This window comes from Sphingobacterium sp. GQ94 (assembly GCF_059758715.1).
In genome coordinates this window covers 57,672-115,342 of sequence record NZ_JCAXEC010000002.1, presented here as the reverse complement: position 1 = coordinate 115,342, position 57,671 = coordinate 57,672, and the positions used below count along the sequence as shown (strand labels likewise).

The window sequence follows — 57,671 nt, the reverse complement described above, 5'->3', positions numbered from 1 at the left end:
GGATTTCAATTGTTCAATGAAAGATATTTTACCCCATCATTTTATCGCCAAAACACAATTACATTTATCCTGGGAGGATGTTATAATAATAGTGAAATTATACAACGAAAATTTCCCATTTCTAACGTCCAATTTGGACATTTACCCAGCATTTTATTCCTCCAACTTACTTTGGGACCAAATTATCTTTCAGAATCTTTGTTCTGTTTTAATTAAACACAAATAGTGGAAAAATGTTAGTTATCGAAATATTTTTCATTTTATTTAAAAAAGAAGATTTATAAGGAGGAACTCAAAAGTCTCCTTCAAAAGAGATTAGAGAAAAGGAGACTTTTTGTTAAAAAATGGAATATAAAAAAACGATCAAGTAAACACTATTTTACTTGATCGTTTTTAAAGTTGGATCGGGATTTTTACTATTCTATTATTTTGTTCCCCTTTTTTTGTTCAAAATTAATTATTACCTATTCATACCCAGGATTTTGAACTAATTTTGTGTTTCTATTAATTTCATCTCGATGAAATGAACTGAAATACATCTTATCATTCCAGCTTCTGTTCTCTATACCCGGATTTAGAGTATTTACAGTGTAGGTATACGTATAACTACTTAAATCATAGCTATATTTTGTCACTGTCTTATTAGGCTTCAAGGCTCCAAAAATTCCAATAGTTGTTACTTTTCTACCCAATGTGGTTGGTGCAATCATCCATCTGCGGGCATCAAAGAATCGATGCTCTTCATATGCCAATTCGATTCGTCTTTCGTTACGGTAACGTTGTTTCAGCGCTGCACCTGAATCGTCAATTGCTGGCATTCCTGCACGGAATCTGATTCTATTCAACCAAATTTTAGCTTCAGCTTCCTCTCCAAGTTCAATACAGGCCTCTACATAGTTCAACACAGCTTCGGTATACCTTAGAATTGGCCAAGGAATTTGTTGGCGTGTATTTTGATCAACAATAGCGGGATCTGGATCAACAAATTTTCTGTAGTAATAACCTGTATAAGATCCATTCCAATCTTCAATTGGACTATTTCGGGTATCTAATCCGGGACTCACTGATCTGCTTCCTCCACCTGTTCCAATTTCATAGCGACCAGTTTGAATTTGATTTACTTCATCACGATTTTTCACATCATCAGTACGTGGCTTCCAATTGGCTCCATCATAAAGTATCGTTGCATAAAACCTAGGATCGCGATTGGTATATGGACTTGCCTTATGTTCAGGATTATTCCAATTAAATTTTTCTCCTGTTCTCAATTCATAATCATCAACTAATAGTTGAACTGGGGAATTTCCTGACCAATTATGGTATCCATTAGGACCATTATCACGCCCTACCCAGCCCCCTCTTTCGTCCTTTTCATCAATAAAGAAGCGACCTAAGATCAAATCCATTTTCCCTTTAACATCAGCAACTTTACTTCCGCCCCCCATTGCAATACTCAAATAATTAGCAGTCCCTTCTTCTAGACTGGCAGAGTCTGTTAAATCTAATTTATAAGCATAATCCCCTTGATCTAAAACCAATTTCGCTGCAGCTTTGGCTTTTTGCCATCTCTCTCTTCGATCCCCTGAAATGTAGCCTAAAAACTCAGGTGTGGCGTACGCACTTATTACAGACGATTTTCCTTTAGCTGTGGGGATGTCATGCAAGTCACTTGCAGCATAAGTAAGTACTCTTGCTTTTAAAGCCATAGCGGCAACGCTGTTTGCCCTTCCATCTACCTTAACAACATCTTTCATCAATGTTATGGCCGAATCACAATCATTAACGATTAAATTGACACATTCCTCATAAGTAGATCGTTCTTCCATGTAATCTTCTTCTCCAAGTTCATATACTTTGGTAACAATAGGAACCGCGCCATAAAATCTAAGAAGTTGTTGGTAATAATAAGCCCGTAAAAAATAAGCTTCACCTAGTAATTCAGCTGCTTTAACGTCATCACCGATTTGTGGCTCTTTCAAATTTTTAATTGCAATATTAGCAGCTCGTATCCGCTTATACATGTTACCAAAACTATAAGTATCCATTACATAACCTTGATCTGCCGAATTTGATCGGCTCTCAGTAACAGTATTTATTCCTCGACCAGGATGTGTAAATAAGGCTTCATCAGTCATCGATGCCATTTGTTGTTCGTAGAAGCCGCCTACTCCAAAACCGTTATATATTTCATATACAAACGCTTGAGCGAGTGCCGCATCAGTCCACACGATTTCCGCAGGTACCTCACCTAGCGGCTTTGTACTGACAAAATCGTCATTACAAGATGCCATAAAACCCATAAGGGCTAAAGGAATATATTGTATTTTAAACTTTAAATTCATAATATCAATCATTAAAAGGAAACCATAATCCCTGTGTTAATTAGTCGAGCTTGAGGATAATATTGTCCCAAAGCATTATTGGATTCAGGGTCATATACTTTGATTTTGCTCCAAGTCAACAAGTTTTGTCCACTTAGGAAGATTCTAGCATTACTAATCCCTGCTTTCTTCAACCATTCTGTTGGTAGATTGTATCCCAATTCTACATTTTTCAGTCTCAAATAATTTGTACTTCTTAACCAATACGTATTATTATATGAATAATATTGGTCACTACGATCTGTAATTCGAGGATAAACACTACTTGGATTATCAATAGTCCATCTGTTTTCATAAAAATCCAACAGATAGTTACCGATCGCCCCTGATTCATCTGTTCCAACTCTTAACTCACCACCGGTTGCTCCTTGAAATAAAATAGATAAGTCGAAATTTTTATAATTAAAACCTAAGTTCAAACCTCCTTGGAAAGTTGGTGTATTATTCTTATCTCGGCGGATGCGATCATCGGGCGTAATTTTTCCGTCTCCATCATAATCTTGATATTTCATATCACCTGGGCGTAAATTACTCGTGATGTCGCTATAATCAATTGTATTAGCATCAATTTCAGCCTGATCTTTAAACACTCCGTCATAATTATAATACAATTCTGCGTTTATAGCACGTCCGGTACTTCTTTGCCATTCAGGGGCGCCAGGTGCCTCATCCCAAAAAATAATCTTATTTTTTGCATATCCCCCATTAACAGAGACATTGAATCCTAATTCATTAATCTGATCTCGGTATCCAACATTAAAATCAAATCCAGAGTTATCAACTTTTCCTATATTTTCCGCAGGTAAGGACATCCCTGTGCTTTGCGGAATAGAGGCATTTCTTCTCCAAAGGATACTTTCACGACTGTTTTTAAATAAATCAAATTCAGCATTCATTTTTCCACCCAAAAATTGGAAATCAAAACCTAAATTGTAATTATTTGCCACCTCCCAAGTAATAAACATATTAGGGACACGGCTCTCCTCAAGAGATTTAACAGCTTGATTATCTATAATATAGGTTCCAAATCCATAGGTTAAGAAATATTGATATTCTTGCAATAAATCGTCATAATAAATATTATCATTCCCCATTTGACCGTAAGAAGCTCTTATCTTAAAATAATTCACAAAAGGTACATTCTCTTTCCAGAAGTTTTCTTCTGAAACTACCCATCCTAACATTGCTCCTGGAAAAAAACCGTAGCGTGAAGGTTCAGGAAACATATACGATCCATCATATCTCCAAAGCAATTCAGCGATGTATTTTCCCTTATAATTGTAATTCAATCTACCAAAATAATTTTGGCGAGCACGTTCCCATGCGCCTCCATCATTATTTTTTTCACCATCACCTCCGGCAAACAGATAATCAATATTATTGGAAATAAAGAACCTTCTAAATGCAGAAAAATTATCATTACGAATAGTCTCGCGATTCACCCCGGCTAAAACATTTAAAGTATGATCACCAAACGTTTTATCATAACTTGCAACCAACCCTAGAAGAACATTCATTTGATCTTCAGTACTTTGCGTCAATCTAGGTTCGGAAGGTCCTCTTTTCCCTGCAACTAATAAAGGAGTAACTCCATCAGCCTCATAATCTCCTTGCCATGTATTTAAGAACCAAGGTGTCTCCCATTTTTTAGATCCTCGCACATATTTATCGATTGCAGCAGTTCCAGTCACTTTCAGTCCATCAATGCCAGGAATCAAGACTTCAATTTGACCATTAGTTTGGAAGTAATAACGTTTATTCCGATCATATCCTGTTGCATCAGTCGCAATAACAACTGGGTTTTCGCCATTTTCAATATCTGGTCCTGGAGCACCATTCGGCCAAAAAGCTGGTTGAGTTGGATTTCCCCGCATCAACATTCGAAATATTGTACCAGCACTTTTTGTCGGATATTCGCGGTTCTCCTGTCTTCCTAGAATTCCAAATTGAGTTTTAACGTATTTGTTAATATTGGCATCCAAATTTACCCTAATATCATATTGTTTATATCCATTGGCAGAATTCTTATAATAACCATCTTGATTAAGATAACCTAAAGACATCAGATATTTGAAATCCTCGGAACCTCCCGTTAATTGAAGGTTGTGTTTGGATTGAGGGGACCAGTTTTTCAAACCATCATCATACCAATCGGTATTAGGATGCCCCCATGGGTCAGAACCATCAGCAAAGAGCTTACGGTCTTCTGGATTAAATGGAGCAGAAAGAAGGTCACCATTCGGTTTTTTATAAGTTCCTGTCGAATTAAAAGCATCAAGTGCAGCTTTCCATTCCTCGACTGGTAATTTAAATATTTCAAGTTCATTACGCATTTCTGAGTATTGAACAGCGTCTGCCAAATCTGGTATTACAGTAGCTTGGGAAAAACCTTGATTAAACGTGTAAGAGAGTTCCGGTTTTCCTGTTTTCCCTCTTTTGGTGGTAACAAGTATAACTCCGTTTGCTGCACGTGCACCGTAAATCGCGGCAGATGCATCCTTTAGAACTGAAATATTCTCAATATCAGCAGGATTTAACCGTTCTATACCACCTGCCCTTGCAGGTATACCATCAATAACAATGAGGGGACCACTTTCACCTAGCGTATTTGTGCCTCGAATTCTTATTCCCGAACCATCTCCTCCTGGTTCACCGCTACGATTTGTTGCTACTACCCCGGCCACACGGCCCGCAATCGCATTTGAAAGATTAATTGCTGGAGACTTTTTTAATTCATCCCCTTTCACAGCAGAAACTGCACCTGTAACAGTAGCCTTTTTCTGAGTTCCATATCCTACAACAACAACCTCATCAATATCAGCCAGAGTAGTTGTTAATTCAATATCGATTGTGGTTTGATTTGACACAGCGACTTCACGCTTTTCCATACCAATAGAAGTAAAAACTAATGTCGCTGTACTTGGGACACCCTCTAATCGATATTTTCCTTGACTGTCTGTTGTCGTAGCTTTATTACTACCTTTCACGGTGACGGTCACACCGGGTATGGGTTCCCCTGTGGAATTATTTTTGACTGTACCCTGAACAATAATTTCATTTTGCCAGTACGATGAATAATCTGTACCGAGCGATGGAGAATGGGCAAAAACAGATGGGGTAGCGAGTGTACAGAGCATACAGACTCCACTAAACCGCATCAATTTGATTCCATTCTTTCCATTGAAAAGAAGGCGGCGTATAACCATAGATTTAAGATGTTAGTTGTTTAAGATTTACGTTTAGTATTTTCGAAGATAAAAAAAACAATAGTTTGCGCAAATTTTTGGTAGATAAGATGTCACCCGATGAAGCAAATTACTTATTTAAAAACTGGATTATATACGTTGTTCAATAAACCTTAAATCTGATTACCAGCGATTTATTAAATCTTTAATTGCATCCATTTTATTTGAGGCTATTTGTAACATTTGATCCTAATTATAAGTTGGTCTGATCTAATCCTTTTTTAACAATCTCATATTTTACTATAAAATATGAGATTGTTAAAAAAAAATCAAATGAATTAAAATAAATTAATTAACTTGGATGTAACCAACTAGCATTTAACCATCTTAGAAATGAAAAAATTAATTACACTAATTATATTTTTCCTTATCGCATTAATATTAACACTTGTATTTTCAAAAAATGTAATTAAGCTTTCTGTAGAAATGACTTTATTTATCCCCTTACTTTGCACGTCAATCTTACATTTATCAACAAAAAAAAGGAAGTCAATCTCAAGACGATAAAAACACTCAATGTGAGCTAATATCAGACCTTTAAGTGGGAACTATTTTCGAGTTTGGTGTCAATACCTCGTTTTTTAAATAAACCAAGCTTTTACAATTCGAATAATTAAGAATGCCATTTCCGTCTAAAGAAATAAAGCAGATTCTTCCTACATACTAAAAAGGGATCAGATTAGCGATTCTGATCCCCCCTTTGGTTGTATTAATTGAATTAAAAAATTAATCCAATACTTTTCTATTTTAAAACCTCTTGTAAAAATATCTTAGTATGTTTCCAAGCACGTTTTGCCATAATCTCATTATAATCAGCAGACTCAGGATTTGTAAAAGTATGTTTTGAATTAGCATACGTGATAATTTGCCAATCGGCATGTCCATCGTTCAGTTCTTTAATTAGATTTTCATAATCTTCCTTCTTCACACTCTTATCATCTGCAGGGTGTTCTATTAAAATCTTAGTCTTTATAGGATTATTTGGTCGGTCAGAAGATTTAGCTAGTCCGCCGTGTATACATACAATCCCCTTTACATTTAACCCCCCTCGAGCAGTTTCCAAAGCTCCAGTTCCACCAAAGCAATACCCAATAACAGCAATCTTTGTAGCACCTAGCTTTTCCAGCTCATCAATAGCAAGCTGTATTCGTTTTTGATAAAATCTGTAATCTGATTTAAATATAGAAGATATTTTCGATGCAGTTGAATTATCGGTTGGGTATTTTCCCTCCCCATAAATATCAGCTATAAAAGTAATATATCCCTCCTTTTGAAGATTTTTAGCGGCGTCTTTTGCTTCTTCATCTATTCCTTTCCAAGCAGGCAAAATTAAAACAGCTTGAGTTTTGTCTCCTAGATTTGTGGAAACTAACCCATTCAATTTTTGATCACCATCAAAGTAGACAATAGGATTTAACTCCTGACCAATTGAAGAATTTGATCCCATTATTATACAGGTTATAAGGTATGCTGTCGATTTAATTAAAGAGTTCATCATGTATTTGTTTTTACTCCCTTACTAGTTATATATAACATTTTTAGGAAAAAAAAGTTTTAAAGCATTCATATTTAAGTTAGTACATGATTCAAAAAGTAATTTTCTAGTTATGAGTTATAATTATATTTGAAAGTAACACATTGTTATTTTAAAACTTGCAGTTCAATAATAATGTATTTAAATACGAAATAGGGATTATTGGAACATTAAACAGAAATAGACAATTAATTCATTGCCTGGAATCATCCTGATTGCTTTATAGTCAAAAACGATAATGCTGGAGGCGGATTCTATCAATCAGACTTCGTGCTTTTCATGAAGTCAAATGCGCCTCTTCTTAAATTAATACCGTACTCCAGATTTGCTTTCAAACAAGAAAGAAAATTTGCCCATCCCTCAGTTTGCCCTATAGCTTGAAGAATACCTTCTTCATTTTTTTTCATTCTGCTTTCTTTCACTTTCACAATCGTTTCATGTCCAGAAACACCTTCTAAGAATATTTCGACAAGCATTCCCTCCTTTCCAGTCCAATCAAAGGAGATATATTCATATGGTTTAATAACCCGGCCAGTAACCGGGAAAGTCTCTTTGAATTCAGGAAACTTCCAATAGACTGTTACACCATTCTCCAATCTTCCTGTAGATTTTTCAATAAAATAACCACTCATTTTATCTGGCGAGACTATAGCTTCAAATACGTCGTGTATTGATTTTTGAATCTGAATTGAAGCTTTTGCTGTTAAAAAATTGTCCATAAATTGCAAGTTAATAATTCTTTAATGCTAACGTTTTTTGATTTACTCAATATGTTAATTTTAAAGAAATTTTGTTTAAGTTTAACTGTTATTTTTTACTACCTCATAAAAGCTGGTATTCAAAAATATCATATTTAAATTTACTAAAATCTAATTAAATAGAGATGAAAGAAAAAATAGTAAGTACGAATAATATTAATCTATATACTCAATCCTTTGGTAACATAGATAATCCAACGATCATGTTAATTGCTGGAGCTACTGTTTCGATGTTATTTTGGGACGAAGAGTTCTGTGAAAAATTAGCTAATAAAGGTCATCATGTAATACGATTTGATTTTAGAGATACGGGTCAGTCAACAAGTTATCAACCAGGGAGCTCAAATTATAGTATTGACGATCTTGTGGAAGACATAGCACAAATTCTAAAAGCCTACGAATTAGATTCTGTTCATTTGTTAGGTATTTCATTAGGCGGCATGATAGCTCAAATTCTCGCCATTAAATATCCAGAAAAAGTAAGAACATTGACATTAATGAGCACAATGCCCTGGTGTCTCGTAGATTCGAATATCCCAGATATGGACGTGAGAGTGTTAAAATATCAGGCAAAGGCAGAAAATATAGACTGGAATGATGAACAAAAAGTAATTGAATATATGTTACAAGGTTCCAAATTAATGAATGGCAGAAAACCATTTAATGATGAAAAGGCCATTAACTATTTAAAAAAATCGTATCAAAGGGCTGCAAATTTTCAGAGTCAGTTCAATCACGCGTCCTTAGAAGGTGGAATGGATTTCTATAATAAAATTGAAAATATAAAATCTCCATCTTTAGTCATACACGGAACAGATGATATTATTTGTCATTTTAATTTTGCACCAATACTAGTTCAAAAACTTAAAGCACAAAATTTTTTAATTTTAGAAGGTACAGGACATGAACTTCATGAAGATGATTGGGATCAAATTATCAACGCACAGAGTGGAATGATTTCTCATTTTGAGAATAAGCAATAGTAAACTACCCACACACACTTTGTGATGGCATGGGCTTTAGACATCAATAATGCACAGTACAACTATAGATATTGCATCTTTCGGGCAGATTTACAACAGCCCCAAGCAAAGCAATGTTTTGAGCGGCATTACAGGCATCAATCACATCCACTTTGCAATTTTTATTTGTACACTTAAAAACCTTATTGGTTTTTTTACCAATATATCTGCAGCAATTACAGGTTTGGGAGGTGTACTGAGGTGCTACAACGATCAACTTAACACCATTCAAAAGAGATTTGTATTCCAGAAAGGAACGCAGCTGACCAAAAGACCAACGACCAAGTTTTGTTCTAAACTTTTTATTTCTAGGTTTCGAACTAAAACGGATGTTAGTCAGGTTTTAAATAGCAATCCCTTGTCTTTTATCCTTAGCGGATTTTACAATCGATTTGGAAAGGGTGTGGTTGATAATAGCAGATGTTGTCTTAAAATTAGGGGGTCGCTGCCTTCTCTCCCACACACGCTTAGGCAATGAGTGGGTTTCCGCAGCATTTTTATGAATCAGTACTAACAAAAAAACGCTTATTACTGTTTTTTTTAAGGCGAGTACTCAATATTTAAAATGTATATAATTTTATGATTCTCCACTTGAGTTAATATAGCTAGACACGGATTAAATAAATGCTCAAAATAATTTTTGTTTCTTATCCTATGACAAGAAAACTAAAATAAAACTAAAGTACCTTAGTTGAAGTTATACAGAAGAGAATATCTTATATAAAGAATTGTAAATCCATTAAGTATGAGCAATATTTAAAAATTTGAGATTTTTATTTAGTGGATTCCGTTCTTTTATTTAAAAGATGAAACTAAGTAAACTTTTATGTCAATTGTAATGATGACTTCGTTATAATCTTCATAACGAACTTAACTTAGAAAAAATTTATATTACCGCTAGATGTTGACAATAGGTTGTCAATAGAGAGTGATAATTTTATCGAACAAAAGATATAAACTAAAAAACAATACATCATGGCAAAAATTCACGCTTATTTAAATTTTGAAGGAAACTGTAAGGAGGCATTCGCATTTTATCAAAAAGCATTTAAAACCGAAGATTTAGGCACTTATTATTTTGATGATATGCCCGCAGAACCAAATCAACCTCCATTACCTGAGGAGGCAAAAGGAAAAATCATGCATACGGCAATTTATATTAATCAGGATTCAATGCTAATGGGTTCAGATGTTGTTAAGGGCTTTTTTAACGAAGATGGAACAGAAATGAACCCTACCCCACTCACCTTTGGAAATTCTACTTACATTATGTTAGATGCACAATCCAAAACTGAAGCAAAAGATTTATTTGATTCATTAACTAAAGGAGCAAAAAAAATAGAAATGGAATTAGGTGAAACTTTTTTTGCTGAATCATTTTCATCCTTCCAAGATCAATTTGGAATTTATTGGATGATTCATTTCGAAGGAAATAAAAAGATGGGATAATAAATCTTTATCATTTATACTAGAGTTTTTAAGAAACAACAGAATTGTTGTTTCTTAAAAACCTACTTATTGAATTGCATTTCTATCATTTAGGTGTCTAGAGTTTAGGATCAAAAATAACTCGTCTGTATCTAACTATAAGAATTATCACTATAAAAGCCTTAGTCACCGAAGTTAATAAGGCCAATAAAATAAATAACCATGTCCGTTGTCCACGAAATTATTCTAATGGCTCAATTCCATAAGGTTCTAAAAAACAAAACCATGAAAAATAGAATTATACCTTGTCTCATGTTTGACAACAATGCAAAGGAAGCTTTCAACCTCTATTCAACTATTCTATCAGATACGAACATTACAAAGGACAGTGGAGTTCTGGTACAGGCAAAGGTTCTAGGGGTAGAAATAATGGGAATAAATGGAGGTCCGCAGTTCAAACCAAACCCATCAATTTCATTTATGCTGGTTTATGAATCCAAAAATGAAATTGATTCTGCATGGAAACAGCTAATTTCAGGAGGAAAGGTTCTGATGCCTTTAGAAAAATACCCTTTTAGTGACCACTATGGATGGCTGGAAGATAAATATGGGTTTAGCTGGCAATTGTACCTAGGTAAACGTTCGGATGTAAATAATCAACCAGTGGTTCCGACTATTATGTTCGCCCAAAAGCAACAAGGAAGATGTAAAGAAGCATTAGATTTCTATGGCAGTTTATTTCCGGATTTCAAACTTCAAGGAATCTTAGAATACCCACAAGATGAAATGAAAAATCAAATAATGCATGCTCAATTTATGGCTGGAGGTTTAACAATAGCTGCAATGGACAGTGGGGTGCCACAAAACTTTACGTTTAACGAAGGAGTTTCTTTTAGTATATTTTGTAAGGATCAAAACGAAATAGATTTTTTTTGGAATAAAATAACTGAATTGGGCGAAGAAAGTCAATGTGGTTGGTGCAAGGATCAATTTGGTGTCAGTTGGCAAATTATTCCTGAAGAAATGAATAAACTCATTATCGAAAACCCTAAAGCATTTTCTGCAATGTTAAAAATGAAAAAACTTATTATTGAAGATTTGGCTAATGCATAATATTCTGATAATCTATAAATTATAGATATTATTTCACTCATTGATTGGATTTAATGGATAAATATGTTATACTACTAAGAGCGATAAACGTTTCGGGTAAGAATATAATTAAAATGGAAGAATTAAAAATTGTATTCCATCACAATAACTTTATTAACGTTAAAACCTATATACAAAGTGGAAATATCGTATTAAGTACAGGTGTAGATTATTCAAAATTAAGCCAAAATATCAGTAGAATAATACAAGATTCTTTTAAAATAAATGTTTCCAATTTTATTGTTTCTAAAATGAAATTAATTGAAACTCTGAATAGGAACCCATTTAATGCTGAATTACCCGGTAATCAATTGTATTTTTGTTTCCTATCACATGAACCCGAATTAGATTTAGTTAATCAAATAAAAAATTTCAATTCAGAATCGGACAGATTTGAAATCATAGGGGATATAATCTATATTTATTTGCCTAAAGGCGCCTCTAAAACAAAATTAACGAACTCTTTTTTTGAGAAGAAGCTTAAAGTACGTGCTACAACACGGAACTTGAATACCATGAAGAAACTATTGGACTTAATTGATGAAATATAATTTTAAAACTTGATTTAATCAATAGTCTAGACGAACTGGCGTAGTCTCGAAAAATCATTAGATTAAAATTCGCTATTTTTTTCGACTTAAGGTATATGTCATCCAAATCATTCCGGAGTTTATTTTCCATCAATTTCATTAGCATAAACATCACTTAACCAATTAAATAACAGCTTGTCTTCTAAAGTGTTTATTTGTATATCCATTGCTTCTAAAATTTCTTCAAAGAAGGGAGCAATAATGAGATCATCTCGATTACTAAAAAGAGAAATATAAATATCGCGCTCGGGAATCATTAACATAATATTATGAAATCCAGTGCTTTCTCCTGAATGGAAATAGACCACGTTCCCATTGGTATCTTCAGCTAGAAAAAGTCCCTGGCCGTACCGAACCTCGGGATTGACCTCATAGAATAATTCTTTGTTACGCCCATTAGCCAATAATTGATTCACGATAGAGGTTATATAAACGTTGGATCGACAAAAATCGTCCGCGGAAGTATAGACACCTCCATCTCCTTTGGTTGCACTAGTTATACTTTGATCCGCTAATATGAATTTATCTTTTCGGAAATGATAACCATAAACCCGATTTTTGATTTGTACAGTCTGATTAAAAATTTGGGAGTTTGACATTTCCAGATGTTTAAATACGTTTTCTCTAACAAAGATTTCAAACTTGCTTCCAGAGATCTTCTCTACAATTAAAGATAGAAGACAATAACCTGAGTTACTATACCTGAATTTAGAACCGGAAGGAAAATATAATGTATCAATAGGGGTCACAAAATTCAGTACATCCAAATCATCAAGTTGTTTAATTTGACGATTTGGAATCAAAACTTCATAATCAATTATTCCTGATGTATGATTTAGGAGATTTAATATGGTTATGTTACGAACTTCACCTTTCAAATTTGGGAAGAAATCACTGATTTTTTGCTCAAACCGCAATTTCTTATCCATGAATAATGATGCAATAGCCAATGCTGTAAATTGTTTACTCACTGAAGCCATTCTGAAATTACTTTTTGAATCAATGGGCCTTGATGATGTTAATTCTTCAACGCCATTGCCTTTAGAGTAGATTACTTCCCGATTAGCTCCAACAATATGTAACATAATACCGGGCACTTCAGGATTTGGATAATATTGAAACACAATGCTATCTAGCTTTGAAGATAAGGTTTGACTGAAAGAAGACATAGAGCATACTATTAACCCTATTATAAACAAACATTGAAATTTATACATTCCCAATGCTAAGAAATTTTGGTTAAACTAAAAAGGGGTTATTTTCTAACCCCTACTTGAAAAGTTCAATTATTCAACAATTTGTAAATCTGAGTCTTTGAGATCTTTAAACTTTCTGTAGCGGTCAATTTCATCTGCTAATTTTGAAATTGCAAAACCTACAATTGAGGCATCGTCCAGCCAACCCAATACTGGAACTAAATCGGGAATAGCATCTAAGGGCGAAATGATGTAAATTATTGTACCAACAATGATTGACAGATTCCATCTATTGATTTTGTATTTACCCGCTAAGGTATCTTTCATCATAGAAAGTACTAGATTAAAATCATTTGTTTTATTTCCTAAATTGCGAGATTTGCTTTCTGCTAAAAGGACTTCATCATTTGTTAAACTCCTATTTTTAAATACATTAAATAATGTAATAGCCTTCCTATGATAGCTTTTTTTCATTTTAATCTTTATCGTTGAATTATTAAGACATTGAATTATAATAACGGTTTAATTTTATCAAAATCAAACTTTATAAAATGTGCTAGAGGTATCCGAAAATATTTTTTAAATAAAAACAATAATAGCACAATATAACTGATCTTCGGTCGTTTTTATAGTAAGAAAAGGTTATTTTAAAATTATTATAACGAGAGTTATAAGAAGTTAAATAGAATAACTTTTAAAAGGAATAGGTTGATTGTGTAAAAACAATCAACCTATTTCGATTTAAGAGGGAACCTTTCTTATGGTTTCTCTCTCCCAGATTCTATGCATTTTTATCGATTTAATAAACTCATCCACTAAACTTCCATCGGATTCGTAAATGACAGCCTTATCCTTATCGACTAAGGATTTAGCAGCTAAGCTCTCTGCGCCTTTTGCAAAGGCTAAAGCTTTACAATGTCTATATCCCTCGTTTATAAATTGAAAATAATCCGGATTATTTAAAAGTTTTGCAACTGATTCTCCTTCGGGAGTATAAAATGCATCGTAACATACAGAAGCTTCAGTCAAATAGGAATGCTGAATTACCATCTCACCTCCTTCTTGGAATTTTACGGTTCCTACATGTGAAGAAATAAAAGTTACATGAGCTCCCAGTTTTTCCAATTCTTTTTGAACTTTATCTACCGAAATCATGCTTACACCATCATCAATTAAGAAAGCAATTTTCCTGCTTTTAATTGTTCCTTCAGTGGGTTCAACCTTCATACTTAATGCTGAAGATTTGACAATTTCAGGTTTATTCGGTTTGATAGGATAATTTGGGTGGTTTTGCCTTGCAAATTGTAATGTTAATGGATCAAGCTCTTCTGCTGGTGTAAGCCCCAAGTTTGCCCCAACCATATTTGCTAATTTTTTGTCAACTTGGTATAAAATTGCTAATTCACGTTTTCTGATACTTTCATCATTAACTTTAGAGAGCTCAAAACTAAATGCATTTATGATGTGACTTTGCTCTTCAGGACTTTGCGAATTAAAAAATAATCTCGCTTGCGTAAAGTGGTCAGCAAAAGACGATGATCGTTCTCTAACCTTCTTGCCTTCTAAATATTGTTCACCTGTTTGAAATCCTTTCTCACCCTTAAGCATAGCATGATAAGGACAACCATCCGCCTTACTATTAGGAAAATAACTAACATTTCCTTTCAAAATGTCCTGCCTTGCAAACCCATCCTTTTGATTATTAAATTTACCATTTATTGGACTGTTGATTGGCAATTCATGAAAATTAGGCCCCCCAAGTCTATAATTTTGAGTGTCCATATAGGAAAAGATTCTACCTTGCAATAGTGGATCGTCCGAGAAATCTATACCCGGTACTAATCTTCCTGGATCAAAGGCAGCCTGTTCTGTTTCAGAGAAGAAGTTTTCCGGATTTCTGTTTAATGTCATCGTTCCAATAATCTTCACAGGTACCAACTCCTCGGGAATTATTTTAGTCGGATCTAAAATATCGAAGCTAAATTTCATTTCATCTTCTTCCGAAATCAGCTGAACTCCTAAATCCCATTGAGGAAAATCATTATTTTCTATTGCTTCCCATAAATCTCTTCGATGAAAATCTGCATCGAAACCAGATATTTTCTGGGCTTCATTCCAGGCAACTGAATGAACACCGAGACGAGGCTTCCAATGGAATTTAACAAAAGTTGATTTTCCATTTTCATTCAAAAATTTAAAAGTATGTACTGAAAATCCTTCCATCATTCGCAAACTTCTCGGAATTGCTCTGTCCGACATTACCCATAAAGACATATGTGCAGCCTCGGGCATTAAGGAAATAAAATCCCAGAATGTATCATGTGCTGAGGCAGCTTGGGGCATTTCATTATTGGGTTCCGGTTTAACTGCATGAACAACATCTGGAAAGTTCATGGCATCCTGAATAAAAAAAACCGGAATATTGTTTCCAACGAGATCGTAATTACCTTGCCGAGTATAAAATTTCACAGAGAAACCACGAACATCTCTAGCCAAGTCTGAAGAGCCTTTGAAACCTGCGACAGTAGAAAAACGTACAAATACAGGTGTTTGCGTTCCAATTTTTAAAAAATCAGCACATGTAAAACTAGACATATCAGCAGTTGCCTCAAAAACCCCATGGGCGCCTGAACCTCGGGCATGTACCACTCGCTCAGGAATCCTCTCTCTATCAAAATGCATTAATTTATCAAAAAATATATGATCTTGTTGCAAAGAAGGACCACGATTGCCAACCTTTAAAGTATTATTATTATCATGGATAGGAACACCATCATTAGTTGTCATGACTTTTCCAGCATTATCTACCAAATTTTTATCAACTTGGTTTGAAACTTTAAATTTGCTCTTTTTCATTGTTTATAGATTTATATTGCATTAAATATGATTATCTTCCAAAAGAAAAATAGGTCTCTAAGGGATGTTTTTTTCCGCTTAACCAGTTAGATAACATGCTCATACCAATAACTGAGAAAGTAATTCCATTTCCACCGAAGCCTAATATAAAATATGAGTTTTTAAAATCCCGGTGGCTTCCAATGTAGGGTAAGCCGTCATCGGTTTGCCCAAATGTTCCTGCCCAAGAAAAATCAATCACAAAATTATCTTTCTTAAAAATCTTTTGATATGCTTTAATGAGTTTTAATGATTTATGGTATATTAATTCGTCTCTTTTTTGGGAATTTATAAAATTCTCATCTTCCCCTCCTATTAAGAATCGGCCGTCGTCAGTAGTACGCATATATTGATAAGGACTCGCTGTATTCCAGATTAACATGTTTCGATATTTATCACAAATCGTTTTCTCAATCTCTGAAACCATTGCATATGTGCTATAAAGATTAACAAACCTCTCTTTTATAATGTTGGTGGTTTCATAACCTGTACAGTAAATTATTCTTTTTGCCTTAATTTGAAAACCTGTATCAAGAGAACAAAGATTATAACCTCGCTTTTCAATCACGTCTGTAAGTTCAGTTTTATCGTAAATATCCAACCCATTCTCCTGATTAAAACGAAGAATCTCATGACTTAATTTAAAAGAATCTACGCTTGCACCATGCTTGGATAAGATACCAGCATAGGCATTATGTATTTCAAATTTTTCCAATATATCTTTCTCGTTTAGCCAGCGAACCTTAAATCCGGCCTGTTTCCTCGTCTCATATTCCTTTTTTAACCAAATGACATCCTTCTTACGGCTGGCGTAATAAAGCGAAGACTTTTTTTTAAACCCAGCTCTTGAATGTATTTCAGAAGCAATCCGGGAAAGTCGACCAATAGCATCCAAACATGATTTGTAGCTTAAAACGGCTCCTTTAATTCCGATCATTTCAATTAATTTACACAATGGTGTATCAATTTCATATTGAAGCATGGAGGTCGTCGCCGAGGAACTACCATTTAATATTTCTCTTTTATCTATAATAATAGTCTCATATCCATCTCGCATACATTGATGAGCAGCCAATACACCTGTAATACCTCCTCCAACGATCAAAACATCACAGGTCTTGTCGGATTTTAATGAAGGATAGGAATTAATTATTCCATTTTTAATTAAAAAAAAAGGTTCATTTGACTTTAAGTCCATTGACAAAAAAGTATAATACCATTAATTGATTATTGACCATAGAATTTGAAATTATTTTTCGATTCACCATCAGTATATTATCAACTATTGAGAATGAATTTTGTTTGCAAATATTATTCGTTTTTGAAGGGAGTTTAGTTTGACCGATTTTAAATTTCATTCATCAGGGGTATAAATCATAAGAGATTTACATTAATTTATCTATTGAAGTTTGCATTTCGCTATGAGGCATTTGCATAAAACCTAACAGATTACCAACTTGTAATTACCAAATAAGATATTTTTAGAATATTGAATACATAAATAGCCGAAAGTTTACTTCTTCTGCTTTCCATGACTTCGAATTTCATAAAAAGCTATGTATCTTTGTTCTCAAATGAATGTAAATAATTTATTAGAGCGCGCCTTAAATTTTGATTTCTTAACCAAAGAAGAAGGTGTTTTTCTATACCATCAAGCTCCTACGGCGGATTTGGTATACATCGCTAATGAACTTAGAAAAATACAAGTTCCACATGGCAAAGTAACCTGGCAAATTGACAGAAATGTCAATACAACGAATGTGTGTATCGCCAATTGCAAATTTTGCAATTTTTTCAGACGTCCCGGGCACGAAGACAGTTACATCACCGACATCGAGACCTATAAGCAGAAAATTGAAGAAACCTTTAAATTTGGTGGAGATCAACTTTTGTTACAAGGAGGACACCATCCAGATTTGGGATTAAATTTTTATACAACTCTTTTCAAACAATTGAAGGAGCTATATCCTACTTTAAAACTACATTCTTTAGGACCCCCAGAAATTGCACATGTTGCCAAATTAGAAGGTTTAAGCCATATAGAAGTACTAACTGCTATGAAAGAAGCCGGTTTGGACTCTCTCCCTGGTGCAGGTGCTGAAATCCTTAACGACAGGGTTAGAAGATTAATATCAAAGGGTAAATGTGGAGGTAAAGAATGGTTAGACGTTATGAGAGCAGCCCATAAAATCCATATTCCTACCTCAGCAACGATGATGTTCGGGCATATAGAAACGATTGAGGAACGATTTGAACATCTGGTGTGGATTCGAGAAGTTCAAGATGAAAAGCCTGAAGGTGCTTACGGTTTTGTAGCCTTTATACCATGGCCTTTCCAAGACGATGGTACATTATTAAAACGTTTACGTGGCATCACAAATGATGTTACAGAATCTGAATACATAAGAATGATTGCCCTTAGCAGAATTATGTTACCAAACATTAAAAATATCCAGGCTTCCTGGCTGACGGTTGGTAAACAAACTGCACAAATTTGTCTTCATTCAGGCGCAAATGATTTTGGATCAATAATGATTGAAGAAAATGTTGTTTCAGCGGCAGGAGCACCACATAGATTTACCTCTAAATCTATTCAAGACGCTATTTCAGAAGCAGGGTTTGTTCCTCAATTAAGAACTCAAACTTATCAATTCAGGGATATACCTGAGAATATGGAACAACAGGTTATAAATTATTAAAATCCAATTTTGAAAGATATATTTTTAAATATTGAGGCTATTATTTTTGCTTCCATTGAAGGAATAAATCAAAAGGAGCTAAGAGAAGTATTACAAAATACATTATCTATCCAGATTTCTAAAGAGGAGCTGTCTGAAATAATTAAAAAACTTAAATTTAAATATGCAGATGATGCGTATGCTTTATCGCTAGAATCCATAAACGAGCATCTTCAGTTCCTGACTAAACCTGAGTTTCACTTGGCTATTCATCAACTCCAAATTCAGAGAGATAAGAAAAAACTTAGTCAGGTCGCGTTAGAAACACTAGCCATCATTGCCTACAAACAACCTATTACAAAAATAGAAGTTGAACAAATAAGGGGGGTAAACTGTGATTACTCCATTCAGAGACTGTTAGAGAAGGGATTAATTAAGATTATCGGAAAGGCCACAACAGCTGGCAAACCATTATTATACGCAACTAGTAGCGAATTCATGAATCATTTCGGTCTCTCTAGTGCGAAGGATTTACCTCAATTAAAAGATATTGTAACAAGAGAGAATTCAATAGGCGAAATCATAGAATAAGTACACATTTAACTTATTCCTATCGTGAAGATTATTTTTTTTTTAAAAAAAAGTTTATCAATTGGAATTTCTTATATAATTTTACTTTACTAAAGGAAATATCATATTAAAAAAATGGCTACAACACAAGCAATTGAAACAGAAGAAATGGTTGACGAATTAGTATTCAACTTCAATGGTCCTGAGGATGATTCTGATGATATCTTTGAAGACGACAATTTCGATTTGGATGATATCGATTCTATTGGAGAATACGATGATCTGGATGATAATGATGACGAATTTTAATTCTGGCATTTTATTATCACTTAAAAGCTATTGGAATTATTATCCCAAAATCACTATTCTTCTATTTGGTTAGAATAAAATTAGAATTCTGGGATAATAAAAAAAGCTAAGGTAATTTTAATATTACCTTAGCTTTTTTTATTGGGGATATGAATTTTATTAATTCAATAATTCTGTTATTTTTGTTATCTATTGTCTATACTCAAAGAAAACGGTAGGTCTTCTTTTTTTACTCCCCTAGTTTTGTTAGGTTCAGATCCCATCTCAAACATCAAGTTAGCTCCTTTAATTAAAAGGCTATGATTGATATAATTTTTCGAGTAATTTTTTCCATTCCATTTCAGATTTTGAATATAGCGGTTTTTATCTGAATTGTTATTTGTCTGAATATTCACCTTATTTCCATTATCAAGGTGAAGAGTTACTTTATCAAAAATCGGAGATCCAATCACATATTCATCAGTTGCTGGTGTGACAGGATAAAATCCGATAGCAGAGAATACATACCAAGCAGAGGTTTGTCCGTTGTCCTCATCTCCACAATATCCATCAGGATTCGGTGAATACATTCGGTTCATAGTCTCCCTAACCCAGTATTGAGTTTTCCAAGGTGCCGCAACATGATTATATAAATAAATCATATGTTGAATCGGCTGATTCCCATGGGCATATTGCCCCATATTAGCAATTTGCATTTCCCTAATCTCATGTATTGGAAACCCATAGTAGCTCTCATCGAATATTGGTGGCAAAGAAAATACAGAATCTAATTTAATTTCCATTGCTTTATGTCCCCCTAATAAATTCGCTAACCCGTCTATATCTTGAAATACGGACCAGCTATAATGCCAACTATTTCCCTCAGTAAAGGCATCCCCCCATTTAAATGGGTTGAATGGTGTAGACCATGATCCATCCTTATTTTTTCCTCGCATTAAACCAGTTGATGAGTCAAAAAGTTTTTTGTAATTATAGGATCTCTCTTTATAAAACTCTTCGTCCTTTTTGTCTTTACCTAAAGATTTAGCCAACTGATAAATTGAGAAGTCATCATAGGCATATTCCAAAGTTCGAGCGGCATTTTCGTTAATTTTAACATCATAAGGAACATATCCAAGATCATTATAATATTCTGCCCCCGCTCTACCCACGGCAGTCAATGGCCCCGCATTATTCGCACCCTTTTTTACGGCTTCATAGAGTATTTCTATATCTTTTGTTTTAACACCTTTTATCCAAGCATCAGATACAACGGACGCTGAATTATTTCCAACCATAACATTTCGATAACCCGGACTTGCCCATTCAGGTAGCCATCCTCCTTCACGATATGCATTTGCTAACCCATCCTGCATTTTTACACTTACCTCAGGATACATTAAATTAAGGAAAGGAAATAGACTTCGGAAGGTATCCCAAAATCCAGTATCGGTAAACATATATCCTGGTAATACTTTGCCGTTGTATGGTGAGTAATGCATGATGTTACCAAGTTCATCAATTTCATAAAACATTCTTGGAAATAGCAAAGAACGATATAGACTAGAATAGAAAATTCGCATTTGATCAATGGTACCTCCTTCAATTTCTATCTTGCTAAGCTGAGTATTCCAAATATCCTCACCTTTTTTGACCTGTTGATCGAAAGTAACACCATCTAATTCTTTAAGGTTTAACTTTGCTTGCTTTTCACTAATAAAGGAAGAGGCAACTTTCATTAAGACTTGGTCGCCGGCCTTCACACTTTTAAATCCCACAATAGCCCCTACATGATCAGCTTTAACTACATAGCGTCCATCTGTTAAAACTGAGTCTGCAAATGTGGAAACATTTGCAAATGGTTTGTTGAATTCTATAACAAAGTAATTCTTAAAGTTGTCAGGAACACCTCCACTATTCTTTGTACTGTATCCAATGATTTTTTGTTCTTTTGGAAGTACTTCAACAAAAGAACCTTTGTCAAAAGCATCGATTAGGACAAATGCTGAGTCTGTTTTTGGGAATGAAATCCGAAAATAGGATGCTCTTTCTGTAGGTGTTAACTCTACTTTAGTATCATAATCAGCCAAATAAACTGAATAATAGTGTGGTTTAGCTATTTCAGCCTTATGCGAAAAATAACTAGCACGTTTATCTTGATCAAATGTTTTATTACCGACCATTGCCATTATCGAGAATTGACCATAATCATTCATCCATGGTGATGGTTGATGGGTTTGTTTTATCCCTCGAATTTTCTCTGCAGTATATGTATACATCCACCCGTCCCCCATTTTACCGGTTTGGGGGCTCCAGAAATTCATACCCCAAGGTAAGGCAATTGCAGGGTAAGTATTCCCATTTGATAGTGAATGGGTAGATTGAGTCCCCACCAAGGTGCTAACAAGATCAACCGGTTTATCAACCTTGCTGATCTTTTGGCCATATGATGAATAAATACCCACACCCAATAAAAGTGCTGAAGTGATTAATTTTAAATTCATTTTATGAAATAGGTTTTATCAATATATAAATATATGTAAAAATACTTCAGTACCAAATGCTAAATACTTTTAGCATCACATTAACAAGATAATTTTTCCGTAAAACTTATTACTATCAAAATATTCATGTGCTTTTGAAACATCAATTAGAGGAAAAGTTTTGGTTACAATTGGTTTAAATTTTCCACTTAATAATAATGGTATAACATGAGTTTCAACCTGAGCGCGGAGAGAAGATTTAAACGAAACATCCCGTGAGCGTAATGTTGAGCCAGTTATTGTGATTCTCTTTTGCATTATTTTTAGTATATCCAATTCAGCCATTTTACCTTTGATAGCATTAATTTGAACCAATCGACCATCCTCCTTCAAGATATTAATATGCTTAGGAAAATAATCTCCCCCTATACTATCCAAAACTAAATTAATACCATAATTTTTTAGCACTTGCTCAAAATCTTCTTTCTTATAATTAAGAACCAAATTTGCCCCTAAATCTTCTACATGTTTCTTTTTAAAATCATCACCTACGGTCGTAATTACCTCTGCTCCGAAGAGGCTTGCTAATTGAATAGCGACACTACCTATCCCACCAGCACCTCCTTGAATTAATACTTTATCTCCATATTTCAATCCTCCTCGTTCAAATAAATTATGCCAAACCGTAAAGACTGTTTCCGGTAGACTGGCAGCATGTTGAAAACTCAACATTCGGGGTTTAAGAATGCAACTACCAGAATCTGCACAAACGTAGCTCGCATATCCACCACCACTCAATAATGCCATTACATGGTCTCCTATTTTAAGCCTTTTTACGTTTTCACCGATTTCTCTCACAATCCCAGAAACCTCCAAACCCGGTATATCTTTAACTGTATCATTTGGAGCTGGGTAGTTTCCCTTTCGTTGAAAAACATCTGGCCTGTTAATACCCGCAGCCTTTACTTCAATCAATACTTCATCTTGATTGGGCCTAGGAATGGCTCGCTCTTGAATTTGAAAAACTTCAGGGCCACCATATCTTGATATGATTGCAGCTTTCATCATTTATCATTTGGATAACTTTGCAATCGAATATTTAAGGTTAACATAAAATATCTACCCAATCTATTGTTTCTAGATTCAAATACATCATTCCCTAAATATTCTGTTAATACACCTACATTTTTATTCTGATCCATAAGATCATAACATTGCAAGCGTAATAAAGCAAGTTTATTTTTCATAAAACTATATTCTAAATAGGTATTTATAATAGTTGGATTTACATCACTTAATTCACTTACATAGCCATTATAAAATTTTTGAGACATCTCTGCACCCAATATCAAACGGTCGCTTATATATCCCTTTCCTCCCAAACTCAATAAGAAAGAGTGTGCCGCTATTTTGTTCCTATATGGCATTTTATAGACCGCCTTATTTAAAAAATAATTTGTATTAAATACTGATTCAAAATATTGATTCCAATTATATCTCAGTTGTAAATTTTGATTAAATAACACTTGTTCAGTTGAACTTTTAGTTTTGTTGATATAGGAAAGATTATGGTAATAATCTACATTGCCTGAAATATCCAATTGAAAATCATCATTAAAAACTGGTGTATTAAAAAGGTAATACCATTTCGCATCATAATATCCATCAGTATTTTCGAAAGTTGTTTCTTGAACAGTTTCATTAGAAAGTGAGGTTTTTGAACTCACAATCTTATTAGCTATAAAAGTGTAGGCAAAATTTGTTTCAAAATATTGCCCTTTCTTGGTAACAAATTTTCTAAGCGTCGTTGATATCCTATTGTAAAATTCCGCCTTTAAAGTTGGGTTTCCTACTATAATATTCCTAGAGTTTGAATTATCTCTTACTGGTGAGATGTGCAAGAAATTGGGTTGTATGTTCTTCCCTAAATAAGCTAATTGCATATCCAATTCATTACTAAATTTATATCTTATTGATGATGTCGGAACCAAATTCACATTATTATATTCATAAACCTCCTCCAAGCCCTTTACTTTTCCTCGCAAATTAACCGGCTGTACAAGAAAACCCATATTAACTCTAAATTGATCATTGGGTTCATACTGGTAATTTAATCCTGTCTTAAAGCTTTTAAATTGATAACCATATTCTACACCTAGAGAATCAATATAACCATCAGGGCTTTGCACTCGACGTTTTGCTTCAATATTAGTTAAATCCATTTCATGGGTAATCTCCAACAGACTGTGATCGAAAAAAGGTTCAACAAAGGATAAAGAAGTTTTCATTGCCATCATATCATTTCTAGAATCAACAATTTGCTTCTGATCGAACCTATCAATTAATGGCTCCATACCCGTCGAATCAAAGCTGATATAACTTTCGGTTATACTTTCATCTTTATCCAAAGATTGAAAATTGAATTTTGCATCGCCAATTAATTTTCGTCCTGGTTTTTTAAAAAACTTAGAAAAAACCATCGTTAATTCAGCTGTGGGGTTATTATTGATGGAGGTGTCCTGTCTATTACCCCTATCCCGTATTTTATAGTTCCTTAAATCAGTTGTTTTATAATTGTAGTGGTAAAATCTATTATAAGTTACACTTGGTACAATTTTTAAAATGTCTTGGTTCTTAAACTTCGTGTTTATTTCAAAAAATAATTTATGGAAATTATCATTCAACTTGTTTTGATAATCTTCCAATCGATGAATCCTATACCCCGAATAGGATGAGGTCAACAATGAGCTTCCTTCGGTAATATTTTGTTTACTTTGATAATTGTATCCACCAGATATCGCAACTCTCTTCCCAATATTATCCGAAAAGGTGATTCCTACAGAAGACAGTTTATTAAGTCCGTCAGACTGATCAGAATAATCGCCGACCTCACCTAAACCTGTAGTTCTTCCACCTGCCCCATTTGGTGAACCAAAAGCAAATAAACTCGTGTTTGTATTATTAACAGAAGCAACTACTGATAATTCTTGACCATCGTTAAATTTATTAACACCAAGACTACCTAAATATCGATCTCTGGTCCCTCCGCCAATAGTTCCCTGGCCAAATGTTATCTTTTTCTTATTATCCTCTAAAATAATATTAATAATCTTTTCAGGTTCTATATTCTTAATTCCTTTTTCTTGTGATTGATCACCATAGTGATTGATTACTTCAATTTGTTTTACAAATTCAGAGGGTAAATTTTTTGTTGCGACTAATAAATCACCTCCAAAAAATTTTTTCCCGTCAACCTGAACGCCAGTTATGGGCTGTCCATTATAGAAAGTTGTGCCATCCCGCATAACCTGAAAACCGGGAAGTTGTTTCAAGGCTTCTTCTAATAATGATCGATCCGGAAAAGTATAAGCTCTCATATTAAACTGAATCGTATCACCTCTATGTATAATCGGGATTACTCTTTCCACTCGTACCTCAGGAATAACAGTTGTTTGGGTTGAAAGAATAAGTCTTGGAATAAAAATTTTATTTATATATAAACTTGAAGTAATGCTTTTATTCAAGATTTGATAACCGAGCATACTATAGGAAATATTTAAATATTTACCTTTAACCTTTGAGAATTTATAGAATCCGTTCACATTAGTTGTTGTTGATAAAGTGTCTTGTGAGCTGATCAACCTAACAGAAACCCCTTTTAGTCCCATCCCTGAAGTATCAATCACTAGACCTTCTACACTTTTTGGCGTTTCTTGAGCATAAACTTGTCCAAAACCTGAAAAGATTAAAGAAAAAATAAGAGATACAAAATAACAGATTTTCCGCACAGAATTTTAAGACTAAATTGGTATAATTTATTTCATTCTTTTTCAATAAAATGAAATTTAACATTAAAACGCAAAAAACTGAAATAATTGTATAAAAAAAACGGGTTAAAATTTACTTCTAACCCGTTTTTCTTATTTTATGCTAAATTCTATTCACCAGAAAAAGTTACTTTAAGCAAATGACGATCAATTTCCCAACGCCCAGTTCCTTCCTCTCCGATCACTTCAAATAATTCTAAAATTCTACGAGCAACAAATTCTTCTTCTACTTGTTCTTCTAAGAACCATTGGAGAAAATTGAACGTTACAAAATCTTTGGCTTTCATACACTTATCTGCAATTTTATTAAATTGCTCAGTAACAAACATTTCTTGTTCCAAAGTCTGTTCAAATACTCCTCTAAACGATTCAAAATCAACCGGGACATTAGTTACCTCGGGAGAAACTGCACGTCCGCCTCTAGCTAATATATAGTTAAAAAGCTTCAACATATGCGTACGCTCTTCATCAGATTGTTTTGCAAAAAAAGCTGCTGAATTATCTAATCCCTGATCGCCACACCATGCAGACATTGCTAAATATAAAGAAGACGAATGAGCTTCAATTTTAACCTGTGCGTTTAATATGTTTTCAATCTCCTCAGAGAGAGAGGTTTTTAATTTCAATAAATCTTTCATATCATTAAATTTAATGTTAATTTAATTAGGGAATCGAATTCTGATTTCCCTCCTTACAAAGGTAATGCTTAATAAGAAAGAAATCTCTAAAAATCTGTAATACAAATTCAGTCTAAATTAGATTTGTTTAGACTAAACTATTTAGAATCAGTATGATTACAAATTAATTAAATGGTTTGGAAAGTTCTTGATTGAAGACAGTACTTAATTTCACTATTTAGCTCAATCATGAATTTGGCGCCCGACAAGATCTCCCGTAGTTTAATCACCTCTTGTACTGTCAATATGAATATACTTTCTGAGCGGAATGGCATAATAATTTCAAAATCAAAAGTACGGTCTGAATTATAAAGCATCATCTCAATATCAATCTCTTCTACCCTTTTCTTAAACCGGAAAAAATCACGTACACTAAAGGAGGTCGTAAAACCTTGAAAATCTAACCAATAACAGTTTTTACGGCTACACTGATATACGGCGCCGTCATTGGTTTTATATACTTCCTCAAAATTTGCAAATGGACAAATCATGCCTTTATCTTTAATTTTGAACAAATCTAAATATTATTAAGAATTAATCCAAATAAAACAATCTAAAAATTAATATTTCATAAAAACGCTGCGGAACCGACTCATCGCCTAAGCGTTTGTGGGAGGGAAAGCACTCACTTGATTTGTCACAACCCCGATTATATTCCTTACCTCAAAGATGAAGCTGATTTGGTGTATAAAAAAGGTAAATTATTCTTTATCAAACGGTCGATATTCCGGAACCAGCTGCACAAGATATCACAGGGTTTATCGGTGTTGATTTTGGATTGACAGATATAACCGTTGCTTCTGATGGCGATAAACACTCCGCTGATTGGATTAATCAATACAGAGAAAAAAGACAACAGGTTCGTAGTTCTATTCAAGGCAAAGGCACACGCAGCTCCAAAAGGTTGAGCAAACGGCTTCTTAGTGGCAAAGAACGAACAACATCTGCTATTATCAACCACACCCTTTCCAAATCGATTGTAAAATCCGCTAAGGATAAAAGACAAGGGATTACTATTGAAAACCTGACTAACATCCGTTTTAGTTCGAAACCTAGAAATAAAAAGTTTAGAACAAAACTTGGTCGTTGGTCTTTTGGTCAGCTGCGTTCCTTTCTGGAATACAAATCTCTTTTGAATGGTGTTAAGTTGATCGTTGTAGCACCTCAGTACACCTCCTAAACCTGTAATTGCTGCAGATATATTGGTAAAAGAACCAATAAGGTTTTTAAGTGTACAAATAAAAATTGCAAAGTGAATGTGATTGATGCGGACTTTAATGCCGCTCAAAACATTGCTTTGCTTGGGGCTGTTGTAAATCTGCCCGAAAGATGCAATATCTATAGTTGTACTGTGCATTATTGATGTCAAAAGCCCATGCCATCACAAAGTGTGCGTGGGTAGTTTACATAACTACCTTTCAATTATAAAAAAACCCCCTATGTTCAGGGGGTTCATCATATTTTAAAACAAATTTAAATCAAAATTCTTCTTCCTGGTTCAAGACCTCTTTGTGATTACTCACATTTCCTCTGGTTTTCGTTTTCAATTTATTAATCTGTCGTCTAATGGATTCAATAGCAATATCGGTAGCCTCTTCAAAGGTCTTCGCTTGGGCCTTTGCAAACAATTGATTACCTGGCACATTAAACTTTAGTTCAACTATTTTGTTTGCTTCATCTTCTACATTTTCTAATCTTAAATAACATACTCCTTCTAGAATATTATCCAAAAACTGGTTTAATTTTTCAGATCTCTTCTTAATGAACTCAATTAGCTTAATGTCAGCATTAAATTTAATAGATTGCACTGTAATGTTCATTTTTCCTCCTTTTTTAAGCCTTTGGATGGGCCTGTTTATAAATTGTTTTTAAACGCTCGGCAGAGTTATGAGTGTAAATTTGTGTCGCTGACAACCCTGCATGTCCTAATAATTCTTTTATTGCGTTCAGATCAGCTCCATTATCCAATAGGGCCGTTGCAAACGAATGCCGCAGTACATGCGGGCTTTTCTTCTTGTGAGAAGTTATCATACTCAAATATTTATATACAATTCTATAAATTAACTTTGGGTACGCCTGTTTCCCTAACTTGGTAACGATTAAATCAGATGAAATGTTTTCAAAATTCTGAGCTTTTTTTTCCATCAAATACTTCTGTAATTCTTTGCTCAGAGTCAGATGTATTGGTACATAACGTTCTTTGTTCCTTTTTCCCAATATAAGGATTTTTTTATTATAAAAATCAATATCTGACTCCTTAATTTTTAATAACTCTGATAGTCTAATTCCTGTTCCAAACAGCAGTTCCAACACAATAAAATTTCTTAAATCCTCAAAATCAGAAACCGTTTCTTCAACATGATTTAGTAGTTGAGACATTTTTTCTTTTTGTATTACAACTGGTAGTTTTTTTGAAATTTTTAAAGCCTTCACTAAATTAATCGGATTTTTATCAATATAACCCTCTCTTTGTAAATATTTGAAATAAGATTTTAAACAAGAAATTGATCTGTTAACCGAACTCGCTTGCTTGCCTTTTTCACGTAAACCGGAAAAATAGAATCTTAAAAACTTGTAGTCAATTTCGGTGAATGTCAATTTCTCAATAGTAAGAAAATTCAAAAAATCATCAATTTCCTTTTTATAAGCTATGGCAGTATGTTCAGAATATCGTTTTTCGAATTTTAAGTAGTTAATAAATTTGTCCTTAAACATTTCCGGTTCTTTGTTTTATAAAACTATCCTCATTTGCTTGACATAACATGTCTTATTCAAGCAATATATTAAGGCGTGTCTACTCCATCATTCTATATACATTCGGGATTTCAACAAAATTATAGCAATCCTATTCATTAATCTTTTCCCTAATATAGGCTTACTTTCTTAAGAAAAGAAGTGTCCTCGTAAATCGGTTATCTAGCATTAGTTCGTATTTTTCTTTAGCAGAATTATGGTAGCATGAAAAGCTCAGCTTTCTTGTTCATAAAAAAACCCTCAAAAGTGCTGTACTTTTTTGAGGGTTTTGCAAAACCTATGGTTTCGCATTTTTATGTAATTTCCTAGTTATTAATAAACTATAATTTATCGTTTGCTCCAATTGCATTTAATTCTTCAAAAGCTTGTTTTAAACGATCAACAAAGGCTTCTTCACCTTTACGCAACCAAACACGTGGGTCATAATACTTTTTATTAGGAGAGTCAGATCCTTCTGGATTTCCAATTTGTGCTTGTAAATATTCACGATTTTTCGCTTCATAGGCTCTAACACCATCCCAATAAGCCCATTGCATATCCGTATCAATATTCATTTTAATTGCTCCATATGAAATCGCTTCCTTAATCTCTTCAGCAGATGATCCTGAACCACCGTGGAATACAAAATTCACAGGCTTTTCTGCTGTTAATTTATATTTTTCACGTATATACTCCTGAGAGTTATTTAAAATAACTGGTTGAAGCTTAACATTCCCTGGTTTGTATACTCCATGAACATTACCAAAAGCAGCGGCTACGGTGAATTTATCAGAAACTTTTGAAAGTTCTTCATAAGCATAGGCAACTTCCTCAGGTTGAGTATATAATTTAGAGCTGTCAACATCAGAGTTATCGACACCGTCTTCTTCTCCACCAGTTACTCCCAATTCAATTTCGACAGTCATACCTAATGGTTTCATACGTTCTAGGTATTTTTTAGAAATTTCAATATTTTCTTCAATTGGCTCTTCAGAAAGGTCCAACATGTGAGATGAAAACAATGGTTTGCCATTTTGCTTAAAGAACTCTTCACCTGCATCTAATAATCCATCGATCCAAGGCAATAATTTTTTGGCTGCATGATCCGTATGTAAGATAACTGCAACACCATAATGTTCTGCTAATAAGTGGACATGTTTAGCAGCAGATACTGCTCCTAAAATGCAAGCTTTCAATCCATCATTGTTTAATGTTTTACCAGCATAGAACTGAGCGCCTCCATTTGACAACTGAATAATTACAGGGGAATTAACAGCCTTTGCTGTTTCCATTACCGCATTAATTGAATTAGTCCCAATTACATTAACCGCGGGCAATGCAAATTTATGTTTCTTAGCAATCTCAAATACTTCTTGTACTTGATCTCCGGTTAAAACACCTTTGAAATCTTTTAGGCTCATAGTTTATTCTTTCTAATATTCTTTAATTAGAATAAAGATATAGTTTTTTTATTACTTGAAAAAATATAGTGTAAAAAATACACTATCAAAAACTTTTATCCAGATTAAATTTTAAAAACGATTTTAATTTTAATTGATATCTTTAGCTATTCAAACAACAAACTAATATGTTACAGGTCTACGGAATTAAAAATTGCAACACAGTAAAAAAAGCAATTGATTGGCTAAAAGAAAATAATAAAGATTTTATTTTCCATGATTACAAGAAAAATCCTGTCTCCTTAGAAAAACTTCACGAATGGGAAAAGGAAATTTCCTGGGAAAAATTAATAAATAAGAAGGGAACGACTTGGAAGAAATTAACGTCCGAAAGGCAATCATCAATCGTCGATTCTCAAAGTGCGAATGGTGTAATGATGGAAAATAACAGTATGATAAAAAGGCCATTAATTGAATCTAAAAATGGGATTCTTTTGGGGTTTGATGAACAAGAATATAAAACTAAATTATAATATTATCGATGAAAAGAACAAACTTAAATTTCATTCTGGTACTTTTCCTTGCCAATACTTTTCTAATTCAAGAGGGATTCGCTCAAAAAGCAGAAAGTAAATATGATTATACGATGGCCTTTAGCCCTGTATTTTATAATAACAATGGCTCCCCATATCGGTCAGCCTCAGGAAAACCAGGTCATGCTTACTGGCAAAACCAAGCCAGTTATGATATCAAAGTAAATTTGGATGATAAAACAAATGTAGTTAGTGGAACTGTTAAGATTTTTTATACAAATAATAGTCCTGATGAATTAGAATTTATCTGGCTACAGTTAGAGCAAAATTTATTCAACAAAGAATCTATAGGTCAGTCAGTAGTTCCCTTGTCTAACAGTAGATATGGTAAGGCTGGATCTGATTTTAATGGTGGGTACACTATTGAAAAGGTTTTGGGTAATCATTCCAAAGAATTGGACCATACAATCAATGATACCCGGATGCGTATTGAGCTACCGGAGCCACTAGCTGCCGGAGGAGGAAAAACTGAGATAAGTATGGATTTTTCGTATACAATTCCTGAATACGGTGCAGACAGGACAGGTATTTTAGGAACGGAAAATGGAGACATCTATGCTATAGCACAATGGTATCCAAAAGTGTCGGTATATGATGATATTCAAGGATGGAATGCATTACCTTATACAGGGCCTGGTGAATTTTATTTGGAATATGGAGACTTTAATGTTGAAATCACGGCACCCGCAGATCATATTGTAGTTATGGGTGGAGAGTTATTAAATCCTCAGGAGGTTTGGACAAAGGAACAATTGGATCGTTATAATAAAGCTAAATCCAGCGATCAGACGGTAGTCATTAGGTCTGCTGAGGAAGTCGTTAGTTCAAATTCTAGGCCTAGGAAAAACACCTTGACTTGGAAATATAAATTAGCTAATTCACGTGATGTCGCTTGGGCAAGTTCAAAGGCATTCATTATTGATGCTGCTCAAATTAATTTACCAAGTGGTAAAAAATCCTTAGCGTTATCAGCCTATCCAACAGAAAGTAATGGTGGAAATGCATGGGAACGTTCTACCGAATATACTAAGGCATCCATTGAATACTATTCAAAAAAATGGATGGAATATCCATATCCAATTGCCGTAAATGTTGCTTCGAATGTTGGAGGGATGGAATATCCCGGAATTGTTTTTTGTGGAAATAGAGCAAAAGCGGGCAGTTTGTGGGGAGTAACAGATCACGAATTTGGTCACATTTGGTTTCCAATGATTGTTGGATCTAATGAACGGTTATACGCATGGATGGATGAAGGTTTCAATACATTTATCAATGAACTTTCCACTGAGGCGTTTAATAAAGGTGAATACCACAAAAGGATGGGAGATCGAAATGCCATGGGTAAAGTACTCATGAACCCCAATCTAGAACCTATTATGTCAAGCCCTCAAGCCATGCGGGAAAGACATATTGGACTCCTCGCCTATTATAAGCCTGGATATGCCTTACGTATTCTTCGTGATGAGGTCATTGGTCATAAACGTTTTGATGCAGCTTTCAAAAAATATATTGAATACTGGGCATATAAACACCCTACACCAGAAGATTTCTTCCGAGTGATTGAAAACGAAACTGGAGAGAACTTAAATTGGTTCTGGCGCGGCTGGTTTATAAACAATTGGTCACTCGATCAGGCGATTGAAGAAATAAATTATGTCAACCTTGACCCTGCTAAAGGTTCGGAAATTACAATTTCAAATCTACAACAAATGGCAATGCCAGTTGTTATAGAAGCAACAACTATAAGTGGCAAAAAAGTTCGTCACAAACTTCCGGTTGAAGTTTGGGAAAGAAATACTTCTTGGAAGTTCATTCTTAATACTACGGAAAAACTAAAAAGTGTAAAAATAGACCCAGATAATGTTTATCCTGATATCAATCCTGAAAACAACATTTGGACTACAAAATAAAAGATGAGAAAATATAAATTAATTGCATTATTAATAGGAATATTATTAACCAATCTGACATGTACCTTTGCGCAAGAAATCAAGGGTATTGTTTTCGACCTAGAGAGTAGTCAACGAATAAAAGATGTTCAGATTAAAAATCTAAGAACCAACAAACAAGTGTTCTCTGATCAAGATGGAAATTTCACAATAGAAGGTAAAAAAAATGATTTTTTAACCTTATTGGCTAAAGGATATGATCGCGATACAGCATTTATATATGAGGATGGAGTATCTAGAATATATTTAATCAGAGATAATAGCACGATTTTAATTGATGAGGTGGTTGTATCTAAAATAACAGATAGCCGTATAACTCGTGAAATTGAACGAGCAAAGAACAATAGTAAAGCTGTTGAGACTAGTCAATACCGAGGCGGAATACGGATTTCACCTTCTAGATTATTTGGTAAATCTGCCAAACAAGCTAGGAATGCCATAAAAATCTTAGAGTTGGAAAGAGATCAAAGAAATGTAGATCGAGTATTTACTAATGACCTTATTCTTTCTTTATTACCTCTGACTAGCGATGAACTACCACTATTTAAGGAAAGGTTTAGACCGAGCTATGCATTCATAAAGGGTGCAAGCAAAGAAGACTTAACAGCCTATATTCTGGATTCTTTTGCTAAATACAAAAAGAAATAAGATAATTTAATTTGCAAGCAAGGCGACAGAAATATTCAAAATTCTACGCCTTGCTTCTCTCCTTCAATTTATCTAAGAGTCATTTTTAAAGTATAGTTACTTTTAAATGAATAGTCTTACACCTCACTTATGTGTTCTTCAGTTTGCTTAATTTAAGATAGCCTATTTCTAAATTATCTTCTAGTAGATCATTCTGTATTGTAATTTGTAAACTATAAAGGTCTTTGAAGGTTGGAGGTAATAAATCTTTAACCTCATAGATATCATCTACGTCAATTCCATATTTATCATCAATGTGGGAAGATTCATGATGTTTCCAAAAGGCAGTTTCTTTTGCAATTCGTGTCGCATCTCCTAAATTAGCAGCAACAACTAATTGCTTGTAGTGATATTCTTCCATATCGTTCGGTTTATATCCTCCAAGATTTACAAAAAACAACTTAAATTCTTGCGTGTCCTTCACATCATTCTTAGGAATAATTTTAATTCCATATCCTCCCACCTTTGTAACAGAGCGCCAAGAATCTATATGCATCTTATCGACTAAATCTGGCCAAAAATCATTTAAATCAGGAATTAAATCCTTGAGTTGTTTCCCAATCCCAAAAAAAACATCATGTTGTTCAATAAATCTACCTTCTGGTTTCCCTCCTATCACAAGCATATATAGAGTCATTTCGCTAATTTTATGTATTGAATTAATTTAAACCTTCATTTATCTGATAGGTTTGTTTTAGATACTTCTATTGTATCCTTCCCGAATTAAGCAAACTACTCACACACGCTTAGGCGATGAGTCTGTTTACGCAGCATTTTTATTAATGACCAAGCTTAAGAAATATTTTTCATAAATTAATCACCTTTTAATTTTCCACAACTAGAAGAAATTATTCTCAATGACGGCAATACTAAGGAATTTTTTGATAATTAAACCCAACACATCTATTTAAGACAATTTTGTCTTAAATAGCGGAATATCACTATATTTGTAAATAATAACTTGTTAAATATTTTAAAGACAGTCAAACTTAGTGTCATATAGAAGATTAAAGTAAATACAATAAATCCTTTTATTATAGCACAATTTATAATGGTCATCCATAAAAATGAAATGGAAAGCCGTCACTTTTCAATCTAATTCAAAAAGCATGAAGGTGAAAAAGTCTTTTGAACTTTTAGAATTCAACCTCATTAAAATAAATAAAATACAAAGATCCATGACGATAAATACAGAAATGAACGATATAAGCTGCCTCGATGATGTAAAAATTTTGGTAAATAATTTTTATAGCAAAATTAGACAAGATAAATTGTTAGGTCCAATTTTTAATGTAGTTATTCAAGATCGATGGGATGAACATTTAGAAAAAATGTATAGGTTTTGGCAAACAGTATTATTAGACGTTCATAGTTATTTTGGTAGCCCTTTTCCTCCACATGCAAAGTTGCCAATTACAAAGGAACATTTTAATCAATGGCTGCTATTGTTTAAAAGCACGGTTGACGAATTATATCAAGGTGAACTAGCAGATAAGGCCAAGTGGCAAGGAGAACGAATGGCTGAAATGTTTGAATTTAAAATATCCTATCAAAAGTCAAAAAACTAGATAACTGCTGAACAGACATCTTGCCAATTTAAATCTATTTTTTTGGTAGCCATTCATTAAAAAAATGAATTACCTTTCCTTTGTCATATCCTTTTCCTGCCTCAAGATCGCCACTTGCTCGCGTTGTGAGAACTTTACCTTGATGATCCAAAACAATAAAGAAGGGATAACCAAACTCTTTCCCTTTATCTTTGGCATACCTATTAAATACATTTTCATTCTTGTTCTCAGGAGAATAATTTAAGTGATAGTATAGAAAATTTTGATCTAAAAGTTCCTGAATATCAGATGTTTTCTGAATAAAATTATTAAAACGTAAGCACCATATACACCAATTACCACCGGCTTGAATGATGATGTTCTTCTTGTCTCTTTTTGAAATATTTACTAAACTATCAATATCTCCTTGCGCGTTTGCATCAGGATGATATGGTTTCATTAATTCGGCAAATTCTGGATTAACTTCTTTATTTTGTGCAATACTAGAAGAAATATTAATCGCAGAACTTATAATAATTATAACTAGAATTTGAGTCAGTTTTTTCATGTTCAATTTATATTCAAGAATTCGAAAAAGCTAATTTAGAAATTCTAAATTAAAACCGTCATAGAATATTAATATATGTATTATAGTTTGCTATTATTCCATTCATATTACAGATGGGTGATTATTTTTGTGCTGATTTTTCAATCCCTTTGGATATTTCAAGGTCATCTTTCGAAAAAAACATTTTCTTCAGAACATTATTTCATAATGCTATTCCTAACTTTTCTATATGATATTCAATTCATAATAGGATTTCTTTTATATTTCAATAGCCCTCTTGTGAAGTCGTTTTGGCTTAATATACCCGAAGGCTTAAAAATAAGAGACGTTCGCTTTTTTGGAATTGAACATATTACTATGATGAGCATTGGAATTATTTTAATAAATTTCTTCACAGTATCAGTCTATAAAAAAATTGGAAATTTAGGGTTTACCTATTTATGGAAAAGATACGTTGTAATCGCTATTATATTCTTTAGCGCAATTCCATGGTCATTTTCAATTTTTACAAGTAGACCAAATTGGAGGTGAGTCATTTTTTGATTAAATTGGTTAAACTATTGACAAAAAACTTGTTTATTTTCATAAACCGAATAATACGATCAAATATCTAACAAGCCGAATTTTCGAAAGATCATTCTGAGCGGAAAAATTGAAAGATAATTATAAGCAAATAAGACTTATTTCCAACCGCCTCCCAAAGATCGATATAAATCAATATACGATTCCAAATGCGCTTGGTTAAGCTCGACTAATGCGATATCACTGTCTAAAGCATTCCCGTGTGCAGTTATAACCTCTAAATAAGTGGCATAATCACTTTTAAATAAAAGGATTGCATTTTTTACCGCCTTTTCAGAGTTTTCAACTCTAAGTTCAGCAAAATCAATTTGCTCCCTCAGTTTATCTACAGTGATTACCGCATTCGAAACTTCAGAGACGGCTTCAGAAACGGCTCGTTGAAAACCTATTTCTGACTTATCTCTTTCTATTTTAGCAATTTCCCACTGCATTTTTAATTTCTTCCTTTTAAATATCGGAGAAGTTAAGCTGCCTCCAATTCCTCCTAACAAAGACCCTGGTATTGAAAACCAATTACTTGGCAGCATCGAGTTGACTCCAAAAACTCCTTCCAATGTTAAGGAAGGATAACGCATTGTCTGTTTGATATTGACATTCGAATTAGCAGCAATTAGTTCTAACTCTGCTTGACGAATATCTGGTCTATTTCGAATAATTTCCAAAGGAGCGCCTAAAGATATATCGCTATTTTCAGTTATTAGATCTTCATAAGTAGTTCCGCGTTCGATCTTACCTGGAATTTGCCCTGTTAAAACCCGCAAAGCATTTTCTTGAAGAAGAATCTCCATTTCAAGTTCAGGGACTAAAGAAGCGGCAATCAGACGTTGTGATTCGGTTTGTTGAATAGCTAGAGCTGAAATTTCTCCTGCCTGGTATTGCAGTTTAATCATCTGTAAGGTGCTATCATTAAGCTGAAGATTTCGTTTTGCCACCTCTATCTTAGCATCTAAGATGAGCAAATTGAAATATCCCTTTGCAACATTCGCAATTAAATTAGTTTGGATTGCATTCCTTGCCTCTGTTGTGTTTAAATATTCGGCTGTAAGTTGATCTTTTGCATTGCTAATTTTACCCCAGACATCAATTTCCCAACTAAAAGCTATTTCAGAGCCAAATTGAGATAAATAGGTAAACATAGAAGATCCTGGTTCAATGCCTTTTTCACTATGCCACCTACTTGAGGGGGAAGATCCATAATTTTCAGATCGATATTGTTTGTTTGCGCTAGCAATTGTTGCATCTACCTCTGGAAGATAATTCAACTTATTTTGGTTACGTTGTTTATTTGCAATTTGAATATTTAAAAGGGCGGTTTTTACATCATAATTATTTGCCAAAGCCGTATCAATTAAGTCTTTTAAAATCTGATCATGGAAGAAATCCTTCCATGAGATTTGACTGATACTGGTTGTATCTCCAAAATATGTAAGCGTATCACCCCTGAATTGATCGGGTAAATTTAAACTAGGTTGCATATATTTTTGACCAATTTTACATCCTTGAATAAGTAACAATGCTACACAGATACACGTTACAAATATTTTTGATAGTCGTAAATTTTTCATGAATTTTTTTATTCTTGATCCGTTTTAATTCTATTTTTCACTTTTTCGTCAAGAGTTTTGAAGACAACGAATAACATTGGAATTACAAAAACGCCAAACACAACTCCAACTAACATTCCTCCAGCTGCACTGAAGCTTATGGAGTGGTTCCCAATAGCCGATGGCCCAACGGTCCACATTAATGGAATTAGACCTGCAACAAATGCTAAACTTGTCATCAAAATCGGTCTTAAGCGTAGTTTAGCTCCATTGATTGCTGCATCCACTATACTCATTCCTCTTTCTCGTTCTTGAACAGCAAATTCAACAATTAAAATTGCATTTTTCGCAAGGAGCCCGATTAACATTATTAATCCAACTTGGACATAAATATTGTTTTCTAAGCCGACCAATCCAATTGATGCATACACTCCTATTAGGCCGACTGGGATAGACAACAATACTGCCCATGGCAAAATATAACTTTCATATTGAGCAGATAGTAAGAAATAAACGAAGAGAATGCTTAGCGCGAAAATAAGTAGAGTTTGGGATCCAGATTGACTTTCTTCATAACTCATTCCTGTCCACTCGTAACCATAATTACCTGGCAAGTTCTCTTCTGCATGTCGCTCAATAGCTTCCATAGCATCACCTGTACTATAACCTGTAGCTGGTTCGGCATTTACAATAATGGCATTATATAAATTATATCGCGTAATGGTTTCTGGTCCAACAATCTTTTCTAAGGTTAACACGGTATTAATTGGAACCATATTACCGCTTTTGTTTCTAACAAATATGGAATTAAAAGATTCGGGGTCTTTTCTGAAATCAAAATCAGATTGAACATATACACGGTACTGCCGACCAAATCTATTAAAATCACTTGTTTGAACACGCGCAAAATAGGAACGAATTGTGGACATTAAACTATTAATTTCTAATCCTAAAGATTTTGCTTTAACAACATCAATATTCACTTCATATTGTGGGAAATTAGATTTAAAGCTTGTATATGCATTACCAATCTCCGGTAACTGATTAATTTCATTGATAAAGGAATCAGCAATTACATTGAAGTCTCGAATATCACCTCCTAGCCGATCCTGGAGAACCAACTCCATCCCCGCAAAATCGCCAAAGCCTTGTACAGTGGGTCTTGAAAAAACAGTGAAATTTGCTTCATGTAAGACGGACAAATCGCTTCGAACTGAATCCATAAATTCATTTATATTGTGAAAATTTTGTCGTTCCGTGTGAGGGACTAACGTAATATAACCTGCGGCAAAAGCGGGACTAGAACTAGCATTCAAGGCATTATACCCAGAAACAGTTGTCATTCCTTCAACATCTTTACGTTTTTTTAGAATACTGTCCGCCTTATGAAGAATTTCTGTTGTACGAGCTAAGGAAGCCCCTGGAGGCATAGATAAATTGTATGTTACAAATCCATCATCTTCAGTTGGAATAAATGATTTTGGAGTTTTAATCATGGAAAAAACGCCGAGAGCAGTTATTATAATAAGTCCACTCCAAGCTATTTTTTTATTTTTAATTAATAATCCAACGGCAGCAATATATTTATTGGTTAACTTATCGAAGGATACATTGAATGCCTCAAAGAAACGATCTTTATATTTATTAAACTTATTTTTATTTCCTGTATCATTCTCTGCTACACTTTTAGGTGTTTTTAAAAGTAATGCACATAATGCGGGACTTAATGTTAAAGCATTTAATGCTGAAATAAGAATAGCTGTGGCCAATGTATAGGCAAATTGTCTATAGAAAATACCAGCGGGACCTTCCATAAAACCTACTGGAAGAAAAACTGCTGCCATTACCATTGTTATTGAAAGTATGGCTCCTGTTATCTCAGACATGGTGGAAAGCGTGGCCGCCTTGGCTTTCATACCTGTTGCATGCATTTTCTGATGAATCGCTTCTACAACAACGATGGCATCATCAACAACAATTCCAATTGCCAAAACCAAGGCAAACATCGTCAGTATATTTAATGAAAAGCCAAACAATTGCAAGAAAAAGAAAGTACCAATTAAAGAAACGGGAACAGCAATAGCAGGTATCAGAGTCGATCTAAAATCCTGCAAAAAGATAAAGACTATAAGAAATACAAGTATAAAAGCCTCAAACAATGTACTTTTTACCTGATTGATAGATTCATCAATTTGATCTCGTACTGAATAAGTAATTTCATAATCAATACCATCAGGAAATGTTTTAGCCTGTTCTGCTAATACCTTTCTAACCTCAACATCAATATCATGTGCATTTGAACCACTGGTTTGGGTTAAATTGAGCGTTAAACCTGGATAGCCGTTAACCTTATTATCAGAATTCAAATTTGTTGCCCCAAATTCAACCCTAGCCACATCTTTTAAATAAAGGACCGAACCATCTCTATTGGTCTTAATGACCACATTTTGAAATTCTTCAGGCTGTGTAAATCTACCTTTATGTTTTATTACAGTTTCAAATACCTCATCGGAGGTTTCTCCAAACTTACCAGGTGCAATTTCGAAATTTTGATCTTTAATAGCCTCACTTACATCTTTTGGCACTAAATTATAAAGCGCCAATTTCTCTGGATTTAGCCAAACCCGCATTGCATAATCTCTTGCTCCCAATCTTGAGACTTGTGCTACTCCATCCACACGAAGTAAAGGGCGCATTAAATTAATCTGTGCATAAGCTTGTAAAAAGGTTTCATTGTAAATACTATCTTGGTGATTTGAAAATAAATTAATCGTCATGATCACCCCACTTTGTCGAGGCATGGTGGTTATCCCTGCTTCATTAACTTCTGCAGGAATAGCACTAATTGCTTTAGATATTCGTGTTTGTACATTTACAGATGCCAAATCCGGGTTAGTACCCGTTTTAAAAAAGACGGTAACAGATCCAGAACCTGAGTTAGACGCAGTGGATTTAATGTAGGTCATGTCCTCAACACCATTAATCGCCTCCTCTATGGGAAGCAATACACTTGAAGCAACAGTTTCAGCCGTTGCACCAGGATAACTTAGAGAAACAACAACACTTGGTGGTGCAATTTCTGGAAAACGCGTGACTGGAAGCAATTTCATACCCACGAACCCTAAAATCACTAATAGAATTGAAACTACAGTAGCAAGCACTGGACGGTTAATGAATGTTTTAAGCATAAAAAGGATTGTTTTGAGCAAAATGAATTCTTACCTCTTCGATTTCGAAGAAGAAATTATTTACATCAAATCTATTTTGAATTTATTTTTGTTGAGCAATAGGCATAATGGTCACACCTTCGGATAATTTATCAAAACCACTTAGGATTACCCGATCACCAATCTCTAACCCTTGTGAAACGATGAAGTTGTCTTTGCTTCTACCAGCCAATTTTACATTCCTACGTTTTGCTTTATTATTTTTATCCAATACGAAAACAAATGTTTTATCCTGTAGTTCATTGGTTGCTATTTGAGGAATTTGTAAAACCCCTTGTTTTACCTCAGCGATTTTTAGTGTACCCGAACTTCCGGATCGAAGAATGTTTTCCGGATTCGGAAAAGTTGCACGAAGGGAAATGGCTCCAGTTGTTCTGTCCACCTGGCCATTCACAGCATCAACTACACCTCTAGAATGATATTCCTCACCATCCGATAAAACCAAAGTGACTTCAGGAAAAGTCAGTCTTTTTAATTTATCGTATTTGATTCCATCAACACTATCTTTTTTTGCCTGAGCTTTAGAAAAATACAAAAAATCAGATTCATTCATTGCAAAATAAATGTAAACTTCTTGTATGTCAGACAAAAAAGTTAAAGGGTCTTTATCTCCTTTTGTAATTAAGTTACCAATTCGTTTAGGGATTCGACCTATATATCCACTCACTGGTGCTTTAATTATTGTAAAGTCTTTACTTAATTGTGCCGATCTTACTTCAGCTCCGGTTTGATCCAAATTGGCTTTTGCAACTTGATAATCAGATTCAGCAGCTGCTAATCGAACCTCAGAAATTACTTCATTCTCAACCAATGGTTTTAATCGGTCTACTTCTAGTTTGGCATTTTTAAGTTTAGCCTTCGCCACATTTTGTTTCGCAATTGTATTGTTCAAGTCTTCTTGATAAAAAGAGGGATCTATTTTAAAAAGCTTCTGCCCTTTTTGAACAAAAGAGCCCTCATCTACATATATTTCTTTAAGAAGACCTTCCACTTGAGGACGAACCTCTACATTGACTTTCCCCTCAATTGTCCCTAAGTAGTCTTTTACAGTCACTGCATCAGATTTAGTGACGGTGTAAACGGGTAGCGCTAATGCTTTATTGTTATTTTCTTTATCTTTTGATTTAGACTCAGAACAACCTGAAAATAAACAAATTGCACTCGTTAAAAAGACAGTTCCAGTTAAAATTGAGGATTTTAATTTCTTCACAATAATTAATACATTTAATACAACCAATTCGTAATATTCTCATTACAATTCATACTAATTAACGTATTATTGAAAAATTATTGCACCGTTTAACATTTGTTAACATATAATATCTCTTTGATTAAAAAAAATACAATATATGATTTCATGATAACCAACTGATTTTCAAACTAAAGTCTTAATCAAACTGCGTTGAAATAAATTATGAAATTATTTTGTTAAAAATTTAGGCTTAATAGATAAAAAAGGACAATATACATTTATCGCCCAAGATTAAACTCGAGATGTAAAATTCAATTTCATCCTTTTTAAAGGAAATTTTCAGGACTAAAAATTCTAACCTAAATATTGTCCCTGTCTGATGAGCAATCCTCTATATTTATTGAACACAGATGACTTAGAAACAAAGCCAAGGTAATGTCCTTCGGTATTTACAACTGGAAGTATCCAAACATCATCTTTATTCATTTTAGCCATCACAACCTCCATGTTTTCAGTCTCAATAATAACATCTTTGGGTTTGTGTGACAATTTTTCGAAACTCGTATCTTTGCCTTCTATTTCACCTAATAAAACAGAGAATAATTGCTCACTATAAAGTATCCCAAGAAGTTTCCCTTTGTCATCAATAATTGGGAATATATTCCTTTTGGAATGGATGATATCACTTTGACGCATTAAAGGAGTTTCATCAGGTTTTAATTTGACAAAATTGGTTTCTAACAAGTATCTTAATTTCATCATGCTTAGAACGGTACGATCTTTATCCTCGTAAGAGATCAAATCGCCTTTTTCAGCCAATGCCTTCGTATAAATAGAATTTTTCATCACGGCTCGGTTAATCAGATAGGATATTGAAGAAATTAACATTAACGGGACCATTAAGGTATAACCTCCAGTAATCTCGGCAATCAAAAAAACACCTGTCAATGGGGCATGCATGATTCCAGAAAGCGAACCAGCCATTCCAGCCATGACAAAGTTGGGTACATTAAGTTGAATAAAACCCATTTGATTTACACCAAAAGCGAAAGCAAATCCCAAAAGACCTCCCATTACCATACTTGGTCCGAATATCCCTCCATTCCCCCCTCCATTGATTGTGAATAAAGAAGCAAATGATTTTGCAAATAAGGTTAATAATGTATAACAAACTACAACCCAAGCTATATCTTTATAATTTGAGAACAATGAATTCTTTACAATGGCATCGAATCTACCATCTAACATTTGCTGAATTGTTATATACCCCTCTCCATATAACGCAGGAAAAATAAAAATCATGGCACCGATAGTTATACCACTAAACCAAACCTTATTATACGGATTCTTAATTCTTGAGAACCATTTTTTCACCAGTTGGCTTATTTTAGAAAAATAGACTGTATAAATTCCAATTAGGACGGCTAAGATGATATAGAAAAATATAGCATCAACGACCCAATCTGTCGCTATTGTATGAAACAAGGGCTCACTGTATATAATTCTTGAAATAACTGCAGCTAAAGCTGAAGAAATTAATAAAGGAATAAATGCAGGAATAGAAAATTCAGGAAGTAGAATCTCAATTGCAAAAATCATTCCTGCGATTGGGCTATTGAATGCTCCTGAAATACCTGCAGCAGCGCCACAAGCTAACAACATGGTGATTTCCTTATAACTTAAGCCAAAAAATCTACCCATATTGGAACCTATTGCAGCTCCGCTTGATGCGATAGGAGCTTCTAAACCCGCAGATCCTCCAAATCCGACGGTTATTGCAGCCGTAATAATTTGAGAATAAATGTTATGAAAATCAAATCGACTTGACTTTCGTGAAATTGAATATATAATTGGGGTAATCCCATGTTCCAATTTTTTACCCTTTAAGAATTTCCGAACATAAAAAACACTCAGAAAAATTCCGATTAAAGGGAAAATTAAATAAAGAGAATATTTAAAGTACCAAGTCACATCATCCTGCAATTCTGCGGCAATATAATGGGTCAGACCTTTTAAGAGCGCTGCTGCCAAACCTCCAACAATACCTACTAGAAAAGCCAAAACAATTAAGAAATTCCTATTGCTGATCTTTTGCATTCTCCAATTGTTAATGGCTTGAAGCTTTTTTAATAAATGTGACTTCATCTGTTTTGAGAAAGATTGTTCTCTACAAATATAGAAACCATTTCATTGGATAGCGGATTTTTAAGAAGAAGAGGAAGAAAAAAATGAATCCAAAGGAGCAAATTGCCAATTTAACTTGAGTATACTAACAAAATATTGGGATTAATATATGAGAACAATTTGATTAAAGAAAAGCTTCAGAGTTTTATGTAAATTGTTGCAACATTTGACCCTTAGAATGTCAAAGTCTCAAATCAATAATTTATTTATTGTGTTTACTTGTTAACCTTTCTAAAAAAATGGTTTATTTGCACGTGAAAACTTTAAGTTATTTATCTCTACAAATTAGGGTACAGATGAGCCAAAACGACGCTCAAGAAAACTTATATATATACCAATGAATTTTCTCGAGCTCGTTCTGTAAAAAGTAATTAGAACACTTAATAACTTAAAAGAAATCAAATTTAATTCTCAACATTTGCTGTTGCATACTCTTTAATAAAATTCTCTACTTCATCCACCATTTTTTTACTACCAATAATTAACATAGTTCTTTGGTGTAAATCATCTGGTGTAATCTCTAAAATGCGTCCAGATCCTGTTGAGGCTTTTCCTCCAGCCTGTTCTACAATGAAGGCCAATGGATTACATTCATACATCAGTCTTAATTTCCCGTTTTTATATTGAGATGTCGCTGGATACAGGAATATACCTCCTTGAATCAGGTTTCTATGAAAATCAGCCACTAAAGAACCAATGTATCTAGAGGTATAGGGCCGGTCAGTCAGGAGATCAAATTCTTTACAATATTGTAAGTATTTTTTAATACCTGTTGGAAATTGATTGTAATTACTTTCATTTACAGAATACGTTTGCCCTTTTGAAGGGATCCTCAATACCGGATGTGAGAGACAAAACTCCCCAATTGAAGGATCAAGAGTAAAACCATTCACCCCCATTCCTGTCGTGTATACTAACATCGTTGATGATCCATAGATGATGTAACCTGCAGCTACTTGTTTGTTTCCTTGTTGATGAAAGTCTTTCTCTTCTAATTGAAGTCCTGTACTAATTCTTTTATAAATTGAAAAGATAGTTCCAACTGAAACATTTGCGTCGATATTCGATGAACCATCCAGAGGATCAAAATATACCATGTACTTACCTATTCCATACCTAGATGAGTTCGTTAAATCAATACCATGTTCATGTTCTTCTGAAGCTAAATAGCAACATTCACCTACCCTCTGCAATACATCCATAAAATAATGATCAGAAAAAACATCTAATTTCTGTTGTTCTTCCCCTTGAATGTTACTTTCCCCTTGTTTTCCTAAGATATCAGCTAAACCAGCTTTATTAACTTCTCTATGAACAATTTTGGCTGCCAGGGATATTGCTTGCAAAAGACGAGTCAATTCTCCTTTTGCTTGCGGGAACTGCATTTGTTGTTCGGAAATGAATTGTTCCAAAGTTTGTATACTCATAAATCAAATAATTATCTTATTTTTTTTCTTCGGCGTCAATGGGAATAAATTGAGTATAATTTTCGTCAAACATAGACTTTAATTTATTTGCAAGCTCATCATAGGCTTCGGGATTTTCCCACATGAGTTTAGGATTTAAGATTTTATTTGGGACTCCTGGGCATTCTCTTGGCATTTGCAATCCAAAAATCGGGTGAGTTTCATATCCATGTTCTCCTAAAGTGTTTACCATGGCAGATTGAATAACCTGGCGGGTATAAGATAATTGAATTCTACGACCTATTCCATAAGGTCCTGCAATCCAACCAGTGTTTACGAGCCATACTTGTATTTTTGGATTTTCCACTAATTTTTGTCTTAACATTTCAGCATATTTCATTGGATGTAACGGCATAAAAGCAGCTCCAAAACAAGCTGAGAATGTGGCAACAGGAGTTTTAACCCCGATTTCTGTCCCAGCAACTTTAGCCGTGTACCCATTTATAAAATAATACATAGCTTGCTCTGAACTTAATCTAGAGATTGGAGGAAGAACCCCAAAAGCATCAGCGCTCAAGAAAAAGACATGCTCAGGCGTGTTACCTTGCCCTTTGTTTACATTATCTAGGAAATCAAGAGGGTAAGAAGCCCGCATATTTTCTGTAATGCTGGAATTGTCAAAATCGACTTCTCTAGAGTTCGACTTAAAATTTACATTTTCCAACAGGGAACCAAAGCGAAGTGCGTTGTATATTTGAGGCTCATTCTCGAAGGTTAAACCAATTGTTTTTGCGTAACAGCCTCCTTCAAAGTTAAATACAGTATTCTGATCCCATCCATGCTCATCATCCCCTATTAAATATCGTCCATTATCAGACGATAAGGTAGTTTTACCTGTACCGGATAACCCAAAAAACAATGCAGTATCTCCTTTTTTTCCTACATTCGCCGCGCAATGCATCGTCAATACGTCTTTACTTATTGGTAGCATATAGTTTAGTGCACTAAAAATACTTTTTTTGATTTCACCTGTATATGCTGTCCCTATAATAAGGATTCGCCCACGGGTTAAATCAATAGCAACACAATGTGAATTTGGTAATCCGATTTCTTCATAATCATCTATCTTCAAACTCGATGCAACTAAAAGCGTCCAATCAATCGCTAATTGTTCTTCACCATCAACCTGGAGAAACATATTATTCACAAAAAGATCTTGACAAGGACTTTCGGTTAGCGTAAGGACCACCTGAGCATAATCAGGATGATTACAAGCCTGTACAGATCGTACATATAACGGAATATGTGAAAGATGTTTTTTTGCCCTATAAAATAATGCATCAAATAAATCTGAAGACATGGCCTTATTTACTTTTCCCCAGTCTACGTTTTCGGCGCTAGAGGCATCCATGACTAAAAAACGAGACTCAGGAGATCGACCTGTAAATCTTCCAGTTTTAAAACTTAAAGCACCACTTTCTGTAAGTGATGCCTCTTCATTAAATATTGCATGTTCTACCAATTCTGGAACCGGTAGTTGGAAATAAATTGGGCCAACTGGGTGGATACCCAAGCTCTCAAAATGATTGTTGATCAAGTTTGTCATATATAGGCTTTATTTTGGTGGCAAATCTATACATAATTTTAGCATAAATAAAAATAAATTTAGCATATTGTCAAATTTACACAATGATAATGCATTGAAAATCAATGGTATAATTTAAATTATATCTATAATTATTTTTTAGCAAAATAGTTTAGATGATTTTCAATAAAATAGTCAATAGCACTTTAAACCCAATAGGCTCACTTATAGCTTTTCAATTGAATAAAAGGGATTTAAAACTTAATATCATAAAAACACAGTCTTAAAACACATAATAAATAGTTTGCTAAAATAATTTTGATAATATATATTAATAAATTGACAAAATAGGTTAATATCGATTTCCAATAGAATCATCAGAATTAGGTCAAATTCTATTAATTCTGTAGGGAAATTGTAATCCATACAATCCTCAGACAATTTTACTTACAAAACTGACGTATCTTTACCACCATGGATAAAATCAAATATTCAGTTTTAGAATTAGCTAGTATTTGCAAGAATAAGACTGCAACTGATGCTATTGAAAGGGCGAGAATCGGTGCACAATTTATTGACGATAAAGGATACACAAGATTATGGCTGGCAGAACATCATAATATGGAATATATCGCCAGTTCTGCGACCTCTGTATTAATTGGCCATTTAGCAAATAGCACAAAAAATATCCGGGTAGGTTCCGGTGGAATTATGCTTCCTAATCATTCGCCTTTAGTAATTGCGGAACAATTTGGAACTTTAGAAGCAATTTATCCCGGCAGAATTGATTTGGGTCTAGGAAGAGCGCCTGGAACAGATCAACTTACAGCAATGGCTCTTAGGCGTAACAATTTAAACACTGCTTTCTATTTTAAAGATGATGTATTGGAATTGCAAAAATATTTTAATTCTGAAAATGCAACCTCTAAAGTTCGCGCATTTCCTGCAGAAGGATTGGAAGTACCTATATGGATATTAGGTTCAAGTACAGATAGTGCTTACTTGGCTGCTGAATTAGGCCTACCCTATGCTTTTGCAGCTCATTTTGCGCCTGCCATGTTAGAAAATGCCGCTGAAATTTACAAAACAAATTTTAAGCCCTCAAAATATTCGAAGAAACCTTATCTGCTTGTTTGTATTAATGCTATCGCTGCAGATAGTCTAGAAGAAGCAAAATTACTTTCTACTAGCCTTTATAACATGTTTGCTGCTATCGTTACCAACCGGAGAATGCCATTATCTCCCCCTACTGAAGAAACAATCTACCATGGGATACCCGAAATTGAAGCTGCTGTAGAATCTATGGTAAAATGTACTTTCGTAGGCACCGCTGCTACTATCGCCGAACAATTAGAGACTTTTAATAGAAAAATAGGTGCACAAGAAATAATGGTTAGCAACTACATATACGATGACCTAAAACGGCTTCATGCATTTGAATTAATTGCGAATGCATTTGATATTTTAAACTCAAGAGTAGAGATTGAATAGCATTAAAAAGCGAGTTAACATAGATTTAATACTCAGGTAATATTCAAATAAAAAGAACTATTTATATTTGAATATTAAAAAATAAATTAGTTATGATTAAAGATGAAGTATTAATTCAAGAATGGAACTCTTATTTAGCGGAGTTCATCTACGATGGTGATGATTTTAACACGAATGAGGATTAAAATCCACCATTGTTTTTTATCCTAAATTCTAAAAAACTCTACCCCAGAGAATCTTAATTTGCTCAAAAGGGCTATTCAAAAACAAAATAGATTTTTCAGCACAGCCTATTCAATAAACTATGCTGAGTCGCTGTAAAGAAATTTCTAAAAACTATATTAATTTCATTTTCACGTTGAGCTGCATGTATGCCGCCAAGTGGATATAAATCCATGATATGCTCACGGATTTCTTTAACTAGTAATTTAGACTCTCTGGTAACCGATTCAAATAATTCCTTATTATCCAATTTCCTATTCTCGCTATTCTCCCAAATTTCTTCAGATAATTTTTTAAAAAAGAAACTCTTTCCTGATAATTCACTTTTTAATCGATCTATCTCTTTAAAACTTGAATTAATCCAGGTAATTGATCCTTTAGCGTTTTTAGATTGTTCGAAAACGTATTTTTCCAACAAATCTAAAAACCGGCGGTACATCCCAATGTAATTCATCAATAAGGTAAGTTCAGCAAAAGGTAAAAACGGGATATTAAAAATTGGCGAGTGGAGAACAATATTATCCTGATTCAAAGAAAAACTTTGATTTTTAGACGCCCTTACATTGCTTAAAGTAAAACTATGACTTGCTGTACATTCTAAACCAAAAGAATCCCAATCGTATTGAATCAAAACTTCTTCTCTCGGGACTACAAAAGATAAAATCACGGGTTCTCCATTATTCAATATTTGATTATTCTGAACATCAAATACTTCAGCATTTAAGGTAAAATGCGTAAGATGGGGAGCTCCAGTTGCATATTTCCAATAACCAGAAATCATATAATCTTCTCCATCCCAATATGCTTTTCCACCTGTTGCCCCACTGCCACCAAAACAAATTTTGGGATTTTTAAACATTTCTTTAGTTATTTCTTTGTCCATGTACCCTACAAACATATTGGCGCCTGAACATAAGGTTATGGTCCATGCGAGTCCTGCATCCCAATAAGCAAGTTCTTCTAATAATTCCAATCCTGCAGGAAGATTATACTCAAGTCCGCCAAATTCTTTTGGCACCCATATATTAAACCAATTGGCCTTATATATCAAATCTAATTGTTCTGGAACAAGCGATTTTTTATCAATTGCACTTACTTGTAAATCCTTAATACTATCAATTTGTTGTTTTCTCACCATTGTTAATTGTGTTAAGCAAAATTTTTTTCCAATTCAAGTATCCAAACACCGCAACTATTGTTAGAAAAATAGTAAGTCCAGCAAATAAATAAAGGTCTTTATAGATTAACAATGGGATGGCAAAAACGTTACTGATATTCAGTAATATCCAATTTTCAAGTTTTCTTTTTGCTAAAAGCCACATCCCTGCCCATGCTGTCGAACTTACCCAAGCATCATAAATTGGAACCTCAGAATCTGTGGCAAAGCTTAACCAAATGAAAAAGAAAAAAAATCCGAATACGACGATTGCAATTACAATACTCCAATCAGTTTTTGAACAAGTTGTTATCGACTGATGATGTGCTACTTTATTTGATGTCCAATACCACCAACCATACACACTCATGACTAAATAGTAAACTTGCAGGACAATTTCTCCATACAAACCAGAAGTATAAAGGACAAACATTCCAGAGATAATCCCCAGGATTCCAAAAAAGTAATTAGATACCTTATTTTTTTTCGATAAAAGGACTTGAATAATTCCACAAATAACTGAAATCCACTCAAGCCAAAAAGTACGAGATATTGTGTAAAATACGTTGAATATAATTTCTTTCATCATTTTTCCCTACGCCAGCATTATCTGGATCAGGTGCTCCCTTTTAAAACAATAGGAATGGGTTTATTCTCAGCTCACTAATTTCAGAAAATGATTCTGAATAATGGCACCCCTTAAATTACTTACATGTTTAACTTCAAAATTTGAGAAGTATTTTTCCGTGTTGATTGACAAAGCTCTTCATTCTTATTCAGCTCTTTACCCCAAGTCGGAATCATCTCTCTTAATTTTTGACGGTACGGTTCAGAAGTTGCACGTTCAGGAAAACATCTTTTCAATAAATTAATCATTATCGCAACTGAAGTCGAAGCTCCAGGAGATGCTCCTAATAAGGCTGCAATAGATCCATCTGCACTAGAAACGACTTCCGTACCAAATTCTAGAATGCCACCATGAACTGGATCCTTCTTAATAACTTGAACCCGTTGACCAGCTTTTTCTATAGCCCAGTCTTCCATCTTCGCCGTCGGAACAAATTGTTTTAAAGCATCTAGTTTATCTTGAGGTTTCTTCATCACCTCGGTAATTAAATATTTTGTCAAGGGTAAGTTGTCCAATCCTGCGGACAACATTGGTCGAATGTTAGAAAGCTTAATTGAAGCGGGCAAATCAAAGTAAGAACCTTTCTTCAAAAACTTTGTGGAAAACCCTGCATAAGGACCAAATAACAAAGCCTGTTGTCCGTCGATATAACGAGTATCCAAATGAGGAACCGACATCGGGGGAGCTCCAACCGAGGCCTTTCCATAGACTTTAGAATGGTGTTGTTCAATAATTTCTTTATTGGTGCACCTTAACCATTGCCCACCTACAGGAAACCCTCCATAACCTTTTGATTCTGGAATTCCAGATTTCTCTAGTAGCAACAGAGAATGGCCTCCTGCGCCGATGAAAACAAATTTTGCTGTGATTTCTCTCTTTTCTCCAGTTTTCAAATCCCTTACCTCTACTTCCCATCTCCCATCATCCTCCCGGTCGATGTCTTTGACTTCCTGATTTAAAGACAACTTAATATTATCTTTACCATCCAAATGGGTTAATAAATCTTCCGTTAGCGCACCAAAATTAACATCCGTTCCAATATCCATTTTTGTCGCTGCCATTGGATCATTCTCAGATCTGCCTTCCATCATTAAAGGCACCCATTCTTTAAGAGTTGCTTTATCTTCAGTGTATTCCATTCCTTTAAAAAGATTGTTCTTAATAAGGGTTTGGTGTCTTGTTTTTAAAAATTCTACATCCTTTTCTCCAAACACTGCCGACATATGAGAAACTCTACGTATGAAATGACTTGGATTTTTTATAATATTTTTTTCAACCAGATAAGACCAAAATTGCTTAGACACCTCAAATTGCTCAGCAATATGAATAGCTTTATCAATTTTCACACTACCATCTGCTTGTAGAGGTGTATAGTTTAACTCACACAAGGCAGAGTGTCCTGTACCGGCATTATTCCAGGCATCTGAACTCTCAGCGGCAACCACATCTAAACGTTCTACAATCTCAATATTAATATCGGGACTCAATTCGTTTATTAGTGTACCCAGCGTAGCGCTCATGATACCTCCGCCAATTAAAACAACATCTACTTCCGTTTTCTTTGTTTTCTTACCCATGGTTATAAAATGAAATACAAAATTAATATTCGAATTATATTTAAGCGAATAAATTTGTCAGAAACGTTTCAAATATTTGTGATTTTATCAAAAAAACACAAATATTATCTACAAAACCACCTGTTTGAATCAAAATATATTTCTATAAGCCTACTATTGTGAGACATTTTTTGTATTATGGAGTTTATTTTTCACTTTTGTGAACTTTAAATTCACGTACATAAATTTAAAATAGCATGAAATTGTTATCCGGAAAAACGGCCTTAATCACAGGGGCATCAAAAGGAATAGGTCGTAAAATTGCTGAAGTATTTGTTCAACATGGTGCAAATGTAGCTTTCACCTATCTTTCTTCCATAGAAAAAGGAGAGGCATTAGAGCAGGAACTTCAAGGATTTGGAACCAAGGTAAAAGGATATAGATCTGATGCTTCCAAATTTGATGAGGCAGAAAAATTAATCAATGATATTGTAAATGAATTTGGCACGCTTGATATTGTGGTAAACAACGCTGGAATTACCAAAGATGGCCTTTTAATGCGAATGACTGAAGAGAATTGGGATGATGTGATCAATATTAATCTAAAATCTGTATTCAATGTCTCAAAAGCAGCATCTAAGGTGATGATGAAGAATCGTAAAGGAAGCATCATAAATTTGAGTTCGGTGGTAGGTATTCAAGGAAATGCGGGTCAAGCAAATTATGCAGCCTCTAAGGCAGGAATTATTGGTTTTTCAAAATCATTAGCAAAAGAACTTGGATCAAGGAATATTCGAACTAATGTAATTGCGCCTGGCTTCATTCGTACTGAAATGACGGAAGTTTTAGACGCAAAAGTAGTCGAAGGTTGGGAAGCAAATATTCCATTAAAACGTGCTGGATTACCAGAGGATGTGGCTAATGCATGTTTATTCTTTGCTTCTGATTTATCAGCATATGTTACCGGACAAGTCCTTCCAGTTTGTGGAGGAATGTTATAGTTTTTTACTCCTTTTGATTTAGAAAGTAGGTAAAAACAAACCTACTTTCTAAATCAAAATTGACCATTTAAGATAATATTCTTTTCAATTTCTCTGGACATAAATTGGAGGACGTTAAGCACAAGATTAAGAAATTCATGAGAAAAAGACGTTAACTTGACACCTAGTTTCATTATTTCTGGTAATACATTAGAGCCTATATTATGAATTTTACAAAAAAAATATTTAATATAAATTCAGAAGAGGATTTCAATCAATGCGCTATTGAGGTGTTTAATTATCAATCAAAAAACACCAAAATATATAAAGAATTCCTTCAAATATTACGCATAGAACCTAATGAAATACAATATTATACGGAAATCCCGTTCATGCCTATTCAATTTTTTAAAACGAAAAAAATAATTATTGAAGGGCTTAAACCTGAAATTATTTTTAGTAGTTCTGGTACCACTGGGATGGTAACAAGTAAACATTATGTATCAGATTTTGAATTATATAAAAAAAGTTTCAGACTTACTTTCCAACAATTCTATGGAAAAATAAAAGATTTTGCCATTTTAGCCTTGCTCCCGTCTTATTTGGAACGATCAGGGTCGTCTTTAGTTTATATGATTGAAGATTTTATTAAAGAATCTCATCAACTCGAAAGTAATTTTTTCCTTCACAATCAAGAAGACCTTTTTAACACATTAAATACATTAAAAAAAAGAGGGAAAAAAACAATTTTATTTGGAGTGACCTATGCGTTGCTTGACTTTGTTGAAACATATGATATTAATTTCCCTGAATTAATTGTCATGGAAACAGGGGGTATGAAAGGAAAGAAGAAGGAAATGGTTAGGGAGGAACTCCACACCATTCTTTGTCAAGGATTTGGTGTAGATAGTATACATTCAGAATATGGAATGACTGAATTGCTATCTCAAGGCTATTCTTTTGGAAATGGTCTATTTAACACCCCTAATTGGATGAAAATATTAATCAGAGATACGAACGATCCTCTATCATTAATTAATGAATCAAAAACTGGAGCGGTGAATGTTATTGATTTATGCAATTACAATTCCTGTTCATTTATAGCAACACAGGATTTAGGAAAGATTCAGCCTAATGGATCATTTGAGATTCTTGGAAGATTTGACAATTCTGATATTCGAGGATGCAATCTTTTAATTCAATGATTCCATACTATATACTCCCAAATTCTGCTGAGAATAAACCAATATGGTTATTGTAAATTTCCATCTTCAAATGTATTTCCTGCATTTATATCACCGGAATCATAGCCTTTCTTAAACCAATATACCCTCTGCTCGGATGTGCCATGCGTAAATGATTCTGGATTAGAATGGCCCATGGCCTGTTCCTGAATGTGATCATCACCGACCGCTGCCGCTGCCCGCATTCCTTCAACAATATCGTCGTAAGTTATTTCGACATCTGTCGTGTTATTTAGATGATGTGCCCAAACACCGGCATAAAAATCAGCTTGCAATTCAGTCATCACACTAATTTTGTTATACTCAGGTTCACTCATCCGAGACCTCATCGCATTAGTTTGCGATAATACCCCAAAAATATTTTGAATATGATGACCAACTTCATGTGCAATTACATAAGCCAATGCAAATTCTCCTTTTGCACCGTATTTTTGAGATAATTCACGATTGAAACTAAGATCCAAATATATTTTTTGATCTCCTGGACAATAAAATGGTCCGAAATGAGACTGACCAAATCCACAACCTTGAGTCTCGGTGCCTTCAGAATAAATCACCAATGAGGGTTTGGGATAAGATTTCCCATTCTGTTGGAATATTGCCCCCCAGACATCATCAGTACTTGCAATAATGACATCCGCAAAGTCCATCAGGTTATCTTCCTCAGGAGTAGATTGATATTCACCCTGCTCATTATTTGATTGTTGGCCTACTGTGGAACTTTGCATTTGATTCAACAACTCTCCGGGATCACCCCCCATCAAAAAGCCTATTATCAGAACTATTACGCCACCAATTCCTCCTAGAGTCATTTTCTGTCCACCAGACATTCCTCTACGATCTTCAATATTACCGCCTCTTCGGCCTCCTTGCCATTTCATAATTGAATAAGTTTATCTCACAAATTTAGAATCTATTTCGATTACTGCAAATTCTCTGCCACACCTACAATTTGTTTACATGCTACCCCTAAATTAAAATTCATATCTTTGTTTCAATACTTATTACTCAAATTTATGTTATTAGAAGTTCTAAAAAGCAGAAGCGAAAACAAATGCGAATTATGTAATTCATCAGCAAACCTGTCAATATATGAAGTTCCGCCGGCATCAAACCCCGGTTCAGAACAAAGCATATTAACTTGCTCTATTTGTAAGGGACAAATTGAAAAAACTGAACAAATCGACTCTGAACATTGGAAAGTTCTTGGGGAAACAATGTGGTCTAGTTATTTACCTGTTCAAGTTGTCGCATGGAGAATGCTAAGCAGATTACGAAATGAAGCATGGGCATCAGATAACTTAGATATCTTATACTTAGATGAGGAAACGTTAACTTGGGCAAAAAAAACAGGAGATCATGAATCTGAAGCTACTGTAAATTTCCATCAAGATTCAAATGGCACGCGTTTATTAGATGGAGATACCGTTGTATTAATTAAAACTTTGGATGTTAAGGGATCAACTTTATCGGCTAAATTAGGAACGGTAGTCAAAAACATTCGACTCGTTTGGGATAATACAGAACAGATCGAAGGGAAAATTGATGGGCAAACGATCGTTATTTTAACAAAATATTTGAGAAAAGGCTAATGTATAAACTATTAAATAATCGGAAGTTGAGAAATTTATTTTTAAAGATGTTTAGTATAGCATTATCGTTTCCAGCATTTTCACAAGAGAAAATAAATATTGAGCGAATGGAGAATGTTATTGTAAATCCTCAAACTCAGCTGTTGGATGTACGCACTGAAAATGAATACAGCGCAGGCCATTTACCTAACTCATTAAATGTAGACTGGAAAAATCAGGAAACATTTATTGAGGTAATGAAAACGTTGAACAAACTTGAACCTGTATATGTTTATTGCTTGAGTGGTGGTCGAAGTAAACTGGCCACAAAACTATTGGCAGACAATGGTTTTACGGTTTATGATTATTCAGGGGGAATGCTGGAGTGGAGATCTAAAGAAAAACCTGAGGTTAAATCAGATAATGCAATAAATATTAAAGAATTAACACACGAAGATTTTGAAAATAAAATCCATTCAAACAAACTAGTATTAGTTAATTTTTCAGCAGTTTGGTGCCTCCCATGTCAGGAATTAAAACCAATAATTGACAAAATTGAAAAAGAGCAATCAGCAAACGTGAAAGTAATTAGAATAGATGCTGATCAAAATAGAAAGTTACTAAAGGCTCTTAACGTCCGAGGGATACCTAAACTTTCATTATTTAATAATGGTAAAGAAGTCTGGACTAAAAACGGTCTAGCTACAGAACTAGAAATTCTTAAAGAAATAAGGAACGTACAAAAGTAAGTTAAACTTCATAATCTTAATAAATTGATTCAAATTGCATTAATTTCAGGGGCCGTTTTCGGTATTTTAGCAATCATTTTAGGTGCATTTGGAGCTCATGCTTTAAAAAAAATCCTTTCTTATGAAAGCTTAAGCTCCTTCGAAGTTGGGGTC

Annotated in this window: 47 protein-coding genes (1 of these 47 only partly in view); 18 read left to right on the top strand and 29 right to left on the bottom strand. The window is 34.1% G+C overall.

The window, feature by feature from the left end; all coding sequences use genetic code 11:
- Positions 1-464: 464 nt before the first annotated feature.
- The 4 genes from AC6CHH_RS02280 to AC6CHH_RS02265 form a co-directional block, all read right to left on the bottom strand.
- Complete coding sequence (locus AC6CHH_RS02280; protein ID WP_498279302.1) at positions 465-2,342, bottom strand: RagB/SusD family nutrient uptake outer membrane protein; 1,878 nt, start codon at positions 2,340-2,342, stop codon at positions 465-467.
- A gap of 11 nt (positions 2,343-2,353) precedes the next feature.
- On the bottom strand, positions 2,354-5,587 hold the full coding sequence (locus tag AC6CHH_RS02275; protein WP_498279300.1) for a SusC/RagA family TonB-linked outer membrane protein: 3,234 nt from the start codon (positions 5,585-5,587) through the stop codon (positions 2,354-2,356).
- A gap of 781 nt (positions 5,588-6,368) precedes the next feature.
- Positions 6,369-7,073 carry a dienelactone hydrolase family protein gene (locus tag AC6CHH_RS02270; RefSeq protein WP_498279298.1) on the bottom strand — a complete coding sequence of 235 codons (705 nt, stop codon included), beginning with the start codon at positions 7,071-7,073 and terminating at the stop codon, positions 6,369-6,371.
- A gap of 344 nt (positions 7,074-7,417) precedes the next feature.
- The gene (locus AC6CHH_RS02265) at positions 7,418-7,879 is read right to left on the bottom strand and encodes an SRPBCC domain-containing protein (protein ID WP_498279296.1); all 462 of its coding nucleotides are present in this window, start codon (positions 7,877-7,879) and stop codon (positions 7,418-7,420) included.
- 164 nt (positions 7,880-8,043) lie between these two features.
- On the opposite strand from AC6CHH_RS02265, the gene AC6CHH_RS02260 reads away from it, so the two are divergent.
- Positions 8,044-8,901 carry an alpha/beta fold hydrolase gene (locus AC6CHH_RS02260; RefSeq protein WP_498279294.1) on the top strand — a complete coding sequence of 286 codons (858 nt, stop codon included), beginning with the start codon at positions 8,044-8,046 and terminating at the stop codon, positions 8,899-8,901.
- Positions 8,902-8,944: 43 nt separating this feature from the next.
- Here the strand turns inward: AC6CHH_RS02260 and AC6CHH_RS02255 are convergent, their stop codons facing one another.
- Positions 8,945-9,271, bottom strand: a complete 327-nt coding sequence (locus AC6CHH_RS02255) for a zinc ribbon domain-containing protein (RefSeq protein ID WP_498279758.1) — start codon at positions 9,269-9,271, stop codon at positions 8,945-8,947.
- A gap of 644 nt (positions 9,272-9,915) precedes the next feature.
- Here AC6CHH_RS02255 and AC6CHH_RS02250 point away from each other — a divergent pair.
- From AC6CHH_RS02250 to AC6CHH_RS02240, 3 genes are all read left to right on the top strand, one after another.
- A complete protein-coding gene (locus tag AC6CHH_RS02250) occupies positions 9,916-10,389 on the top strand; it encodes a VOC family protein (RefSeq protein WP_498279292.1) in 474 nt (157 codons plus the stop codon).
- 264 nt (positions 10,390-10,653) lie between these two features.
- Positions 10,654-11,481, top strand: coding sequence for a VOC family protein (locus tag AC6CHH_RS02245; RefSeq protein ID WP_498279290.1), 828 nt, complete (start codon positions 10,654-10,656; stop codon positions 11,479-11,481).
- Between the two features lie 53 nt (positions 11,482-11,534).
- Positions 11,535-12,071, top strand: coding sequence for a DUF1697 domain-containing protein (locus AC6CHH_RS02240; protein ID WP_498279288.1), 537 nt, complete (start codon positions 11,535-11,537; stop codon positions 12,069-12,071).
- Positions 12,072-12,190: 119 nt separating this feature from the next.
- On the opposite strand, the gene AC6CHH_RS02235 is transcribed toward AC6CHH_RS02240, so the two are convergent.
- The 4 genes from AC6CHH_RS02235 to AC6CHH_RS02220 form a co-directional block, all read right to left on the bottom strand.
- Positions 12,191-13,279: a serine hydrolase domain-containing protein gene (locus AC6CHH_RS02235; RefSeq protein ID WP_498279286.1), complete on the bottom strand. Its 1,089-nt coding sequence runs from the start codon at positions 13,277-13,279 to the stop codon at positions 12,191-12,193.
- Positions 13,280-13,396: 117 nt separating this feature from the next.
- Positions 13,397-13,780: a YkvA family protein gene (locus tag AC6CHH_RS02230; protein ID WP_498279284.1), complete on the bottom strand. Its 384-nt coding sequence runs from the start codon at positions 13,778-13,780 to the stop codon at positions 13,397-13,399.
- Positions 13,781-14,047: 267 nt separating this feature from the next.
- Positions 14,048-16,162: a catalase gene (locus tag AC6CHH_RS02225; protein ID WP_498279282.1), complete on the bottom strand. Its 2,115-nt coding sequence runs from the start codon at positions 16,160-16,162 to the stop codon at positions 14,048-14,050.
- 31 nt (positions 16,163-16,193) lie between these two features.
- Positions 16,194-17,399, bottom strand: a complete 1,206-nt coding sequence (locus tag AC6CHH_RS02220) for an NAD(P)/FAD-dependent oxidoreductase (protein WP_498279280.1) — start codon at positions 17,397-17,399, stop codon at positions 16,194-16,196.
- A gap of 376 nt (positions 17,400-17,775) precedes the next feature.
- Between AC6CHH_RS02220 and mqnC the strand changes: the two genes are divergently transcribed.
- The 3 genes from mqnC to AC6CHH_RS02205 all read left to right on the top strand — a co-directional run bounded on the left by mqnC (position 17,776) and on the right by AC6CHH_RS02205 (position 19,758).
- Entirely contained in the window at positions 17,776-18,900 is a 1,125-nt protein-coding gene (mqnC, locus tag AC6CHH_RS02215) for a cyclic dehypoxanthinyl futalosine synthase (RefSeq protein ID WP_498279756.1), read from the top strand.
- Positions 18,901-18,909: 9 nt separating this feature from the next.
- Positions 18,910-19,470: an SMC-Scp complex subunit ScpB gene (scpB, locus tag AC6CHH_RS02210; protein ID WP_498279278.1), complete on the top strand. Its 561-nt coding sequence runs from the start codon at positions 18,910-18,912 to the stop codon at positions 19,468-19,470.
- Between the two features lie 114 nt (positions 19,471-19,584).
- Positions 19,585-19,758, top strand: a complete 174-nt coding sequence (locus tag AC6CHH_RS02205) for a hypothetical protein (protein ID WP_498279276.1) — start codon at positions 19,585-19,587, stop codon at positions 19,756-19,758.
- Between the two features lie 185 nt (positions 19,759-19,943).
- Here the strand turns inward: AC6CHH_RS02205 and AC6CHH_RS02200 are convergent, their stop codons facing one another.
- The 5 genes from AC6CHH_RS02200 to AC6CHH_RS02180 form a co-directional block, all read right to left on the bottom strand.
- The gene (locus tag AC6CHH_RS02200; RefSeq protein WP_498279274.1) at positions 19,944-22,241 is read right to left on the bottom strand and encodes a GH92 family glycosyl hydrolase; all 2,298 of its coding nucleotides are present in this window, start codon (positions 22,239-22,241) and stop codon (positions 19,944-19,946) included.
- A 75-nt stretch (positions 22,242-22,316) separates the two neighbouring features.
- On the bottom strand, positions 22,317-23,288 hold the full coding sequence (locus AC6CHH_RS02195; RefSeq protein WP_498279272.1) for an NAD(P)H-quinone oxidoreductase: 972 nt from the start codon (positions 23,286-23,288) through the stop codon (positions 22,317-22,319).
- Positions 23,285-26,008, bottom strand: coding sequence for a TonB-dependent receptor (locus AC6CHH_RS02190; RefSeq protein WP_498279270.1), 2,724 nt, complete (start codon positions 26,006-26,008; stop codon positions 23,285-23,287). The genes AC6CHH_RS02195 and AC6CHH_RS02190 overlap by 4 nt, the downstream gene beginning before the upstream one ends.
- Before the next feature lie 149 nt (positions 26,009-26,157).
- Entirely contained in the window at positions 26,158-26,685 is a 528-nt protein-coding gene (locus tag AC6CHH_RS02185; RefSeq protein ID WP_498279268.1) for a ferritin, read from the bottom strand.
- 167 nt (positions 26,686-26,852) lie between these two features.
- Positions 26,853-27,215 (bottom strand): DUF6686 family protein, encoded by a 363-nt coding sequence (locus tag AC6CHH_RS02180; protein ID WP_498279266.1) that lies wholly within the window; start codon positions 27,213-27,215, stop codon positions 26,853-26,855.
- Between the two features lie 287 nt (positions 27,216-27,502).
- On the opposite strand from AC6CHH_RS02180, the gene AC6CHH_RS02175 reads away from it, so the two are divergent.
- A complete protein-coding gene (locus AC6CHH_RS02175; protein ID WP_498279264.1) occupies positions 27,503-27,904 on the top strand; it encodes an IS200/IS605 family accessory protein TnpB-related protein in 402 nt (133 codons plus the stop codon).
- A 298-nt stretch (positions 27,905-28,202) separates the two neighbouring features.
- Here the strand turns inward: AC6CHH_RS02175 and AC6CHH_RS02170 are convergent, their stop codons facing one another.
- The 3 genes from AC6CHH_RS02170 to fbaA form a co-directional block, all read right to left on the bottom strand.
- Positions 28,203-28,544 (bottom strand): HPF/RaiA family ribosome-associated protein, encoded by a 342-nt coding sequence (locus AC6CHH_RS02170; protein ID WP_498279262.1) that lies wholly within the window; start codon positions 28,542-28,544, stop codon positions 28,203-28,205.
- Positions 28,545-28,557: 13 nt separating this feature from the next.
- Positions 28,558-29,439, bottom strand: coding sequence for a tyrosine-type recombinase/integrase (locus AC6CHH_RS02165; RefSeq protein WP_498279260.1), 882 nt, complete (start codon positions 29,437-29,439; stop codon positions 28,558-28,560).
- Between the two features lie 359 nt (positions 29,440-29,798).
- The gene (gene fbaA / locus AC6CHH_RS02160) at positions 29,799-30,878 is read right to left on the bottom strand and encodes a class II fructose-bisphosphate aldolase (protein ID WP_498279258.1); all 1,080 of its coding nucleotides are present in this window, start codon (positions 30,876-30,878) and stop codon (positions 29,799-29,801) included.
- A gap of 167 nt (positions 30,879-31,045) precedes the next feature.
- Here fbaA and AC6CHH_RS02155 point away from each other — a divergent pair, with 167 nt between their 5' ends.
- Genes AC6CHH_RS02155 through AC6CHH_RS02145 form a run of 3 tightly spaced genes read left to right on the top strand, consistent with a single transcriptional unit; the run spans position 31,046 to position 34,047 of the window.
- Positions 31,046-31,390 (top strand): ArsC family reductase, encoded by a 345-nt coding sequence (locus tag AC6CHH_RS02155; protein WP_498279256.1) that lies wholly within the window; start codon positions 31,046-31,048, stop codon positions 31,388-31,390.
- Between the two features lie 8 nt (positions 31,391-31,398).
- Positions 31,399-33,360 carry a M1 family metallopeptidase gene (locus tag AC6CHH_RS02150; RefSeq protein WP_498279254.1) on the top strand — a complete coding sequence of 654 codons (1,962 nt, stop codon included), beginning with the start codon at positions 31,399-31,401 and terminating at the stop codon, positions 33,358-33,360.
- Positions 33,361-33,363: 3 nt separating this feature from the next.
- On the top strand, positions 33,364-34,047 hold the full coding sequence (locus AC6CHH_RS02145) for a peptidase associated/transthyretin-like domain-containing protein (protein WP_498279252.1): 684 nt from the start codon (positions 33,364-33,366) through the stop codon (positions 34,045-34,047).
- Between the two features lie 127 nt (positions 34,048-34,174).
- Here AC6CHH_RS02145 and AC6CHH_RS02140 read toward each other — a convergent pair whose 3' ends face one another.
- Complete coding sequence (locus tag AC6CHH_RS02140) at positions 34,175-34,723, bottom strand: DUF1543 domain-containing protein (protein WP_498279250.1); 549 nt, start codon at positions 34,721-34,723, stop codon at positions 34,175-34,177.
- Between the two features lie 430 nt (positions 34,724-35,153).
- Between AC6CHH_RS02140 and AC6CHH_RS02135 the strand changes: the two genes are divergently transcribed.
- Complete coding sequence (locus AC6CHH_RS02135; RefSeq protein WP_498279248.1) at positions 35,154-35,654, top strand: group III truncated hemoglobin; 501 nt, start codon at positions 35,154-35,156, stop codon at positions 35,652-35,654.
- Positions 35,655-35,688: 34 nt separating this feature from the next.
- Here AC6CHH_RS02135 and AC6CHH_RS02130 read toward each other — a convergent pair whose 3' ends face one another.
- From AC6CHH_RS02130 to AC6CHH_RS02100, 7 genes are all read right to left on the bottom strand, one after another.
- Positions 35,689-36,201, bottom strand: a complete 513-nt coding sequence (locus AC6CHH_RS02130; protein WP_498279246.1) for a thioredoxin family protein — start codon at positions 36,199-36,201, stop codon at positions 35,689-35,691.
- A gap of 680 nt (positions 36,202-36,881) precedes the next feature.
- The gene (locus AC6CHH_RS02125; RefSeq protein WP_498279244.1) at positions 36,882-38,348 is read right to left on the bottom strand and encodes a TolC family protein; all 1,467 of its coding nucleotides are present in this window, start codon (positions 38,346-38,348) and stop codon (positions 36,882-36,884) included.
- An 8-nt stretch (positions 38,349-38,356) separates the two neighbouring features.
- Complete coding sequence (locus AC6CHH_RS02120) at positions 38,357-41,515, bottom strand: efflux RND transporter permease subunit (RefSeq protein ID WP_498279242.1); 3,159 nt, start codon at positions 41,513-41,515, stop codon at positions 38,357-38,359.
- A gap of 82 nt (positions 41,516-41,597) precedes the next feature.
- The gene (locus tag AC6CHH_RS02115) at positions 41,598-42,764 is read right to left on the bottom strand and encodes an efflux RND transporter periplasmic adaptor subunit (RefSeq protein ID WP_498279240.1); all 1,167 of its coding nucleotides are present in this window, start codon (positions 42,762-42,764) and stop codon (positions 41,598-41,600) included.
- 336 nt (positions 42,765-43,100) lie between these two features.
- Positions 43,101-44,891 carry a chloride channel protein gene (locus AC6CHH_RS02110; RefSeq protein ID WP_498279238.1) on the bottom strand — a complete coding sequence of 597 codons (1,791 nt, stop codon included), beginning with the start codon at positions 44,889-44,891 and terminating at the stop codon, positions 43,101-43,103.
- Between the two features lie 443 nt (positions 44,892-45,334).
- The gene (gene fbp / locus AC6CHH_RS02105; protein WP_498279236.1) at positions 45,335-46,357 is read right to left on the bottom strand and encodes a class 1 fructose-bisphosphatase; all 1,023 of its coding nucleotides are present in this window, start codon (positions 46,355-46,357) and stop codon (positions 45,335-45,337) included.
- A 16-nt stretch (positions 46,358-46,373) separates the two neighbouring features.
- Positions 46,374-47,942, bottom strand: coding sequence for a phosphoenolpyruvate carboxykinase (ATP) (locus AC6CHH_RS02100; RefSeq protein ID WP_498279234.1), 1,569 nt, complete (start codon positions 47,940-47,942; stop codon positions 46,374-46,376).
- 453 nt (positions 47,943-48,395) lie between these two features.
- Between AC6CHH_RS02100 and AC6CHH_RS02095 the strand changes: the two genes are divergently transcribed.
- The gene (locus AC6CHH_RS02095; RefSeq protein WP_498279232.1) at positions 48,396-49,412 is read left to right on the top strand and encodes an LLM class flavin-dependent oxidoreductase; all 1,017 of its coding nucleotides are present in this window, start codon (positions 48,396-48,398) and stop codon (positions 49,410-49,412) included.
- 280 nt (positions 49,413-49,692) lie between these two features.
- Here the strand turns inward: AC6CHH_RS02095 and AC6CHH_RS02090 are convergent, their stop codons facing one another.
- From AC6CHH_RS02090 to AC6CHH_RS02080, 3 genes are all read right to left on the bottom strand, one after another.
- Positions 49,693-50,772 (bottom strand): acyl-CoA dehydrogenase family protein, encoded by a 1,080-nt coding sequence (locus AC6CHH_RS02090; protein ID WP_498279230.1) that lies wholly within the window; start codon positions 50,770-50,772, stop codon positions 49,693-49,695.
- Positions 50,750-51,379 (bottom strand): nicotinamide riboside transporter PnuC, encoded by a 630-nt coding sequence (gene pnuC / locus AC6CHH_RS02085; RefSeq protein ID WP_498279228.1) that lies wholly within the window; start codon positions 51,377-51,379, stop codon positions 50,750-50,752. The genes AC6CHH_RS02090 and pnuC overlap by 23 nt, the downstream gene beginning before the upstream one ends.
- A 119-nt stretch (positions 51,380-51,498) precedes the next feature.
- Positions 51,499-52,995: a malate:quinone oxidoreductase gene (locus AC6CHH_RS02080; protein WP_498279226.1), complete on the bottom strand. Its 1,497-nt coding sequence runs from the start codon at positions 52,993-52,995 to the stop codon at positions 51,499-51,501.
- Positions 52,996-53,231: 236 nt separating this feature from the next.
- Between AC6CHH_RS02080 and fabG the strand changes: the two genes are divergently transcribed.
- Both fabG and AC6CHH_RS02070 read left to right on the top strand, forming a co-directional pair.
- Positions 53,232-53,975: a 3-oxoacyl-[acyl-carrier-protein] reductase gene (gene fabG / locus AC6CHH_RS02075; protein ID WP_498279224.1), complete on the top strand. Its 744-nt coding sequence runs from the start codon at positions 53,232-53,234 to the stop codon at positions 53,973-53,975.
- A 203-nt stretch (positions 53,976-54,178) separates the two neighbouring features.
- Positions 54,179-55,159 (top strand): LuxE/PaaK family acyltransferase, encoded by a 981-nt coding sequence (locus tag AC6CHH_RS02070; RefSeq protein ID WP_498279222.1) that lies wholly within the window; start codon positions 54,179-54,181, stop codon positions 55,157-55,159.
- Positions 55,160-55,206: 47 nt separating this feature from the next.
- Here AC6CHH_RS02070 and ypfJ read toward each other — a convergent pair whose 3' ends face one another.
- Entirely contained in the window at positions 55,207-56,079 is an 873-nt protein-coding gene (gene ypfJ / locus AC6CHH_RS02065) for a KPN_02809 family neutral zinc metallopeptidase (protein ID WP_498279220.1), read from the bottom strand.
- A 135-nt stretch (positions 56,080-56,214) separates the two neighbouring features.
- Here ypfJ and AC6CHH_RS02060 point away from each other — a divergent pair, with 135 nt between their 5' ends.
- The 3 genes in view from AC6CHH_RS02060 to AC6CHH_RS02050 are tightly spaced (at most 47 nt apart) and all read left to right on the top strand, a layout consistent with a single transcriptional unit that may run on beyond the window.
- Positions 56,215-56,790, top strand: coding sequence for a PhnA domain-containing protein (locus AC6CHH_RS02060; protein ID WP_498279218.1), 576 nt, complete (start codon positions 56,215-56,217; stop codon positions 56,788-56,790).
- A gap of 47 nt (positions 56,791-56,837) precedes the next feature.
- Complete coding sequence (locus tag AC6CHH_RS02055; RefSeq protein WP_498279216.1) at positions 56,838-57,518, top strand: thioredoxin domain-containing protein; 681 nt, start codon at positions 56,838-56,840, stop codon at positions 57,516-57,518.
- A gap of 24 nt (positions 57,519-57,542) precedes the next feature.
- Positions 57,543-57,671 carry the 5' portion of a DUF423 domain-containing protein gene (locus AC6CHH_RS02050; RefSeq protein WP_498279214.1) on the top strand. It continues 246 nt past the right edge of the window, so the window shows 129 of its 375 coding nt (coding positions 1-129); it begins with the start codon at positions 57,543-57,545; its stop codon lies beyond the right edge, outside the window.

Excerpts from the sequence above, each read along its gene's own strand:
- AC6CHH_RS02280 (WP_498279302.1), bottom strand. The coding sequence starts at position 2,342 with ATGAATTTAAAGTTTAAAATACAATATATTCCTTTAGCCCTTATGGGT.
- AC6CHH_RS02275 (WP_498279300.1), bottom strand. The coding sequence starts at position 5,587 with ATGGTTATACGCCGCCTTCTTTTCAATGGAAAGAATGGAATCAAATTG.
- AC6CHH_RS02270 (WP_498279298.1), bottom strand. The coding sequence starts at position 7,073 with ATGGGATCAAATTCTTCAATTGGTCAGGAGTTAAATCCTATTGTCTAC.
- AC6CHH_RS02265 (WP_498279296.1), bottom strand. The coding sequence starts at position 7,879 with ATGGACAATTTTTTAACAGCAAAAGCTTCAATTCAGATTCAAAAATCA.
- AC6CHH_RS02260 (WP_498279294.1), top strand. The coding sequence starts at position 8,044 with ATGAAAGAAAAAATAGTAAGTACGAATAATATTAATCTATATACTCAA.
- AC6CHH_RS02250 (WP_498279292.1), top strand. The coding sequence starts at position 9,916 with ATGGCAAAAATTCACGCTTATTTAAATTTTGAAGGAAACTGTAAGGAG.
- AC6CHH_RS02245 (WP_498279290.1), top strand. The coding sequence starts at position 10,654 with ATGAAAAATAGAATTATACCTTGTCTCATGTTTGACAACAATGCAAAG.
- AC6CHH_RS02240 (WP_498279288.1), top strand. The coding sequence starts at position 11,535 with ATGGATAAATATGTTATACTACTAAGAGCGATAAACGTTTCGGGTAAG.
- AC6CHH_RS02235 (WP_498279286.1), bottom strand. The coding sequence starts at position 13,279 with ATGTCTTCTTTCAGTCAAACCTTATCTTCAAAGCTAGATAGCATTGTG.
- AC6CHH_RS02230 (WP_498279284.1), bottom strand. The coding sequence starts at position 13,780 with ATGAAAAAAAGCTATCATAGGAAGGCTATTACATTATTTAATGTATTT.
- AC6CHH_RS02225 (WP_498279282.1), bottom strand. The coding sequence starts at position 16,162 with ATGAAAAAGAGCAAATTTAAAGTTTCAAACCAAGTTGATAAAAATTTG.
- AC6CHH_RS02220 (WP_498279280.1), bottom strand. The coding sequence starts at position 17,399 with ATGGACTTAAAGTCAAATGAACCTTTTTTTTTAATTAAAAATGGAATA.
- mqnC (WP_498279756.1), top strand. The coding sequence starts at position 17,776 with ATGAATGTAAATAATTTATTAGAGCGCGCCTTAAATTTTGATTTCTTA.
- AC6CHH_RS02205 (WP_498279276.1), top strand. The coding sequence starts at position 19,585 with ATGGCTACAACACAAGCAATTGAAACAGAAGAAATGGTTGACGAATTA.
- AC6CHH_RS02200 (WP_498279274.1), bottom strand. The coding sequence starts at position 22,241 with ATGAATTTAAAATTAATCACTTCAGCACTTTTATTGGGTGTGGGTATT.
- AC6CHH_RS02195 (WP_498279272.1), bottom strand. The coding sequence starts at position 23,288 with ATGATGAAAGCTGCAATCATATCAAGATATGGTGGCCCTGAAGTTTTT.
- AC6CHH_RS02185 (WP_498279268.1), bottom strand. The coding sequence starts at position 26,685 with ATGAAAGATTTATTGAAATTAAAAACCTCTCTCTCTGAGGAGATTGAA.
- AC6CHH_RS02180 (WP_498279266.1), bottom strand. The coding sequence starts at position 27,215 with ATGATTTGTCCATTTGCAAATTTTGAGGAAGTATATAAAACCAATGAC.
- AC6CHH_RS02170 (WP_498279262.1), bottom strand. The coding sequence starts at position 28,544 with ATGAACATTACAGTGCAATCTATTAAATTTAATGCTGACATTAAGCTA.
- AC6CHH_RS02165 (WP_498279260.1), bottom strand. The coding sequence starts at position 29,439 with ATGTTTAAGGACAAATTTATTAACTACTTAAAATTCGAAAAACGATAT.
- fbaA (WP_498279258.1), bottom strand. The coding sequence starts at position 30,878 with ATGAGCCTAAAAGATTTCAAAGGTGTTTTAACCGGAGATCAAGTACAA.
- AC6CHH_RS02155 (WP_498279256.1), top strand. The coding sequence starts at position 31,046 with ATGTTACAGGTCTACGGAATTAAAAATTGCAACACAGTAAAAAAAGCA.
- AC6CHH_RS02150 (WP_498279254.1), top strand. The coding sequence starts at position 31,399 with ATGAAAAGAACAAACTTAAATTTCATTCTGGTACTTTTCCTTGCCAAT.
- AC6CHH_RS02145 (WP_498279252.1), top strand. The coding sequence starts at position 33,364 with ATGAGAAAATATAAATTAATTGCATTATTAATAGGAATATTATTAACC.
- AC6CHH_RS02140 (WP_498279250.1), bottom strand. The coding sequence starts at position 34,723 with ATGACTCTATATATGCTTGTGATAGGAGGGAAACCAGAAGGTAGATTT.
- AC6CHH_RS02135 (WP_498279248.1), top strand. The coding sequence starts at position 35,154 with ATGAAATGGAAAGCCGTCACTTTTCAATCTAATTCAAAAAGCATGAAG.
- AC6CHH_RS02130 (WP_498279246.1), bottom strand. The coding sequence starts at position 36,201 with ATGAAAAAACTGACTCAAATTCTAGTTATAATTATTATAAGTTCTGCG.
- AC6CHH_RS02125 (WP_498279244.1), bottom strand. The coding sequence starts at position 38,348 with ATGAAAAATTTACGACTATCAAAAATATTTGTAACGTGTATCTGTGTA.
- AC6CHH_RS02120 (WP_498279242.1), bottom strand. The coding sequence starts at position 41,515 with ATGCTTAAAACATTCATTAACCGTCCAGTGCTTGCTACTGTAGTTTCA.
- AC6CHH_RS02110 (WP_498279238.1), bottom strand. The coding sequence starts at position 44,891 with ATGAAGTCACATTTATTAAAAAAGCTTCAAGCCATTAACAATTGGAGA.
- fbp (WP_498279236.1), bottom strand. The coding sequence starts at position 46,357 with ATGAGTATACAAACTTTGGAACAATTCATTTCCGAACAACAAATGCAG.
- AC6CHH_RS02100 (WP_498279234.1), bottom strand. The coding sequence starts at position 47,942 with ATGACAAACTTGATCAACAATCATTTTGAGAGCTTGGGTATCCACCCA.
- AC6CHH_RS02095 (WP_498279232.1), top strand. The coding sequence starts at position 48,396 with ATGGATAAAATCAAATATTCAGTTTTAGAATTAGCTAGTATTTGCAAG.
- AC6CHH_RS02090 (WP_498279230.1), bottom strand. The coding sequence starts at position 50,772 with ATGGTGAGAAAACAACAAATTGATAGTATTAAGGATTTACAAGTAAGT.
- pnuC (WP_498279228.1), bottom strand. The coding sequence starts at position 51,379 with ATGATGAAAGAAATTATATTCAACGTATTTTACACAATATCTCGTACT.
- AC6CHH_RS02080 (WP_498279226.1), bottom strand. The coding sequence starts at position 52,995 with ATGGGTAAGAAAACAAAGAAAACGGAAGTAGATGTTGTTTTAATTGGC.
- fabG (WP_498279224.1), top strand. The coding sequence starts at position 53,232 with ATGAAATTGTTATCCGGAAAAACGGCCTTAATCACAGGGGCATCAAAA.
- AC6CHH_RS02070 (WP_498279222.1), top strand. The coding sequence starts at position 54,179 with ATGAATTTTACAAAAAAAATATTTAATATAAATTCAGAAGAGGATTTC.
- ypfJ (WP_498279220.1), bottom strand. The coding sequence starts at position 56,079 with ATGAAATGGCAAGGAGGCCGAAGAGGCGGTAATATTGAAGATCGTAGA.
- AC6CHH_RS02060 (WP_498279218.1), top strand. The coding sequence starts at position 56,215 with ATGTTATTAGAAGTTCTAAAAAGCAGAAGCGAAAACAAATGCGAATTA.
- AC6CHH_RS02055 (WP_498279216.1), top strand. The coding sequence starts at position 56,838 with ATGTTTAGTATAGCATTATCGTTTCCAGCATTTTCACAAGAGAAAATA.